At 71.3% G+C, this 55493-nt stretch carries 54 protein-coding genes and 1 pseudogene (2 of these 55 cut by a window edge); 37 read left to right on the top strand and 18 right to left on the bottom strand.

The genetic code is table 11. From position 1 onward, the window contains the following. The 3 genes in view from ACFYOJ_RS03905 to ACFYOJ_RS03895 are tightly spaced (each overlapping or abutting the next) and all read left to right on the top strand, a layout consistent with a single transcriptional unit that may run on beyond the window. A protein-coding gene (locus ACFYOJ_RS03905) for a phospholipid carrier-dependent glycosyltransferase (RefSeq protein ID WP_356550722.1) crosses the window boundary here: on the top strand, nt 1-513 show its 3' portion. The gene continues 1137 nt to the left of window position 1, outside the view; the window shows 513 of its 1650 coding nt (coding positions 1138-1650); the start codon falls outside the window, past its left edge; its stop codon occupies nt 511-513. Next, nucleotides 510-1736 carry a glycosyltransferase family 2 protein gene (locus ACFYOJ_RS03900; protein ID WP_356550720.1) on the top strand — a complete coding sequence of 409 codons (1227 nt, stop codon included), beginning with the start codon at nt 510-512 and terminating at the stop codon, nt 1734-1736. Before ACFYOJ_RS03905 ends, ACFYOJ_RS03900 begins: the two co-directional genes overlap by 4 nt. Further along, nucleotides 1733-4147, top strand: a complete 2415-nt coding sequence (locus tag ACFYOJ_RS03895; protein WP_356550719.1) for a galactose oxidase-like domain-containing protein — start codon at nt 1733-1735, stop codon at nt 4145-4147. Before ACFYOJ_RS03900 ends, ACFYOJ_RS03895 begins: the two co-directional genes overlap by 4 nt. A gap of 47 nt (nt 4148-4194) precedes the next feature. On the opposite strand, the gene ACFYOJ_RS03890 is transcribed toward ACFYOJ_RS03895, so the two are convergent. Beyond that, entirely contained in the window at nt 4195-4926 is a 732-nt protein-coding gene (locus ACFYOJ_RS03890) for a Mut7-C RNAse domain-containing protein (RefSeq protein ID WP_356550718.1), read from the bottom strand. Nucleotides 4927-5021: 95 nt separating this feature from the next. Next, nucleotides 5022-5735 carry a hemolysin III family protein gene (locus ACFYOJ_RS03885; protein WP_356550716.1) on the bottom strand — a complete coding sequence of 238 codons (714 nt, stop codon included), beginning with the start codon at nt 5733-5735 and terminating at the stop codon, nt 5022-5024. 392 nt (nt 5736-6127) lie between these two features. Between ACFYOJ_RS03885 and ACFYOJ_RS03880 the strand changes: the two genes are divergently transcribed. Both ACFYOJ_RS03880 and ACFYOJ_RS03875 read left to right on the top strand, forming a co-directional pair. Beyond that, nucleotides 6128-7951, top strand: a complete 1824-nt coding sequence (locus ACFYOJ_RS03880; protein ID WP_356550715.1) for a phosphoenolpyruvate carboxykinase (GTP) — start codon at nt 6128-6130, stop codon at nt 7949-7951. A gap of 316 nt (nt 7952-8267) precedes the next feature. Next, nucleotides 8268-9716, top strand: a complete 1449-nt coding sequence (locus tag ACFYOJ_RS03875; protein ID WP_356550713.1) for an ATP-binding protein — start codon at nt 8268-8270, stop codon at nt 9714-9716. A 119-nt stretch (nt 9717-9835) separates the two neighbouring features. Here the strand turns inward: ACFYOJ_RS03875 and ACFYOJ_RS03870 are convergent, their stop codons facing one another. The 4 genes from ACFYOJ_RS03870 to ACFYOJ_RS03855 all read right to left on the bottom strand — a co-directional run bounded on the left by ACFYOJ_RS03870 (nt 9836) and on the right by ACFYOJ_RS03855 (nt 14661). After that, on the bottom strand, nt 9836-10258 hold the full coding sequence (locus tag ACFYOJ_RS03870; protein ID WP_356550712.1) for a hypothetical protein: 423 nt from the start codon (nt 10256-10258) through the stop codon (nt 9836-9838). 102 nt (nt 10259-10360) lie between these two features. Further along, nucleotides 10361-11572, bottom strand: a complete 1212-nt coding sequence (locus ACFYOJ_RS03865; protein ID WP_356550710.1) for a pyridoxal phosphate-dependent aminotransferase — start codon at nt 11570-11572, stop codon at nt 10361-10363. Nucleotides 11573-11716: 144 nt separating this feature from the next. Further along, the gene (locus tag ACFYOJ_RS03860) at nt 11717-13327 is read right to left on the bottom strand and encodes a D-aminoacylase (RefSeq protein WP_356550708.1); all 1611 of its coding nucleotides are present in this window, start codon (nt 13325-13327) and stop codon (nt 11717-11719) included. A gap of 20 nt (nt 13328-13347) precedes the next feature. Then, entirely contained in the window at nt 13348-14661 is a 1314-nt protein-coding gene (locus ACFYOJ_RS03855) for an amino acid deaminase (protein WP_356550706.1), read from the bottom strand. Nucleotides 14662-14794: 133 nt separating this feature from the next. Between ACFYOJ_RS03855 and ACFYOJ_RS03850 the strand changes: the two genes are divergently transcribed. From ACFYOJ_RS03850 to ACFYOJ_RS03825, 6 genes are all read left to right on the top strand, one after another. Beyond that, nucleotides 14795-15889: a sugar kinase gene (locus ACFYOJ_RS03850; RefSeq protein ID WP_356550705.1), complete on the top strand. Its 1095-nt coding sequence runs from the start codon at nt 14795-14797 to the stop codon at nt 15887-15889. Beyond that, nucleotides 15886-16650: an IclR family transcriptional regulator gene (locus tag ACFYOJ_RS03845; RefSeq protein WP_356550704.1), complete on the top strand. Its 765-nt coding sequence runs from the start codon at nt 15886-15888 to the stop codon at nt 16648-16650. Before ACFYOJ_RS03850 ends, ACFYOJ_RS03845 begins: the two co-directional genes overlap by 4 nt. Then, complete coding sequence (locus ACFYOJ_RS03840) at nt 16647-17057, top strand: RidA family protein (RefSeq protein ID WP_356550702.1); 411 nt, start codon at nt 16647-16649, stop codon at nt 17055-17057. The genes ACFYOJ_RS03845 and ACFYOJ_RS03840 overlap by 4 nt, the downstream gene beginning before the upstream one ends. A 114-nt stretch (nt 17058-17171) precedes the next feature. Beyond that, nucleotides 17172-18650 (top strand): gluconate:H+ symporter, encoded by a 1479-nt coding sequence (locus ACFYOJ_RS03835; RefSeq protein WP_356550700.1) that lies wholly within the window; start codon nt 17172-17174, stop codon nt 18648-18650. Between the two features lie 123 nt (nt 18651-18773). After that, nucleotides 18774-19367 (top strand): hypothetical protein, encoded by a 594-nt coding sequence (locus tag ACFYOJ_RS03830; protein WP_356550699.1) that lies wholly within the window; start codon nt 18774-18776, stop codon nt 19365-19367. A 67-nt stretch (nt 19368-19434) separates the two neighbouring features. Beyond that, nucleotides 19435-20763 (top strand): Nramp family divalent metal transporter, encoded by a 1329-nt coding sequence (locus ACFYOJ_RS03825; protein WP_356550698.1) that lies wholly within the window; start codon nt 19435-19437, stop codon nt 20761-20763. A 39-nt stretch (nt 20764-20802) separates the two neighbouring features. Here ACFYOJ_RS03825 and ACFYOJ_RS03820 read toward each other — a convergent pair whose 3' ends face one another. The 4 genes from ACFYOJ_RS03820 to ACFYOJ_RS03805 all read right to left on the bottom strand — a co-directional run bounded on the left by ACFYOJ_RS03820 (nt 20803) and on the right by ACFYOJ_RS03805 (nt 23872). After that, nucleotides 20803-22119: a hypothetical protein gene (locus ACFYOJ_RS03820; RefSeq protein WP_356550696.1), complete on the bottom strand. Its 1317-nt coding sequence runs from the start codon at nt 22117-22119 to the stop codon at nt 20803-20805. A gap of 110 nt (nt 22120-22229) precedes the next feature. Further along, nucleotides 22230-22739, bottom strand: a complete 510-nt coding sequence (locus tag ACFYOJ_RS03815; protein WP_356550695.1) for a SigE family RNA polymerase sigma factor — start codon at nt 22737-22739, stop codon at nt 22230-22232. Nucleotides 22740-22819: 80 nt separating this feature from the next. After that, entirely contained in the window at nt 22820-23011 is a 192-nt protein-coding gene (locus tag ACFYOJ_RS03810) for a hypothetical protein (RefSeq protein WP_356550694.1), read from the bottom strand. A gap of 9 nt (nt 23012-23020) precedes the next feature. Then, nucleotides 23021-23872 (bottom strand): helix-turn-helix transcriptional regulator, encoded by an 852-nt coding sequence (locus ACFYOJ_RS03805; protein ID WP_356550693.1) that lies wholly within the window; start codon nt 23870-23872, stop codon nt 23021-23023. Between the two features lie 204 nt (nt 23873-24076). Here ACFYOJ_RS03805 and ACFYOJ_RS03800 point away from each other — a divergent pair, with 204 nt between their 5' ends. Together ACFYOJ_RS03800 and ACFYOJ_RS03795 are read left to right on the top strand one after the other, a co-directional pair. Then, nucleotides 24077-24574, top strand: coding sequence for an ATP-binding protein (locus tag ACFYOJ_RS03800; protein WP_356550691.1), 498 nt, complete (start codon nt 24077-24079; stop codon nt 24572-24574). A 170-nt stretch (nt 24575-24744) separates the two neighbouring features. Further along, a complete protein-coding gene (locus tag ACFYOJ_RS03795) occupies nt 24745-25482 on the top strand; it encodes a class I SAM-dependent methyltransferase (protein ID WP_356550689.1) in 738 nt (245 codons plus the stop codon). A gap of 151 nt (nt 25483-25633) precedes the next feature. Here ACFYOJ_RS03795 and ACFYOJ_RS03790 read toward each other — a convergent pair whose 3' ends face one another. Beyond that, nucleotides 25634-25864, bottom strand: coding sequence for a hypothetical protein (locus ACFYOJ_RS03790; protein ID WP_356550687.1), 231 nt, complete (start codon nt 25862-25864; stop codon nt 25634-25636). A gap of 157 nt (nt 25865-26021) precedes the next feature. Beyond that, the gene (locus tag ACFYOJ_RS03785) at nt 26022-27698 is read right to left on the bottom strand and encodes a glycosyl hydrolase family 18 protein (RefSeq protein WP_356550685.1); all 1677 of its coding nucleotides are present in this window, start codon (nt 27696-27698) and stop codon (nt 26022-26024) included. A gap of 254 nt (nt 27699-27952) precedes the next feature. On the opposite strand from ACFYOJ_RS03785, the pseudogene ACFYOJ_RS03780 reads away from it, so the two are divergent. The 13 genes and pseudogenes from ACFYOJ_RS03780 to ACFYOJ_RS03720 form a co-directional block, all read left to right on the top strand. Next, nucleotides 27953-28078, top strand: a pseudogene (locus ACFYOJ_RS03780) (DUF1266 domain-containing protein); the annotation flags it as partial. A 198-nt stretch (nt 28079-28276) separates the two neighbouring features. After that, entirely contained in the window at nt 28277-29206 is a 930-nt protein-coding gene (locus tag ACFYOJ_RS03775; protein ID WP_356550683.1) for a hypothetical protein, read from the top strand. 71 nt (nt 29207-29277) lie between these two features. After that, nucleotides 29278-29985, top strand: a complete 708-nt coding sequence (cpaB, locus tag ACFYOJ_RS03770) for a Flp pilus assembly protein CpaB (protein ID WP_356550682.1) — start codon at nt 29278-29280, stop codon at nt 29983-29985. Nucleotides 29986-29994: 9 nt separating this feature from the next. After that, on the top strand, nt 29995-31248 hold the full coding sequence (locus ACFYOJ_RS03765) for an AAA family ATPase (RefSeq protein ID WP_356550681.1): 1254 nt from the start codon (nt 29995-29997) through the stop codon (nt 31246-31248). Nucleotides 31249-31361: 113 nt separating this feature from the next. Then, nucleotides 31362-31691: a pilus assembly protein gene (locus ACFYOJ_RS03760; protein ID WP_388596144.1), complete on the top strand. Its 330-nt coding sequence runs from the start codon at nt 31362-31364 to the stop codon at nt 31689-31691. Nucleotide 31692: 1 nt separating this feature from the next. After that, nucleotides 31693-32103: a TadE/TadG family type IV pilus assembly protein gene (locus ACFYOJ_RS03755; protein ID WP_356550677.1), complete on the top strand. Its 411-nt coding sequence runs from the start codon at nt 31693-31695 to the stop codon at nt 32101-32103. Nucleotides 32104-32139: 36 nt separating this feature from the next. After that, nucleotides 32140-33477 (top strand): CpaF family protein, encoded by a 1338-nt coding sequence (locus tag ACFYOJ_RS03750; protein ID WP_356550675.1) that lies wholly within the window; start codon nt 32140-32142, stop codon nt 33475-33477. A gap of 9 nt (nt 33478-33486) precedes the next feature. After that, nucleotides 33487-34431 (top strand): type II secretion system F family protein, encoded by a 945-nt coding sequence (locus tag ACFYOJ_RS03745; RefSeq protein WP_356550673.1) that lies wholly within the window; start codon nt 33487-33489, stop codon nt 34429-34431. A gap of 34 nt (nt 34432-34465) precedes the next feature. Beyond that, complete coding sequence (locus ACFYOJ_RS03740; protein ID WP_356550671.1) at nt 34466-35353, top strand: DUF5936 domain-containing protein; 888 nt, start codon at nt 34466-34468, stop codon at nt 35351-35353. Between the two features lie 303 nt (nt 35354-35656). Beyond that, nucleotides 35657-35851, top strand: coding sequence for a hypothetical protein (locus ACFYOJ_RS03735; RefSeq protein WP_356550670.1), 195 nt, complete (start codon nt 35657-35659; stop codon nt 35849-35851). Then, entirely contained in the window at nt 35848-36450 is a 603-nt protein-coding gene (locus tag ACFYOJ_RS03730) for a pilus assembly protein TadG-related protein (protein WP_356550817.1), read from the top strand. The genes ACFYOJ_RS03735 and ACFYOJ_RS03730 overlap by 4 nt, the downstream gene beginning before the upstream one ends. A 34-nt stretch (nt 36451-36484) precedes the next feature. Then, entirely contained in the window at nt 36485-37063 is a 579-nt protein-coding gene (locus ACFYOJ_RS03725) for a hypothetical protein (RefSeq protein WP_356550668.1), read from the top strand. Between the two features lie 7 nt (nt 37064-37070). Continuing rightward, entirely contained in the window at nt 37071-37700 is a 630-nt protein-coding gene (locus tag ACFYOJ_RS03720) for an OmpA family protein (RefSeq protein ID WP_356550666.1), read from the top strand. 80 nt (nt 37701-37780) lie between these two features. Here the strand turns inward: ACFYOJ_RS03720 and ACFYOJ_RS03715 are convergent, their stop codons facing one another. Further along, nucleotides 37781-38284 carry an ATP-binding protein gene (locus ACFYOJ_RS03715; RefSeq protein WP_356550664.1) on the bottom strand — a complete coding sequence of 168 codons (504 nt, stop codon included), beginning with the start codon at nt 38282-38284 and terminating at the stop codon, nt 37781-37783. Between the two features lie 272 nt (nt 38285-38556). Between ACFYOJ_RS03715 and ACFYOJ_RS03710 the strand changes: the two genes are divergently transcribed. From ACFYOJ_RS03710 to ACFYOJ_RS03690, 5 genes are all read left to right on the top strand, one after another. Next, complete coding sequence (locus ACFYOJ_RS03710) at nt 38557-39408, top strand: helix-turn-helix transcriptional regulator (protein ID WP_356550662.1); 852 nt, start codon at nt 38557-38559, stop codon at nt 39406-39408. 10 nt (nt 39409-39418) lie between these two features. After that, a complete protein-coding gene (locus ACFYOJ_RS03705; RefSeq protein WP_356550661.1) occupies nt 39419-39610 on the top strand; it encodes a hypothetical protein in 192 nt (63 codons plus the stop codon). A gap of 1232 nt (nt 39611-40842) precedes the next feature. After that, complete coding sequence (locus ACFYOJ_RS03700; RefSeq protein WP_356550659.1) at nt 40843-41367, top strand: sigma-70 family RNA polymerase sigma factor; 525 nt, start codon at nt 40843-40845, stop codon at nt 41365-41367. After that, complete coding sequence (locus ACFYOJ_RS03695) at nt 41364-42080, top strand: hypothetical protein (protein WP_356550658.1); 717 nt, start codon at nt 41364-41366, stop codon at nt 42078-42080. The genes ACFYOJ_RS03700 and ACFYOJ_RS03695 overlap by 4 nt, the downstream gene beginning before the upstream one ends. A 117-nt stretch (nt 42081-42197) precedes the next feature. Further along, nucleotides 42198-42404, top strand: coding sequence for a hypothetical protein (locus tag ACFYOJ_RS03690; protein WP_356550656.1), 207 nt, complete (start codon nt 42198-42200; stop codon nt 42402-42404). Between the two features lie 67 nt (nt 42405-42471). Here the strand turns inward: ACFYOJ_RS03690 and ACFYOJ_RS03685 are convergent, their stop codons facing one another. Next, nucleotides 42472-43020: a TetR family transcriptional regulator gene (locus tag ACFYOJ_RS03685; RefSeq protein WP_356550655.1), complete on the bottom strand. Its 549-nt coding sequence runs from the start codon at nt 43018-43020 to the stop codon at nt 42472-42474. Here ACFYOJ_RS03685 and ACFYOJ_RS03680 point away from each other — a divergent pair. After that, the gene (locus ACFYOJ_RS03680) at nt 42929-44482 is read left to right on the top strand and encodes an MFS transporter (protein ID WP_356550653.1); all 1554 of its coding nucleotides are present in this window, start codon (nt 42929-42931) and stop codon (nt 44480-44482) included. The two genes, ACFYOJ_RS03685 and ACFYOJ_RS03680, sit on opposite strands and share 92 nt — an antisense overlap. Here ACFYOJ_RS03680 and ACFYOJ_RS03675 read toward each other — a convergent pair. From ACFYOJ_RS03675 to ACFYOJ_RS03660, 4 genes are all read right to left on the bottom strand, one after another. Then, nucleotides 44469-46076, bottom strand: a complete 1608-nt coding sequence (locus tag ACFYOJ_RS03675; RefSeq protein ID WP_356550652.1) for an alpha/beta hydrolase — start codon at nt 46074-46076, stop codon at nt 44469-44471. The genes ACFYOJ_RS03680 and ACFYOJ_RS03675 overlap by 14 nt on opposite strands. 160 nt (nt 46077-46236) lie before the next feature. Beyond that, a complete protein-coding gene (locus tag ACFYOJ_RS03670; protein WP_356550650.1) occupies nt 46237-48231 on the bottom strand; it encodes an ATP-binding protein in 1995 nt (664 codons plus the stop codon). Nucleotides 48232-48403: 172 nt separating this feature from the next. After that, the gene (locus tag ACFYOJ_RS03665; RefSeq protein ID WP_356550649.1) at nt 48404-48595 is read right to left on the bottom strand and encodes a hypothetical protein; all 192 of its coding nucleotides are present in this window, start codon (nt 48593-48595) and stop codon (nt 48404-48406) included. A gap of 448 nt (nt 48596-49043) precedes the next feature. Next, entirely contained in the window at nt 49044-49421 is a 378-nt protein-coding gene (locus ACFYOJ_RS03660) for a DUF192 domain-containing protein (protein ID WP_356550647.1), read from the bottom strand. Nucleotides 49422-49809: 388 nt separating this feature from the next. Here ACFYOJ_RS03660 and ACFYOJ_RS03655 point away from each other — a divergent pair, with 388 nt between their 5' ends. From ACFYOJ_RS03655 to ACFYOJ_RS03635, 5 genes are all read left to right on the top strand, one after another. Next, nucleotides 49810-50220, top strand: coding sequence for a hypothetical protein (locus ACFYOJ_RS03655; RefSeq protein WP_356550645.1), 411 nt, complete (start codon nt 49810-49812; stop codon nt 50218-50220). After that, a complete protein-coding gene (locus ACFYOJ_RS03650; RefSeq protein ID WP_356550643.1) occupies nt 50217-52253 on the top strand; it encodes a hypothetical protein in 2037 nt (678 codons plus the stop codon). The genes ACFYOJ_RS03655 and ACFYOJ_RS03650 overlap by 4 nt, the downstream gene beginning before the upstream one ends. 114 nt (nt 52254-52367) lie before the next feature. Continuing rightward, on the top strand, nt 52368-53261 hold the full coding sequence (locus ACFYOJ_RS03645) for an LLM class flavin-dependent oxidoreductase (protein WP_356550642.1): 894 nt from the start codon (nt 52368-52370) through the stop codon (nt 53259-53261). Nucleotides 53262-53310: 49 nt separating this feature from the next. Further along, complete coding sequence (locus ACFYOJ_RS03640; protein WP_356550640.1) at nt 53311-54099, top strand: class I SAM-dependent methyltransferase; 789 nt, start codon at nt 53311-53313, stop codon at nt 54097-54099. 1134 nt (nt 54100-55233) lie between these two features. After that, nucleotides 55234-55493, top strand: partial view of a PhoH family protein gene (locus ACFYOJ_RS03635; protein ID WP_356550638.1) — the beginning only. It continues 1066 nt past the right edge of the window; only the first 260 of its 1326 coding nucleotides appear in the window; it begins with the start codon at nt 55234-55236; the stop codon falls past the right edge of the window.

The following is a 55493-nucleotide window of genomic DNA, read 5'->3' as shown; positions in this document are numbered from 1 at the left end:
GCCCACGCGGTGCTGCGCAGGTGGCGCACGGAGGCCGAGAGCCGGGGCGTCACCCTGGGCCGCTACGTCCTCGCCGGCGTCCTGGTGCTGGCCGCCGGCGCCTATGTCGTACCGCGCTGGTACGACGGCGACCGGACCGCCGTCACCGCCGACGCCAACGCGCCCTACGAGGCGGCCGCGGACTGGCTGGCGAGCGAGGTGCCGGATCCGGAGGACACCCGCGTCCTGGTGGACGACGCGCTGTGGCTGGACCTGGTGCACGCCGGGTACGAGCCGGGGCTCGGTGTCATCTGGTTCTACAAGGCCGACCTCGACCCGGCCGTCACGAAGACGATGCCGGGCGGCTGGCGGGACATCGACTACGTGGTCGCCTCCCCGACGGTGCGGCGCGACGCGGTCGACCTGCCCAACGTCAAGGCGGCGATCGACCGTTCGGCGCCGGTCGCCGTCTTCGGCACCGGTCCGGACCGCATCGAGATCCGCCGTGTCCAGTCCGCCGGAGCCGCCCGATGAGCCACGAGTCCACCGTTCCCGGCGAACTGGGCGAGCGCGAACCGGCCGTCGGCGCCGCGGAGCTGGGGGAGCCGGCCGTGAGCGCCGTGGAGCTGCCCGAGCCGGGCGCCGTCACCATCGTCGTGCCGACCTTCAACGAGTCCGGGAACGTACGGCGGTTGCTGCGTCTGATCACCGAGTCGGTGCCCGCGCGGCTGCCCTGCGAGGTCGTCTTCGTGGACGACTCCACCGACGACACCCCGGACGTGATCCGCGCGGCGGCGCCCGACTGCCCCTTCCCGGTCACCGTCCTGCACCGCGACGAACCGTCGGGCGGGCTCGGCGGCGCGGTCGTCGAGGGCATGAAGGCGGCCGGGTCGGACTGGATCGTCGTCATGGACGGCGACTGCCAGCACCCGCCGTCCCTGGTCCCGGAGCTGGTCGCCACCGGTGAGCGGGCGAACGCCGGGCTCGTCGTCGCCTCCCGCTACACCGAGGGCGGCAGCCGCGCCGGCCTCGCGGGCGGCTACCGGATCGCCGTCTCCCGCGCGGCGACCTGGCTGACCAAGGCGCTCTTCCCGCGCCGGCTGCACGGCATCAGCGACCCGATGAGCGGTTTCTTCGCCATCCGCCGCGGCGAGGTCACCGCCGACGTGCTGAAGCCGCTCGGCTACAAGATCCTGCTGGAGCTGGCCGTCCGCAGCCGCCCGCGGACGGTCACCGAGGTGCCGTTCGTCTTCGAGGAGCGCTTCGCGGGGGAGTCCAAGTCCACGGCCCGGGAGGGGATGCGCTTCCTGCGCCACCTTGCCGGGCTGCGCACCGCCTCCCCGCTGGCCCGCATGGTCGTGTTCGGGCTGATCGGGCTGAGCGGCTTTGTACCGAACCTGGTCGCGCTGTGGGCCTTCACCGAGGCGGGGCTGCACTATCTGCCCGCGGAGATCGCCGCCAACCAGTTCGGCGTGGCCTGGAACTTCCTGCTCCTGGAGCGGGTGCTCTTCCGCGACCGGCGCCGGCACCGGCACTGGGCCGACCGGACCGCGCGGTTCGCGCTGATCGCCAACGCCGACCTGGTGCTGCGCATCCCGCTGATCGCCCTGCTGGTCGGGGAGTTCGGGCTGGCCGTGCTGCCGGCCACCGCGCTCGCCCTCGTCATCACCTTCGTCCTGCGCTTCGCGGGGACGGAGGCGCTCGTGTACCTCCCACGCCGACGCCGTACGGCCCGCACCGCAAGGAGTGACGCATGAGAAGAAGACCGGGGCGGAGGACCTCCGCCCTGCTGGCGGTGTCCGCCCTCACCGGCGGCCTCCTCCTCACCGCGCCGCAGCCCGCCTCCGCCGCCAACCTGATCAAGAACCCGGGCTTCGAGACCGCCGGCACCGGTGACATGCCGTACTGCTGGGAGAAGTCCGGCTGGGGCGACAACGACTTCACCTTCGAGACGGTCGCCGACGCGCACACCGGTGGCAAGGCCATGAAGGTGGAGCTGACCCGCCGCACCGACGGCGACCGCAAGGCCCTGATCACCGAGTCCGCCGAGTGCGCCCCGGTGGTGACGGAGGGCAGGCAGTACGACCTCGGCCTCTGGTACAAGACCACGACCCCGGACGCCTCCCTGACCCTCTTCCGGCACGACACCACCGCCGGCTGGCAGTACTGGACCGACCTCAAGACCCTGGAGATGGCGGCCGACTGGACCGAGGCGCGCGTCCGCACCCCCGAGGTCCCGGCCGGCACCGACCGCATCAGCTGGGGCGTCTCCGTCTACGGCACCGGCTCGGCGACCACCGACGACTACACGATGGAGCAGGTCGCCGTCCCGGTCCCGGACCCGGAGTGCACGGGCACCGCGAAGGAGTGCGCCGACGGCCGCTGGGACGTGCTGCCGGTGGAGAACCCGGTCCGCTCCATGCACTCGGTCGTGCTGCACAACGGCAAGGTGCTGCTGATCGCCGGGTCCGGCAACGACCCGGAGATGTTCGAGGCGGGCACCTTCACCTCGGCCGTCTACGACCCGCGGACCGGCGAGTACCGGACGATCCCGACGCCCGACGACATGTTCTGCGCCGGGCACGTGCAGCTCAAGGACGGCCGCGTCCTCGTCATGAGCGGCAACAAGGGCTACCCCTCGGCGGACGGCACCATCGGCTACCAGGGCTACAAGGACTCGTACGTCTTCGACCCGGAGACCGAGACCTACACGAAGACCAACGACATGAACGACGGCCACTGGTACCCGTCGGCGACCGTCCTCGGCAACGGCGACGTCATCTCCTTCGGCGGCCTGCGCGAGGACTCCACCGGCTCGGTGACGGCCGAACTGTGGTCGGACGAGCAGCAGAGATGGCTGCCGACCTGGCAGGTCAACCAGACCTGGTCGTACTGGGGCCTGTACCCGTCGATGATCCTCATGCAGGACGGCCGGCTCTTCTACTCCGGCAGCCACGTCTTCGGCAACAACATCCCCGGCACCGGCTCCGCCATCTACGACTACGACGCCAACACCGTCACCGAGGTCCCCGGCCTGCAGCGCAAGGACGAGCGGGACCAGTCGATGAGCGTCCTGCTGCCACCGGCGCAGGACCAGAAGGTGCTGACCATCGGCGGCGGCAACATCGACTCCAACCCGGACGCCAACCGCCTCACCGACATCATCGACCTCAAGCAGCCGAACCCCGCGTACGTCGCCGGGCCCCCGCTGCCGCAGGGCACCGTCGACCTCGGCGACGGCCCCGTCCCGCAGACCGGCGACCAGGGCAAGATGTACGTCTCCGCGGTGCTGCTGCCCGACGGCAAGGTGCTGGAGACCGGCGGCGCGCTGCACAACCGGGCCGACCCGGTCTTCGAGACGTCGCTCTTCGACCCGGCGACGGAGACCTTCGACCCGGTCGCCGTCGACCCCGAGGCCCGCGGCTACCACTCCTCGGCGTTCCTGCTGCCCGACGGCCGCGTGATGACCACCGGCGACAACCCGGGCAACGGCTCCTGGAACCACAGCGTGTCGGTCTACACCCCGCCCTATCTCCTCAAGGGCGAGCGTCCGGCGATCACCTCGGTCATCGACACCGAGTGGAACTACGGCGACACCCAGCGGATCACCGTCGACCGGCCCATCGCCAAGGCCGAGCTGATCCGCCCGGCCGCCGTCACCCACTCCTCGGACCCGAACCAGCGCTTCGTCGACCTGCCGCTGTCCGTCGACGGGAACAACGTCGACCTGAACGTCACCAGCAACCCCAACCTGGCCCCGCCCGGCTGGTACATGCTGTTCGCGGTCGACGCCAACGGCGTGCCGTCGGTGGCGGAATGGGTGCACCTCGACGGCCCGCAGGCGCTCAGCACCAAGGACGCCTCCGCGCACGTCCACTCCTTCGCCGACGCCCCGAAGGGCAAGGTGACCGGGCCGGGCAGGAAGCGGACCTCGCAGCCGGTCAGCCCCACCGTCTCCGGCTGCGACCGGCACTACGGCTCCGCCAACCTGTGCGTGCCGACCGCCTTCCCGGCCGAGGTGAAGGCGACGACGGCCGACCGGTGCACCTGGCTGAAGGAGCACGACTACGGCCCTCTGAAGGTCAACGGCAAGGACGACCCGCTGAAGCTGGACCGCGACCGCGACGGCGTCGCCTGCGGCAAGGGGGACGTGCGCGGAAAGCGCTGACGCTCCTGCCGTCCTGACGCCCCGACGGTTCCGCGGTCCTGACGGACCTAACGGTCCTGCCGGCACGCGGCGAGGGCGCGCTCCACGATGGCCTCGAGCTGCTCGTGGTGCGCGCCCTTCCAGTAGGCGCGCCCGCACGCGGTGCACTGCGCGAACACGTCGTACGAGCGCCGGGTGCCGCCTTCGAGCTGGTCCGCCACCTCCTCCTTGGTGGCCTGCCGCAGCAGGCCGTTGCAGGCGGTGCACCGGGTCCAGGGCCGCAGTTCGGGGCGGAAGCGGTCCAGGACGTCGTGGAGCTGTTCGTCGGGGCGGGTGCTGTAGACGTAGGCGCCGGCCCACAGTTCGCGGCGGCGCAGCAGGCCCCGGTCGCGGCTGAGCATGACCCGCTTCTCGGCCGCCGACAGCGCGGCCAGCGCCGGGTCGCCGAGGTCGGTCGCCTGGTAGGCCGTGTCCACGCCGAGCAGGCGCAGCCGGCGGGCGAGGGTGCCGAGGTGCACGTCGAGGAGGAAGCGCAGGGGCGCCCCCGGTACGTGCTGGGGGTGTTCGACGGCTTCCACGGTCACCGACTCGCCGCCCGCGGGGACGTGACCGGGCGTCACCTGTCTGCCGTCCACGAGGAGGGTGCCGACCTCGGTCAGCGGGACGCCGAGGGACTCGACGAGGTGGCCGAGGGTGGAGACGCCGTCGACGGCGGCGCGGGTGATGCCGGTGGTGCGGGCCCTGGGCACGAACAGGCGGAGTCCGGGGGCGAATTCGACGTGGATCTCGGGTCCGTTCACCCGGTCAGGATGCCACGGGGAGGGCGGGCGGTTCCGGGGAAGGAGCGACGGCCACGGGTGATGCGCCGTGGCCGGCGCTCCGCGTGCGGCGGGTGTCACCCGTGCTGGTACGCCACCAGGGAGATGCCGACGTAGTGCGCGATGAAGGCGGCCAGGGTGAAGGAGTGGAAGACCTCGTGGAAGCCGAACCAGCGCGGTGACGGGTTGGGGCGCTTGATGCCGTAGATCACGCCGCCCGCGCTGTAGAGGAGGCCGCCCACGATCACCAGGACCATGACGGCGACACCGCCGCTGCGCATGAAGTCGGGGAGGTAGAAGACGGCCGCCCAGCCCATGGCGAGGTAGCAGGGGGTGTAGAGCCAGCGCGGGGCGCCGACCCAGAAGACCCGGAAGGCGATGCCGGCCGCGGCGGCGGCCCAGATCCCCCACAGCAGCCACCGTCCCTGCTCGTTTGGGAGCAGCAGCATCGTGAGCGGGGTGTAGGTGCCCGCGATGATCAGGAAGATGTTGGCGTGGTCGAGCCGGCGCAGGACGCGGTCCATGCGCGGGCTCCAGTCGCCCCGGTGGTAGAGGGCGCTGACGCCGAACAGGAGGCAGGCGGTGAGGGCGTAGACACCGCAGGCGACGCGTCCTCTGGGCGAGTCGGCGAGGGCCGTGAGGACCAGGCCCGCGACGAGGACGGCCGGGAACATCCCGAGGTGCAGCCAGCCGCGCAGTTTGGGCTTGACCGGATGCGGGAGGGAGAGCGCGACGGGACCACGGGCCGCGGCCTGCGTGTCCCTGGGCGCGCCGGAGGCGGACGCAGTCATGGGCGCATCGTACCTACGGGACCGTAAGTTACGCATCAGTACGGACGTGTGACGGTGGAGGGCGGTCATCGTCTCACGGGGTGCCCCGCCCCGCATCTCCCATGCCTGCGCCCGATGCGCGGCCGTGCGGGCCGTGCGGTCCGAGGGTGTCCGGGTAAAGGAATCTTCAGGCGAATTCCACGTGTACGCAAAAAATCACGGGGACAACCGCTGGTACGTGGCGATCCTCACCCCGCTCAGGTGTGAGGCCCCCTGGACATATGGGCGCGCACATCGGATGATCAAATGAGTGCGGTCGGCACCGGATGAGCAGCGTGAGCTCCTCGCGTGACGCATCCGGGTCGCAGCCCCCACGGGGCCTCCAACACAAAACCCCTCATCTAGGAGCAATCGTGGCGCGCGACAACCTGGCATCCTCGGACATCCCCACCCGGCATCAGGAACTGATCTCGTGGGTGAACGAGATCGCCGAACTGACGCAGCCGGACAACGTGGTCTGGTGCGACGGATCCGAGGCCGAGTACGAGCGGCTGTGCGAGGAGCTCGTGGCGAAGGGCACCTTCAGGAAGCTCGACCCGGTCAAGCGCCCCAACTCCTACTACGCGGCCTCCGACCCCACCGACGTCGCCCGCGTCGAGGACCGCACCTTCATCTGCTCCGCCAAGGAGGAGGACGCCGGCCCCACCAACCACTGGAAGGACCCCGCCGAGATGCGGGAGATCTTCACCGGTGAACAGGGCCTGTTCCGCGGCTCCATGCGCGGCCGCACCATGTACGTCGTGCCCTTCTGCATGGGCCCCCTCGGCTCCCCGCTGTCCGCGCTCGGCGTCGAGATCACCGACTCCGCCTACGTCGCCGTCTCCATGCGCACCATGACCCGCATGGGACAGCCCGTCCTGGACGAGCTCGGCGACGACGGCTTCTTCGTCAAGGCCGTCCACACCCTCGGCGCCCCGCTGGCCGAGGGCCAGGAGGACGTCCCCTGGCCGTGCAACTCCACCAAGTACATCTCGCACTTCCCCGAGGACCGCGAGATCTGGTCCTACGGCTCCGGCTACGGCGGCAACGCCCTGCTCGGCAAGAAGTGCTACGCCCTGCGCATCGCCTCCGTCATGGCCCGCGACGAGGGCTGGCTCGCCGAGCACATGCTCGTGCTGAAGCTGACCCCGCCCACCGGCGAGCCCAAGTACGTCGCCGCCGCCTTCCCGTCGGCCTGCGGCAAGACCAACCTCGCCATGCTGGAACCCACCATCTCCGGCTGGACCGTGGAGACCATCGGCGACGACATCGCCTGGATGCGCTTCGGCGAGGACGGCCGCCTGTACGCCATCAACCCCGAGGCCGGCTTCTTCGGCGTCGCGCCCGGCACCGGCGAGCACACCAACGCCAACGCGATGAAGACCCTGTGGGGCAACTCCGTCTTCACCAACGTCGCCCTCACCGACGACAACGACGTGTGGTGGGAGGGCATGACCGAGGAGACCCCGGCCCACCTCACCGACTGGAAGGGCAACGACTGGACGCCCGAGTCCGGTACGCCCGCCGCGCACCCCAACGCCCGCTTCACCGTCCCCGCCGCGCAGTGCCCGATCATCGCGCCGGAGTGGGAGGACCCCAAGGGCGTCCCGATCTCCGCGATCCTCTTCGGCGGCCGCCGCGCCACCGCCGTACCGCTGGTCACCGAGTCCTTCGACTGGAACCACGGCGTCTTCCTCGGCGCCAACGTGGCCTCCGAGAAGACCGCCGCCGCCGAGGGCAAGGTCGGTGAGCTGCGCCGCGACCCCTTCGCCATGCTGCCGTTCTGCGGCTACAACATGGGCGACTACATGGGCCACTGGATCGACGTCGCCAAGGACAAGGACCAGTCCAAGCTGCCCAGGATCTACTACGTCAACTGGTTCCGCAAGGACGACGAGGGCAGGTTCGTCTGGCCCGGCTTCGGCGAGAACAGCCGCGTCCTGAAGTGGATCGTGGAGCGCCTGGAGGGCAAGGCGGACGGCGTCGAGACCCCGATCGGCGTCCTGCCGACCAAGGAGGCCCTGGACACCGACGGCCTCGACCTGCCCGAGTCCGACCTGGACTTCCTGCTCAGCGTCGACAAGGAGGTGTGGCGTGAGGAGGCGGCGCTCGTCCCCGAGCACCTCAACACCTTCGGCGACCACACGCCCGCCGAGCTGTGGGACCAGTACCACGCGCTGGTGAAGCGCCTGGGCTGATCCCCCTGGTTCCACGGCCGGTCCGACTAGCCCTGACCTGCGAAGTCGTCACGAAGGCCGGCCGTGAGGGGTCTTCCCACGCTCCCGTAGCTCGATGTCCCGGAGCACGGGGAGACCCCACCTCGGGCCGGGTCACCGCACAACGGCGTGCGGAGGACCCGGCCCTTCGGCGTTCCCAGGGGCAGGTGTCCGTGCGCGCGTAACCGATACGCACCCCTCTTCGTTCTTAGAGGCGTACTCCTAAGAGATACGTCTCTAAGAGCAGGGAGGTGCCATGGCCCGGCCCGCAGCACGCGGTTTACCGAGACCGCCGGACATGTTCGACCGGGAGTGGGAGTGGAGCGAGCTGACCGCCTTCGCGGCCAACGAAGGCGCGGGACCCCGGCTCGGGGTGGTGTCCGGCCGACGCAGGCAGGGCAAGAGTTTCCTGCTCCAGGCGCTGGCCGACGCCACTGACGGCTTCTACTACGCCGCGGTCGAGGCTTCGGCCGCCGAGTCCCTGCGCCTGCTGGGAGAGGCGGTCGCACGCTTCACCGGCGTCACCGTCCCGCCCAGGCCGGAGAGCTGGGACGAGGCACTGGACATGCTCTTCTCGCTCGCCGCGCACCGGCCGTTGCCCGTGGTGATCGACGAGTTCCCCTACCTGGTCCGGAACGCCCCCGCTCTTCCGTCCCAATTGCAGGCCGCCCTCGGGGTGCGATCCGAGCGCCACCGCGCGGAGCGTCCCCGGATTCTGCTGTGCGGCAGCGCGATGTCGTTCATGGGCGGGCTACTCTCCGGCGCCTCCCCGCTCTACGGCCGGGCAGGGCTCGACCTCGTGGTCCACTCACTCGGCTTCCGCCAGGCCGCCGAGTTCTGGGGCATCCAGGACCAGCGGCTGGCAGTCCTCGTCCACGCGATCGTCGGCGGCACCCCCGCGTACCGCCGGGAGTTCGTCGACGACGACGTACCCGACGGCCCCGACGACTTCGACGCCTGGGTCTGCCGGACCGTACTCAACCCCGCACGCCCGATCCACGGCGAGGCGCCCTACCTGCTGGCCGCCGAACCGGACTTGCGCAACCGCTCGCTGTACCATTCGGTCCTGGCCGCGGTCGCCGGCGGCAACCGCACCAGTGGCGGCATCGCGAGCGCGGTGGGCCGCAAGGCCACGGACATCTCACTGCCGCTGACCGTCCTGAGGAGCTGCGGCCTGCTGACCGCGGAGCCCGATGCCTTCCGTGCCAACCGCACCACCTACCACGTCGCGGAACCGCTGATCACCTTCCACCACGCCGTCGTACGCCCCGAGACGGCTCTGCTCAGCCGTCGCCGGGGAGCGGCCACGATGTGGAAGTACAGCAGGCCCACGTTCCTCAGCAAGGTCGTCGGTCCTCACTTCGAGCGACTGTGCCGGGAATGGGTCGAGTGGCACGCGGACCCCGCGACGTTCGGGGGCATGCCGATCCAGGTCGCCGCCGGGACCGTCGCCGACCCGGTCAGCCGGACCTCCCTCGAGGCCGATGTCGTCGTGCACGGAGCGATCGGTCAGGACCAGGGCATCCTGCTCTCCGTCGGCGAGGCCAAATGGCACAAGGTCATGGACCTCGGGCATCTCCAGCGGCTGCGCCGCATGCTGGACCTGCTGGAGTCGCGGGGCGTGGACACCAGCCACGCCAGACCCGCCTGCTACAGCGGCGCCGGCTTCGCCCCGGAACTGCGAGCCGCCGAGAAGCGGGGCGAGGTGATCCTCGTCGACCTGCAACGGCTGTACCACGGCTCCTGACCGTCAAGGGGGGCAGGGAGGGCAGGGCGGGCCGGCCGCATGGAGTGAAGAAGGGCGCCCGGTCCGCGCGTCGCTGCGGGTGCGCGCGGACCGGGGCCGTCAGGGGGAGCCCGGTGGGCTCAGCGGGACGCCAGCTCGCGCGGCTCCAGGGCCGCGGCGTGGGCGTCCATGCGCTCGGCGGCCAGGATCGCGGCCGCCGTGTCGGCGCGGGAGGCGGCGACCACGAGGGCGCGGCCCGCCAGGGTGTGCGCCCGGCGGTGCAGGGCCGCCAGGTACGGCTCGGACGGCGCGGCGGTCACCGGCATGCGGGCCGGCGCCTGTCCTCCCCGCAGCCGGGTGACCTGCTCGGCGAGCCGGCCGGCCGCGGTGTCCAGTTCTTCGGAGGGCGCCAGCGCGCGCAGCTCGTCCGTGGCGGCGAGCAGGGCGGCGAGGTGGCCCGCGAGCTGGATGTTCAGCTCCTCCTCACGGGACCGGTGGGGGAAGTCCGAGGGGCTGCCGGCCATCGTGCTGTGGACCGACTTGCCGCGGATCGGTTCGTACATGGGACGGCCTCCTGAACGCTTACAGGAAACCATCCTACATTGGAATCAATCTAAAGTTGAGCCGGTCGTAAAACAGTACTCCGTGTATGCGGGCGGTGACGGTCAGGGCTGGCCGTAGCCGTCCAGGAAGTTCCCGATCCGTCCCACCGCGTCCCGCAGGTCCGTGGCCGTCGGCAGGGTCACCACACGGAAGTGGTCGGGTTCGGGCCAGTTGAAGCCGGTGCCCTGGACGACCATGATCTTCTCCTGGCGCAGCAGGTCCAGGACCATCTGCCGGTCGTCCTTGATCCTGAAGACCTTGGGGTCGAGCCGCGGGAAGAGGTACAGCGCCCCCTTCGGCTTCACGCAGGTCACGCCCGGGATGCTGGTCAGCGCCTCGTGCGCCGCGTCCCGCTGCTCGCGCAGCCGCCCGCCGGGCAGCACCAGGTCCTTGATCGTCTGCCGTCCGCCGAGCGCGGCGACCACGCCGTGCTGGCCCGGCATGTTGGCGCACAGCCGCATGTTCGCCAGGATCGTCAGGCCCTCGATGTACGACTCGGCGTGCGCGCGCGGCCCCGACACCGACATCCAGCCGACCCGGTAGCCGGCCACCCGGTACGCCTTCGACATGCCGTTGAAGGTGAGGGTGAGCAGGTCGGGGGCGATCGCGGCGGTCGGGGTGTGCACCGCGTCGTCGTAGAGGATCTTGTCGTAGATCTCGTCGGAGCAGACCAGCAGGTTGTGCCGGCGCGCGATGTCGGTGAGGCCGCGCAGCACCTCCTCGTCGTACACCGCGCCCGTCGGGTTGTTCGGGTTGATGATCACGATCGCCTTGGTGCGGTCGGTGACCTTGCGCTCCACGTCGGCGAGGTCCGGCATCCAGTCGGACTGCTCGTCGCAGCGGTAGTGCACCGCGGTGCCGCCGGACAGGGAGACGGCCGCCGTCCACAGCGGGTAGTCCGGCGCCGGGACGAGGACCTCGTCACCGTCGTCCAGCAGCCCCTGCATCGCCATCACGATCAGCTCGGAGACGCCGTTGCCGATGAAGACGTGCTCGACGTCGGTCTCGATGCCGAGGGTCTGGTTGTGCATGACGACGGCCCGGCGCGCGGCCAGCAGGCCCTTCGCGTCGCCGTAGCCGTGGGCCGTGGAGACGTTGCGGAGGATGTCCTCGAGGATCTCGGGCGGGCACTCGAAGCCGAAGGCCGCCGGGTTGCCCGTGTTCAGCTTGAGGATGCGGTGGCCGGCCGCCTCCAGCCGCATCGCCTCCTCGAGCACCGGGCCCCGGATCTCGTAACAGACGTTGGCGAGCTTGGTCGACTGGATCACCTGCATGCCCGCGAGCTTACGGCCCGACGCCGCCCCGCGCGCCGTGTCGTCCGCCACGTGGGAGGCAGGGTTTGCCGGGATTTTCCCCGGCCGCCGGTGCGGTGACCGGGCCGACAGCCGGTGCGGTGACCGGACCGGCGGCCCGGTCGCTCAGCGCGGTGTCCGGCGTACCGACCGGCCCGCCAGGACGTCCGTGCGCCGGCCGTCCTCGATGACGAAGCGGCCGTCGACCAGCACGTACGGGATGCCCGTCGGAAGCCGGCGCGGCTCCTCGTACGTGCTGCCGGCCGCGACCGTCGCCGGGTCGAAGAGGACCAGGTCGGCCCGGTACCCCTCGCGGATCCTGCCCCGGTCCGGCAGCCGCAGCCGGGCCGCCGGGCGCCCGGTGAGGTGCGCCACGCACTCCTCCAGCGACAGCACGCCCAGCTCGCGGACGTAGCGGCCGAGGTAGTGCGGGAAGGTGCCGTAGGCGCGCGGGTGCGGCTTGCTGCCCTGGAGGATGCCGTCCGAGCCGCCGGTGTGGACGCGGTGGCGCATGATCGCGCGGACGTTCTCCTCGTGGCCGACGTGCTGGAGGATCGTCGGGGCCAGCCGGTCGGCGAGGAGGAGGCGGCGGGCGACCGTCCACGGGGTCTCGCCGCGCAGCCCGGCCGACTCCAGGACCGTACGGCCGACGTACTCGGCCAGGGCCGGGTCGTTCACGCCGGAGATCTCGATGGTCTCCCACTCCACGGGCACCCCGTGGCAGCCGTCGGAGCCGGTCACCTCCAGGTGGTGGCGGACGCGCTCGGCGGTGTCGTCGTCGGCGAGGCGCCGCAGGACCGCCTCCGGGCCGCCCTCGCTCGCCCAGCTCGGCAGCAGTGCCGCGAGGGTGGTGCAGCCGGGGGTGTAGGGGTAGGTGTCGAGGGTGATGTCGGCGCCGGCGGCCAGCGCGTCGTCCAGCAGGGTCAGCAGCTCGGGCGCGCGGCCCTTGTTCACGCCGAAGTTCATGGTGGCGTGGGCGAGATGGAGCGGGCAGCCGGCCTCGCGGGTCAGCTCCACCATCTCCTCGTACGCCTCGAGCGCCCCCGCCCCGTACGAGCGGTGGTGCGGGCAGTAGTAGCCGCCGTAGGAGGCCACCACCCGGCACAGCTCGGTCAGTTCGGCGTCCTTCGCGTACATGCCCGGCGTGTAGGTCAGCCCGGAAGACATGCCGACCGCGCCCTGCTCCATGCCCTCGGCGACCAGCCGGCGCATGTGCTCGAGCTCGGCGTCGGTCGCCTCCCGGTCCTCCCAGCCGACGGCGAGGGCGCGGACCGTGCCCTGCGGGATCAGATAGGCGGCGTTGACGGCGATGCCGCGGTCGAGGCGGTCCAGGTACTCGCCGACCGACCGCCAGTCGAAGTCGACGTCGTCGCCGGGGCCGTTCCACCCGGCGATGGCGCGGCGCACCTCGCCGAGGGTGCGGTCGTCGACCGGGGCGTACGACAGCCCGTCCTGGCCGAGGACCTCCAGGGTGACGCCCTGGGCGGCCTTGGCGCTGTGGTCGGGGTCGCGCAGCAGGGCCAGGTCGCTGTGGGCGTGCATGTCGATGAAGCCGGGGGCCAGGACCAGGCCCTCGGCGTCCAGTTCCCGGCGTGCCCTCGGGCGCTGGCAGCCGGCGGCCGCCGCCTCCTTGACGATCGAGACGATCCGGCCGCCGTCGACGACCACGTCGGCGCGGTACGAGGGCTCGCCGGTGCCGTCGGCGACCTCGGCGTCCCGGATGACCAGCTCTTCCACCGGGGCCTCCTCCCAGAGGATCAGAAGAACGTGCGGATGCAGTCGACGACGGTCCCGTCGGCCTCGGCGACCGGGACGAGCTGCCACTTGTCGAAGGACGTGCAGGGGTGGGACAGGCCCATGCCGACCCAGTCGCCGACCTCCAGGTCCGCCCCGGGGGCGGTGGTCAGCCAGGCGTGCTGGTCGGACAGGCCGGTCACCTCGATGCCGGTCGCCGGGCGCTCCGGGCCGCCGTCCGCGGGGCGCACGACCTGGGCGAAGGGCAGGTGGAGGTCGTAGGCGGCGTCCCGCTTGCCCGCGTTGGTGAACGCCTGCGCGGGGGAGGGGCGGGAGACGACCTGGGACCACAGCCGGAAGGCGGGCTCCAGGGCGCCCTCCTCGGGGACCCGGTTGAAGGGGGTCAGCTCGCGGTAGTGCCCGTCGTCGTGGGAGACGTAGGCGCCCGAGCGCAGCAGCTTCAGCACCGGCAGGGAGAGCTCCGGGATCTCGGCGAACACGTCGGCGACCGCGTCGAACCAGGCGCTGCCGCCCGCGCTCACCACGATCTCCTCCAGCCCGTCGAACCGCCCTGCCTCGTCGAAGTCGACGGCGAGCGCGACCAGCCGCCGCAGCCAGGCACGCACCCGCTCCGGGTCGGCGTCCGGCACCTCGCCCTCGTACCCGGCGACACCGGCCGGCCGCAGCGTCGGCGCGGCGGCCACCGCGTCGGCGACCGCCGCGCACTCCGCCTCCGTGCGCACGCCGGTCCGGGCGCCCTCGCCGGCGGCCAGCTCCACCACGACGTCCACCGGGCGGGAGGCGCCCGCCTCCGTCAGCGCCGCGTCCATCAGCTCGACCCCGCGCACGGAGTCGACGTAGCAGACGAAGCGGAAGTCCGGGTCGGCGTCCAGCTCGGAGGAGATCCAGCGGAGGGCGGCGGCGTCGACCAGCTCGTTGGCCAGGAAGATCCGCTGGACGCCGAAGGCGCGGGCCACCCGTACCTGGTGCGGCACGGCGAGGGTGATGCCCCAGGCGCCGTGCGCGATCTGGCGGTGGAAGAGCTGCGGGGCCATGGAGGTCTTGCCGTGCGGCGCGAAGGCGAGGCCGTGCCGGGCGGCGTACGTCTCCATCAGCTTCAGGTTGTGCTCCAGGCGCTCGGCGGACAGGGCGAGCACGGGGGTGGTGAAGCCGCCGGTGAAGAGGTTGCGGCGCTGGGCGGCCAGCTCGGCGACGGTCAGGCCGTACGCGTCCGGCGGGAGGCCCTTGAAGCGGTGGTCGACGTGCTCCTCGGCCAGACGGGCGAGGGCTTCGGTGCCGGTGCCGGTACCGGCACCGGTGCCGGGGGCGAGGGCCATGGAGCCTCCCTGGGATGGGGTGTTGCATTCTCTGCAACGATCGTTGCGTATATCGCTCTCTGCTGTCTAACATCTCGGCCGACGCGGGGTCAACGGTGCCCCCGCCCGCGACAGCGCAAGGAGCCCCACCATCGTGACCGCCACCGGACCCAGCAGCACCGCCTCCGACGCCGTGGAAGTGGTGGACGTGGTGGACGTGGTCGCGCTCGGCGAGTCCATGGTCACCTTCCTCCCCTCCCGCCCCGGCCGCCTCGCCGACGTCCCCTCCTTCGACCGCGCCATCGGCGGCGCCGAGTCCAACGTCGCCTGCGTGCTGGCCGCCGCCGGACACACCGCCCGCTGGGTCGGCGCGGTCGGCGCGGACGGCTTCGGCGACCACCTGATCGAGGCCATCGGCTCCTACGGTGTCGACGTCCGTGCCGTCCGCCGCGACCCCGCCCGCCCCACCGGCGTCTACTTCCGCACCGCCGGCGACCGCGCCACCGACGCCCACGAGGTGGCGTACTACCGGGCCGGATCGGCGGCCTCCGCGATGTCGCCCGCCACCGTGGACCTCGACGCGGTCCACGCCGGCCGCGTCCTGCACCTGTCCGGCATCACCGCCGCGCTCTCCGCCGACTGCCTGGACCTGATGCGCGCCCTGACCGCCCGCCGCCCCGGCCGCCCCCTGCTCTCCTTCGACGTCAACCACCGCCCGGGCCTGTGGCGCGACGCCGCGAACGGCCCCGAGGTGCTCCTCGAACTGGCCCGGGGCGCCGACATCGTCTTCGTCGGCGACGACGAGGCACGGGACGCCTGGGGCCTGCACGGTGCCCGGGCCGTGCGGGACGCGCTGCCCGAGCCCGGACTCGTGGTGGTCAAGCAGGGCCGGGGCGGCGCGGTCGCCCTCGGCCGGTCCACCGCCGAGGGCGAGGACGCCGACGGCACCGCCGTCTTCGTGCCCGCCCTCACCGTCGACGTCGTCGCCGCCGTCGGCGCGGGCGACGCCTTCGCCGCCGGATTCCTCTCCGCCACCCTGCGCGGGCTGCCCGTGCGCGAGAGCCTGCGCCACGGCCACCTCATGGCCGCCGCCGCCCTCACCGTCCCCGGCGACCTCGCCGCACCCCCGGCACGCGCACACGCCGACCGCCTCGCCGCCCTCGACGACGACGCGTGGGGGAGACTGCGACTCGGCCCCGGCTGGACACAGGCCGGCGCGAGGGCCGAGGAGGAGGTACGCACACCATGAGCCAGACCGTCGACCGCGCGCTCAGCATCCTGCCGCTGCTCGCCGAGGGCCCCGCCGACCTCGGCCGGGTCGCCGACCGCCTCGGCGTCCACAAGTCCACGGCCCTGCGCCTGCTGCGCACCCTCCACGAACACGGCTTCGTCTACCGCCAGTCCGACCAGCGCTACCGCCTCGGCGCCCGCCTCATCGCCCTCGCCCAGGAGGCGATGGAGAACCTGGACGTCCGCGAGATCGCCCACCCCCACCTCGTACGCCTCAACGAGCAGACCGGACACACCGTCCACCTCGCCGTCCACGAGGACGACGAGGTCCTCTACATCGACAAGGTCGACAGCCGCTACCCGGTCCGCATGTACTCCCGGATCGGCAAGCCCGTCGCCCTCACCGTCGCGGCCGTGGCCAAACTGCTGCTCGCCGACCTCCCCGAGCACGAGCGCCGCGCCGTCGCGGAGAAGCTCGACTACCCCCTCTACACGTCCCGTTCGACACCGAACGCCGAAGCCTTCCTCGCGGAGCTGGCGAAGGTGCGCGAACAGGGCTGGGCCACCGACCTCGGCGGCCACGAGGAGTCCATCAACTGCGTCGCCGCGCCCGTGAGGGGCGCCGACGGCCGGGTGGTCGCCGCGATGTCGGTCTCCGCACCGAACGTCGTGGTCACCGCCGACGAACTCCTCACCCTGCTCCCGCTCGTGCGCCGCACCGCGGACGCCATCAGCGGCGAGTACTCCGGCAGGACCCCAGTCAAGGAAGTCACCCCATGACCGACAAGATCGCTCTCACCCCCGCCACCCACACCGTCCCCCCGGCGAAGTTCAGCCACGGCGTCAGGAAGGGCAACATCCTCCAGGTCGCCGGCCAGGTCGGCTTCCTCCCCCACGAGGACGGCAAGGCCCCCACCCCGGCCGGCCCCACCCTGCGCGAGCAGACCCTCCAGACCCTCGCCAACGTCAAGGCGATCCTGGAGGAGGGCGGCGCGAGCTGGGACGACGTGATGATGATCCGCGTCTACCTCACCGACGTCGACCACTTCGCCGAGATGAACGAGATCTACAACCGGTACTTCGAGGAGCAGGGCCTCACCCAGCCGCCCGCCGCGCGCACCACCGTCTACGTCGGTCTGCCCGCCGGACTCCTCATCGAGATCGACGCCCTGGCCGTCCTCGGCTGACCGGGCCTCCCACCCCGCCTGTCTGCGAACGGCACGGCGCCCACCACCCCCGGGGCGCCGTGCCGCGCTCCTCCCTGCCCGAAAGCTGTATGCGCCCACCCAGAGGACCCCCGGATGTCCCCTACGTCCCTCCAGTTCGCCGCCGCCGAGACCCCGCCCCACACCGGCGGTCTCCTCACCCTGATCGACGGCACGGCCGGCCTGCTGACCGTCGCCGCGATCGGCATCGCGCTCCTGCTCTTCCTGATCATCAAGGTGCGGCTGCAGCCCTTCGTCGCCCTGCTCGCCGTCTCCATAGCCGTCGGCCTGCTCGCCGGCCTCTCGGTCACCGAACTCTTCGGCACCGTCCAGAAGTCCGACGCCGTCTCCACCATCGAGTCCGGCATGGGCGGCATCCTCGGTCACGTCGCCATCATCATCGGCCTGGGCACCATGCTAGGCGCCATCCTCGAGGTCAGCGGCGGCGCCCAGGTCCTCGCCTCCCGCCTGCTGGGCCTGTTCGGCGAGAAGCGCGCCCCCCTCGCGATGGGCCTCACCGGCCTCATCTTCGGCATCCCCGTCTTCTTCGACGTCGGCATCTTCGTCCTCGCGCCGATCGTCTACGCCGCCGCCAGGCGCTCCGGCAAGTCGGTCCTCCTCTACTGCCTGCCGCTGCTGGCCGGCCTGTCGATGACCCACGCCTTCCTGCCGCCGCACCCCGGCCCGGTCGCCGCCGCCGGACTGCTGAAGGTCGACCTCGGCTGGGTCATCCTCATGGGCGTCGTCTGCGGCGTCCCGGCCGTCCTCGCCGCCTGGGCGTTCTCCGCCTGGATCGGCCGCCGCGTCTTCGTCCCCGTGCCGCAGGACATGGTCGAGGCCGCCGAGGAGGCCAGGCGGGCCGTCGTCGACGAACAGCGCGCCGCCGGCGCCGAACCGCGCGAGACCCCGGTCGCGCTCGGCACGGTCCTCGGCATCATCGGCACCCCGCTGGTCCTCATCCTCGCCGCGACCTTCTCCTCCATCGCCCTGGACCCCTCCACCACCCGCTCGGTGATCGAGTTCTTCGGCAACCCCTTCGTCGCCCTGACCATCGCCCTGTTCCTCGCCTACTACCTGCTCGGCATCCGGCGCGGCTGGTCCCGCAAGTCCCTGGAGACCGTCTCCACGGCCTCGCTGAAGCCGGTCGGCAACATCCTGCTGGTCGTCGGCGCCGGCGGTGTCTTCGGCGCCGTCCTCAAGGGCAGCGGCGTCGCCCAGGCCCTCTCCGACACCTTCCACGACGTCGGCCTGCCGGTGATCGTCCTGTCCTACCTGATCTCCCTGGTGCTGAGGGTCGCCCAGGGCTCGGCGACGGTCGCCATCGTGACGACGGCGGGCATCGTGGCACCGCTGCTCGCCGCGGGGGACCACTCCCAGGCGTTCACCGCCCTGGTCATCATGGCCATCTCGGCCGGCTCGATCTTCGCCTCGCACGTCAACGACGGCGGCTTCTGGATGGTCGCCAAGTACTTCGGCATCAGTGAGCGGGACACCCTCAGGACGTGGACCGTCCTGGAGAGCGTGCTGTCGCTCGCCGGCTTCGCGGTCGCCGCGGTGCTGAGCCTGTTCGTGTAGCCCCGCTCGTACGAGGCTGCCCGTACAGGCCCGTTCGGATGAAAGGGGTGCCCGTGTAGGCGTCCGATAACGATGACGGGGCTGGCTGTGCCCGGCACAGGAACGTCGACCATACTGCCCGCTGTGGAGCAGCGCATAGAGTCGAACAGCCAGCCCCTGCCGGGCGAGCCCTTGGTGAAGGGCGCCGGTTTCGACCCGGCCTTCGTCCCCGGGCTCACCCCGCCCCCTTCCGGAGAGCCGGAGGAGGTGACACCGGCGAAGGACGCCCCCGCGCCCCCGGCCGAGGAGGCGGCCTCCGAAGAGCCCGAGGCGCTGGAGGAACCCGAGACGGAGGAGGAACCCGAAGCGGCCCCCGACGGCCCGGTCTTCGAGGCCGCCGACCGCCGCGCCCGCATCGTCGCCGACCACAGGGGCGTACGGCTCGCCCTCGACGACCAGGCGTGCGAGTTCCGCTGGGACGAGATCGGCGCCGTCGAGACCGAGACCGCCCGCTTCGGCAAGCGGTACACCGTCACCGTCCACACCCCCGACCGCCGTTGGTACCCCATCGAGATCGAGGCGCCCGCCCGCAGCCGCTTCAAGGAGTGGGACGCCGCCCTGGACGAGGTCCTGGACGCCTACTTCGACGACGGCACGGCGGACGCCCCCGGCGCCACCGACGCCGACGCCGAGGGCACCGACGACGCGGAGGACAAGGCCGCGGCCACCGCCGAGTAAGCACAAGGCGTGAAGATCCCCGCACGCCCTCTTGCCCCGCCGTCCGCTTTCCGCTTCCTTGACTCCCATGGCGGACACCACCGGCAACACCAGGGACACCGGCGCACCCCACGGAGCCGGGGCCGGCCCGGCGCCCCGTAGGTCCAGTTGGCGCCTCATCGGCCCCGGCATCGTCGTCGCCGCGACCGGTGTGGGCGCCGGCGACCTCGTCGCCACCCTCATCGCGGGCAGCAACTTCGGCTACACCCTGCTGTGGGCCGCGGTCGTCGGCTGCCTGGTGAAGATCTCCCTCGCCGAGGCGTGCGGCCGCTGGCACCTGGCCACCGGCCGCACGCTCTTCGACGGCTGGGCGAGCCTCGGCCGCTGGACCACGTGGTTCTTCGCGGTCTACGTCGCCATCTGGGGCTTCGTCTACGGCGCGGCGGCGATGTCGTCCAGCGCCCTGCCCCTGCAGGCCCTGTTCCCGGACGTGATGGACCTCGAGTGGTGGGGCGTGGCCTGCGGCCTGGCCGGCCTGGTCTTCGTCTGGTTCAACAAGTACGCCGTCTTCGAGAAGGTCATGACGGTCCTGGTCGGCATCATGTTCGTGGTGACGGTCTACCTGGCGGTCCGGGTCACGCCCAACCTGGGCGACGCCTTCGCCGGCCTGCTGCCCGTCCTGCCCGACGAGGAGGACTCCGTCCTCAACACCCTCGGCCTGATCGGCGGCGTGGGCGGCACGATCACGCTGGCCGCGTACGGCTACTGGGTCAACGCCAAGGGCTGGACGGACACCGGCTGGATGAAGGTCATGCGCCTCGACAACCGCGTCGCCTACGCCACCACCGGCGTCTTCGTCATCGCGATGCTCCTCGTCGGCGCCGAACTGCTGCACTCGGCGAACATCGCCATCGCCGGCGGCGACAAGGGCCTGATCCAGCTCGGCGGCATCCTGGAGGACCGGTACGGCACCGCGACCGGCAAGCTCTTCCTGATCGGCTTCTTCGCCACCTCCTTCACCTCCCTGATCGGCGTCTGGCACGGCGTGAGCCTGATGGTCGCCGACTTCCTGGCCCGCCGGCGCGGTGAGCGGGAGGCCCGCGGCGACGAACTGGCCTCCGGCCGCCGCGAGCGTTCCTGGGCCTTCCGCGCCTACCTGCTCTGGCTGACCTTCCCGCCCATCGTCCTGCTCTTCCAGGGCCAGCCCTTCCGCCTGATCATCGTCTACGGCGTCCTGGGCGCCGCCTTCATGCCCTTCCTCGCCCTCACCCTGATCTGGCTCCTCAACTCCGCCCGCACGCCCCGCGAGTGGCGCAACGGCGCCCTGAGCAACGGCATGCTCGCCGCGGCCGGCCTGCTGTTCCTGGTGCTGTGCGTGAAACAGGTCTGGGACCAGCCGTGGTCGGAGTTCTTCTGAGCCCGGTGGACGGGGGCGCGGACGGGATCGCGGACGTGATCAGCGCACCCGCGCCCACTCCGGGCTGAGCGCGATCTCCTTCAGCTGCTCCACGCTCAGCGCGGGGACGTCACGGGTGGCGTCCTTGTCCTGGGCCTCGGAGTTGAAGGCGCTGACGACGACGCGCAGGCCGTCGGCCCGCATGGTGTCCGCGGTCCGCATCACGACGCCTTCGCCGCTCTTCTCGCCGGGCTTCTGCGAAGTGGTGACCAGGGTGCCGTCGGGAAGCTTCTCGGCGTCGCCGTAGAGCTCCTGGGTGACGCTCCGCATGTCGGGCTGCACGTTGACCTGGACGAGGCTGCGGCCCTTGCCGTCGTCGACGACGAGAGCGGCGTACCCCATGTCCTGGCCGCTCTTCGCCACGACGTCGACCCCCTCGGGCAGCAGCCTCCGGAGCGCCTCGGTGATGCCCGCCCCCGACGCCTCGGACGCCCGGCCCGCTTTCGCCGAACCCGGCGCGGTCTTCTTGCCCCCGGCCTTCCCGGCGGCCGCCTTCGGGTCCTCGGGGATCGCGTCGGCGACCCGGCGCCACACGTCGGCGGTCGCGATCTTCTGCAACTGCGCCAGGGTCAGCGGCGGCTGTTCCCGCGTGAGGGCGGCGCCCTTCTCCGCCGACGAGTTCCACGCGCCCGCGGTCACGTGCTGCCCCCGGGGCGTGACCAGCTGCGCGGACCACCACTTGGTGTCCACCCGCCGGTCGGGATACTCGTAGCCCTGGAACAGCTTGAGCACCGACCCGTCGGCCAGCCGGCTGGTGGTGCAGGCGTCGTACGCGCCGAGCGTCCTGTCCGGGCACGTGGTCATCTCACGGGCCGCCGGACTGCCCGGCTCCACCCGGCCGACCGAGACGTCGACGGCCCCCGCGCCCTTGCCGTCGTCGAACACGAGGTGGGCGCCCGGCGCCCCCATCGGTCCCGAGCCGTCTCCCACGCCCTGCCCCACGCCCCGCCCCGACTCCTGGCTGACCTCGCCCTCGGGCAGCAGTTCCTTCAGCGCCCGGACGAGGTCGTCGCCGGAGAAGGCGGGAGCGGACGACGGGCTCGCGGAGGTGGCGTTCGGCATGGCCGCCGCGGACCTGTGCCGCGTCCCGGCGGAGTCGTCCCCGCCCGGCAGGACCAGCGCCCCGCCGACCCCGACCAGGGCGATCCCGGCCGCCCCGCCGAGCACTCCGGCCCGCCGCCGCAGCCGCGCCCGGCGCCCACGGGCCTGCCCGCCGGCGGCCAGCGCGGCCCGGTCGGCGTCGAAACTGTCCCCGGTCTCCCGCAGGACGGCGGTCAGCCGGCCCTCGAAGGGATCCCGGTGCTCGTTCTCGGACATGGCGAACCACCCTTTCGGCAAGGTGAGATGAGGTGAGAAAGACGAAGGAACGGCGTCGGACCCGCTGTTCGCGCTGATCCCGCTGTTCCCGTGGGATCCCGCTGGTCCCGTCAGGGACTGGCGTACTCCGTGAGGTCCTCGCCCAGCAGCTCCCGCAGCCGCCCCAGCGCCCGCGAGCACCGCGTCCGCACGGCCGCCGAGCTGACGTTCAGCACGTCGGCCGTCTGCTCGACGGACCGGTCCTCCCAGTACCGCAGGACGATGACGGCCCGGTCCTTGGCGGGCAGCCGCGCCAGCGCGTCCAGCAGCGTCAGCCGCAGCGGCGCGTCCCCGTCGGCGGCACCCGCCAGGTCGGGGAACACGTCCGTCGCCCGCTCACCGCTGCTGCGCCGACGCCGGTGGGCGAGGAACGCCCGGGTGAGGACGGTCTGCGCGTACGCCGCGGGATTCTCCACCCGCGACACGCGCCCCCAGCGGACGTACAGCCGCCCGAGGGTCTCCTGCACGAGGTCCTCGGCCAGGTGCGTGTCCCCGGCGGTCAGCAGACACGCGGACCGGTACAGATGCCCCGCCCTCGCCCCCGCGAACTCGGCGTACTCGTCCGCCCGTCCCTGCCGCATACGCCGCGTCCCCCGCACTCGTCCGATGCCGTCTTCACCTCATCGATGCGGCGGGCCCGGGGAAATGTTTCATACGGACTTCACAGCAGGTGGTCGGCCTTGCCCGCCTTGATGTCGAGGATCATGCGCCGCAACGCGTCCCGGCTGTCGGTGAGGTAGACGCCCTCGTCCCCGGCTATGGCGATGTAGGCGTTGCCCTCGGCGTCGGTACCGAGGCGGAAACAGGCCGATCCCTCGGCGCAGAACGGTTCTTCCCAGGTGATGTCAGGCATGGAGGCTCCTCAGTACTGGGTGGCGATGTCCTGGATGAAGTCGTACGACTCTGTGGGCGGCAGAGCATGCCGCTCCATCCAGTCGAGCTGAGTTCGGTACTTGGACAACTGGGTCTCGTGGTGCAGGAATTCCGGCCCGTGCGCACTGTCGATCTGCACGGTGTCGAGTCGTGGCACCGGGCCCTCCAGATAGACGACGGTCTGTCCGGCGCCGGGGAAGGATCCTGCTGCGAACGGAAGCACTCTGATCGACACATGAGGGAGTTCGGAGAGGGCGAGCAGGTGTTCCAGTTGCTCCCGGGCCACCTTCTGCCCGCCGAACTGCATACGCAGGGCCGCCTCATGGATCACCCCGGTGTACTCGGTGGGGGAGTCCCCCTCCAGTACTCGCTGCCGCTCCAGGCGATGCGCGAGCCGCAGGGCGACTTCGTGCTCGGGCAACTGGGGCAGCGCGCTCTTGAAGACGGCCCGCGCGTGGTCCGTGGACTGGAGGAGCCCGGGCATGTGGATCAGGTGCACACTGCGCAGACGCACCGCGTGGTGCTCCAGTTCGGCGATGTCGAGCATCCCGGCCGGAAGGCTCCCCCGGTACTTCTCCCACCAGCCGCGCCCGCTGCTCCCGGCCATCTCCACCAGGGCGTCGACGTACGCCTCGTCGTCGCAGTCACAGTTGCAGGCCAGAGTGCGCAGCCGCTCCGGGCTGATGGCCCGTGTCCCCGCCTCGATGTTGGAGATCTTGCCCCGGTCCACACCGAGCAGTCCGGCGGCGAACTCGCCAGTCATGCCGGCGGCCGTGCGCATGCGCCGGATCTCCGCTCCCAGCCTCTTCTGCCGCTCCGTCGGTGATGTCCTCGCGCCCATGCTGCCCCTCCTCGACCTGCGTCACCCTATGAGGTGCTTGTGTTGCTGATTTCTAGGGCAACATAACCCCACCGTGCTCTACTTTCAGCAACGAGCAAGCTACCGACCGCAGTCGGAAGATGCATCGCGCAGCATGCCCGCGCGACGGAGCCACCGACTGCCGGCTCGACCGATCACCTCACCCGCGTCCTCGAAGGAGCCCCCGTGTCCGCAACCCGCTGCCCGAGCGCCCCGGTCTTCCCGGCGGACCCGACGCCGCCCGTCCCCGAGACGCTGGCGTACAGCTTCACGCTCCCCGCCGCCCTGGCGAGCCCCGCCCTGGCACGGGCGGCGTCACGCGAGATGCTGACGGCACACGGCCTGGACGACATGCTGGACCCGGCGCTGCAAGCGGTGGGCGAACTGACAGCCGTGGCGTGCCAGTTCACGGAATCGGAGAACTTCTACCTCGCCCTCCGCTACCGCTTCTCCGCGCTCCGGGTGATCGTCTACGACAGCCACCCGCGCCACACCAACCCCCGGCTCGCCACGGCCTGCGACACCCGCCGCCGCGCCGCCCTCCGCGTCCTGGCCTGCGTGTGCCGGGCCTGCGACGGGACGTGGGGCTTCGGCGAGGCGCGGGAACCGGGCGGCGGCACCCGCATGTGGGCGACGCTGCCGAGGACGAGCGCGGCGGCGTACGGGGCGCCTCGGGGCGGGTGACGTCGAAGTGGTGGCGGCCGAGCCCCGGGCCGTCGGCGGGATCGGGCTGCTCCGGCCTGTCCGGTCGAAGCGCGGGAAGAAACCGACGAGTTGTGGGGGGAGGCACGCTGTGCCGCGGGGAGCGTAAAAGCGTCGACAGTGCCTCTCGGCACCCGGCAGAGTGGTCGTCCGTGACGAGCAGCGAACTGTGGACCCGTGAGACCGCCGACCGTTACGACGCCGAGGAGGCCGAAGCGTCCTCGGCCGCCGTTCTCGGACCGACCCTCGCCTTCCTCGCCGAGCTCGCCGGGGACGGCCGGGCACTGGAGTTCGCCATCGGGACCGGACGGGTGGGCGTCCCGCTCCGGGAGCGCGGCGTGCCGGTGGTGGGCATCGAACTGTCCGAGCACATGGCGGCGGTGCTGCGGCGCAAGATCGACGAGGCGACGCTCCCGGTGGTCATCGGGGACATGGCCACCACCGTCGTCCCCGGTGGTTTCTCCCTGGTCTACCTCGTCTACAACACCATCACGAACCTGCTCACCCAGGACGAGCAGGTCGAGTGCTTCCGCAACGCCGCACGGCACCTGGAGCCCGGCGGCCGGTTCGTCATCGAGCTGGGTGTGCCGCCGCTGCGGTTCCTGCCGCCCGGCCAGGTCGCGGTGCCGTTCGACGTCTCCGAGCGGCATCTCGGCTTCGACACCTTCGACCTGGCCGAGCAGATCCTCGTCTCGCACCACTTCACCCGCGACGACGACGGCCGCTACCGCCGCGAGAACTCCCGGCACCGGTACGCCTGGCCGGCGGAGCTCGACCTGATGGCACGGATCGCCGGGCTCGAACTGGAACGCCGCGTCGCGGACTGGGACGGGACCCCGTTCACCCAGGACTCCACGAAGCACATCTCCGTGTGGCGCAAGCCGGCCTGAGACCGGCCACCGGGCTCAGGCCGCCAGGACCGTGATCATGACTACGGCAGGAGTGCGAAGGAGAAGGGCGCTTCGGGGCGGACGACGTTGAAGTGACGGCGGTCGAGGGTGGTGATGGCGGCCGCGACCAGCGCACCGGTGTCTCAGGTGATCACTCGGCTTCGCGTCCCATCTCCGCACGGAGGATATCGCCGGAACGGGCACCCAGACCGCCCTTGCCGCTGGACAGCGCGCCGACGAAGTCGGGCAGTGGCCACTCGCCCCCGCCGCCCCCGCCGTCCTCGGCGGGAGCGCTTTCCCGCACGAGGGCCAGTATCGGCGCGACCTGCGACTCCGGCAGCCGGTCGATCAGCTCGTGCAGCTCTTCACGCAAGGTGCTCATGACGCCAGGGTGGGGACAAGTCGCACAGCTCGGAGACCTGGCGAAGAGCGACTGAGCCCGGAGAGGCCCTGCACGCGCCGAGGCCCCTGCCCGCGGTCGGTCGCGGGCAGGGGCCTGGTGGGGGGCGGGGAGGGAAGAGGGAAGGGGCGGCCGAGGGCTAGGGCAGCGCGTGTACGTGCGCCCCCACCGCGTCGGACCAGGCGTTGCCGGCCGTTGCGTCCCAGTTGGTGGACCAGGTCATCGCACCGCGCAGGGTCGGGTAGGTCTTCGCCGGCTTGAAGGTGCCGCAGTTGGTGCCCTTGGTCAGGCAGTCGAGGGCGTTGTTGACGACGCTCGGGGCCACGTAGCCGCCGCCCGCGGCGCGGGGGGAGGCGGGCAGGCCGAGGCCGACCTGGGACGGGTCGAGGCCGCCCTCCAGCTGGATGCAGGCCAGGGCGGTGAGGAAGTCGACCGTGCCCTGGGAGTACACCTTGCCGTCGCAGCCCAGCATGGAACCGCTGTTGTAGTACTGCATGTTGACGACGGTGAGGATGTCCTTCACGTTCAGCGCCGTCCGGAAGTACGAACCGGACGTCGACTGCATGTCGATGGTCTGCGGCGCCATGGTGAGGATCATGTCCGGGCCGGCCTTCGCCGACAGGGCGCGCAGGGCCTGCGTCATGTAGGTCGGGTTGAGGCCGTTCTCCAGGTCGATGTCGACGCCGTCGAAGCCGTACTCCTGCATCAGGGCGTACACCGAGTTCGCGAAGTTGGTCGCGGAGGCGGAGTCGTTCACCGAGACGGTGCCCTTCTCGCCGCCGACCGAGATGATGACCTTCTTCCCGGCCGCCTGCTTGGCGCGGATGTCCGCCTTGAACTGGTCGACGGTGTAGCCCTTCAGCCCGGCGGTGTCGAGGTTGAAGGTCACCGCGCCCGGCGTGGCCGTGGCGTCCGCGAAGGACACCGCGATGATGTCGTACTGCGGGGAGACGTCCGAGAGCTTCTGGACGGTGGCCCCGTTGTCGAAGTTCTGCCAGTAGCCGGTGACGGCGTGCTTGGGCAGGTCGCCCCCGTTGCCGCCGCCCTCCGTCGTACGGGCCGTCACGGCCGCGGACCTGGCGGACTCGCCGGCCGCGTTCGTCGCCGTGACCTGGAAGGAGTACGAGGTCGAGGCCGCGAGGCCGGTCACGGTCGCCGAGGTCCCGGTCACGGCCGTCACCTTCGTGCCGTCGCGGTAGATGCTGTAGCCGGTGGCGCCGGCGACCGCGTTCCAGGCCAGCGAGACCGAGGAGGCGGTCGTACCGGAGACGCTCAGCCCCGCCGGGGCGGCCGGGACGGTCGGCTCGGGCTCCTGGTCGCCGCCGCCCCCGTCCGGCCCGTACACGGACACGTCGTCGACGTGGTACGCCGACTGCCCGTACCAGCCGTGCGTGTAGACCGACACGGAGGTCGTCGAGGAGCCCGTCGTGAAGGTCGTCGACAGCTGCTTCCAGGCGGACGCGTCCGGTGTCCAGGTCGACACGTCGGTCGTGCCGGTGCCGGTCACGCCCAGGTAGGCGTACCCGCCCTGCACCCACGCGCTCAGCTTGTACGTGGAGTCGGGCTTCACCTTGACCGTCTGCGCGCACCGGGCGTTGTCCTGCCCGCTCGGCGTCGCCCTGAGCGCGGCGGTGCCGGAGTGCGTGGGGGAGGTGACGGCCGTGCCGCTGTTCGAGGAGCAGCTCCAGCCGCTCAGGCCGGCCTCGAAACCGGCGTTCTTCGCGTTGTTGACGTCGGCGGCGGACGCCTGGCCGACGGCGGTGACGGTGAGCGCCAGGGCGGCGGCCACGGCACCGGCGGCGGTCCGCACCCGCATCCGTCGTCGACCGTGCCGTCTTTCTACGGGCTCCACTGGGGCCTCCGGTGGGGAGTGGGGAAGGGAGGAGGAGGAACGCACGTACCGGGACGGTGGCCACCGCTGACGCACCACGGTGGTTCAGACCAATTGAGGGTGTCAAGAGGTAGGTACAGACCAACTGGCCGCCTGGGTGCGGGTGATGGCGGAAGCCTCCTGCGTCTGTTCCCTCGGTGACGTGCTCGCGTTGCGGCCGGCAGAACGACGATGTGATCATCCTCGGCCGCTGCCTGCACTTCGACGAGGAGGACTTCGGTACCTGGTACACCGACATGGTCGACGCCCATCGCATTCTGACGACCGCCCCCGACAGCCCCTGGCTCGACATCCCCTTCCGGTGAGCAGCAGAGGGATGGATTGCTCAATCTGACCCGTTTTGGCGTCACTTGTGCCCCGTAAGTTCCTGTTGAGGTACAGAAACGCTGTTCTCCGGTCACACCCGCGTGGATACAGTGCTCACGTAGTCACGCAGTGAAGTCGTCCGGGTGGGTCGCGGGAGTGGCGGCCGGTCCAGGGGCAGGGGAGACGGGGAGCCGCGCGTGCCAACTGCGATTGCCGTGACCGGTGCCGGCCTGGCGCTGCCGCCGCAGGACGAACGGACCATGCCCGCGATCGTGCTCCAGGACGTCGACCGGCGTCCGCTGGAGCAGGTGCTGGGTGAGATGCAGGCGCTGGTCGAGCAGCACGGGCATGTGATCGTGGTGTCCCCGCAGGGCGTGTCCCCGGCGGCGGAGCGGCGGCTGCACACCGTGCGGTCCCTGCTGGAGAGCGACCGGATCGCCCTGTTCCGGCCGCCCCTGCCGCCGCTCGGGCTCGCGGTGCTGGCCCGCCAGTTACGTCAGCTGGCCTCCTGCGACCTCGGCCCCGGCGTCCTCGCCTCCGCGGGCCGGCTGCTCACCCACTACATCCACGCCGGCGCCCTGCTCGGCTCCGTCGCCCGCCTCGACCGCGTGCCCGTGGGCCTCAAGTCGCACGCCAAGTCGTGGATGCCCGGCAGCCAGTTCGGCGTCGTCGCGCATCCCGGGCCGCAGCTGGTGCGGATCGCCCCCGGCGCCGCCCTCACCGGGCCCGACTTCGGGACCTCCCTCGTCGTGGCCAAGGGGCAGCTCGCCCCCGACTGGATCACCGGCACCCTCGCCCCGTCCTGGAAGGTGCAGGGGGTGCGCGAGGTGCCGTTGCCGGCGGAGTCCCCGGAGTGGTGGGGGACCGGCAAGGTGACCGAGTTCTGCGCGTTCCTGCCCGACCTGTCGGTCCTCTACCAGCTCGTCACCTCCGTACGGCGCAGCGCCTGCCACTGGTGCGGCATCGAGGTCATCGGCGACCGCTGCGTGTTCTGCTCCGCGACACCGCCCGTTCACGACGAGCTCCCCGGCTCCCCGCCCGGCACGGGTAACCGTTCAGGTCCCGGCCCGGGACACCGGGCCGCCCGCCGAGAACTCACGAGAAACAGACGCGCGTTGACGGGGTAGGCCCGCCCCGTGCCGACCGCCCCGCCATCCGACCCGGCTCGACCGATTCCCCCAATGAGGTTGCACGGTTCATGAACTCCCGTCAGCGCCGCGGCATCATCCTGCTGATCCTGTCGGTCCTGTGCGCCCTCGGCGCCTTCGCCGGCGTGCTCTCCGTCGTCAACGACGTGAAGTCCAAGGTCGGCCCCGAGGTCACCGCGTACCGGGTGAAGAGCGACGTGGCGCCGTACACGGCGCTCGGCGCGGGCCAGTTCGAGAAGATCGAGATGCCCGAGCGCTGGCTGTCGGAGAACGCGGTCACCGACCTCTCCCGGATCCGCGGCAAGATCGCCGTGACGACGCTGAAGAAGGGCTCGCTGCTGCAGAGCGACATGATCGTCGACCAGCCCGCCCTCCAGCCCGGTCAGCAGGAGGTCGCCATCATGATCGACGCGGCGACCGGCGTCGCCGGCAAGATCACGCGGGGCGCCACGGTGAACGTCTACGCCACCTTCGAGGGCGAGCGGGAGGGCACCCCCGACCAGTCCAGGATCATCGTGACGAACGCCAAGGTCATCGACGTCGGCGAGCTCACCTCGCTGCAGCCCGGCGAGAAGAGCAAAGACCGCCGGGTCACCGAAGCGGTCCCCATCACCTTCGCCCTGTCCACCATCGACGCCCAGCGCATCACGTACGCCGAGTCGTTCGCCCAGCGGGTCCGCCTCGCGCTCGTGGCGCCGGGCGGGGACGCCGCGGTCCCGGACAAGGACCGTACGTACGAACTCGCGAAGGACAAGTGAGAGGCCCGCATGCCCACGAGGATCCTCCCGGCAGTCGGCGACGCGGACGCCGTACGGTCCGTCACGACCCTGCTCAGCCAGCTCCCCGACGCCGAACCGGTCGCTCCGGTGACCGACTCCACCCAGCTCGTGGACACCCTCGCCCGGCTGGCCGCCGAGTCGGTCGACGAGCTGCCCGAGGTCGTCGTGGTGCACGAGCGGATCGGCCCGGTCCCGGCCCTGGAGCTGATCCGCGAGGTCGCCCTGCGCTTCCCGGCCGTCGGGGTCATCCTCGTCACCTCCGACGCGAGCCCCGGCCTCTTCCAGGCCGCCATGGACTACGGCGCCCGCGGCCTGGTCGCCCTGCCGCTCAGTTACGAGGAACTCGCCAGCCGCGTCCAGGCGGTGGCCCAGTGGTCGACGGGCGTACGCCGGCACCTGGGCAGCGGCGGTGACGTGTTCACCGGCTCCGGCGGCACCGTCGTCACGGTCAGCGGCGCCAAGGGCGGCGTCGGCGCGACCCTGACCGCCGTGCAGCTGGCGCTGGCGGCACAGGCGTCGGGCCGTCCCACCGCCCTGGTCGACATGGACCTCCAGACCGGCGACGTCGCCTCCTACCTGGACGTCCAGTTCCGCCGGTCCGTGGCCGACCTGGCCGCCATCAACGACATCTCCCCGCGCGTCCTCGCCGACGCCGTCTTCCGCCACGACACCGGCCTCGCCCTGCTCCTCGCCCCCGGCGAGGGCGAACGCGGCGAGGAGGTCACCGACCGTGCCGCCCGCCAGATCGTCAGCGCCCTGCGCTCCCGCTACGAGGTCGTCGTCATCGACTGCGGCGCCCAGCTCGGCGGGGCCGGCGCGGCGGCCGTGGAGATGGCCGACACGGCACTGCTGGTCACCACCCCGGACGTGATCGCCGTGCGGGGCGCCAAGCGGGCGGTGCGGATGTGGGACCGGCTGCAGATCCGCAAGGCCGAGGAGACGACCGTCGTCGTCAACCGGCACACGCGGGCCACGGAGATCCAGCCCCCGCTGGTCCGCAGGATCACCGGCACGGCCGTCGCCGCCACCACCGTCCCCGCGGGCTTCAAGGAACTCCAGGGCGCCCTGGACGCCGGCCGCGTCCACGAACTCGACGGCAAGAGCGCGGTGAAGCAGGCCCTGTGGGCCCTCGCGGGCGAGCTGGGGCTGGTCAGGGCCACCGGGGGCGACCGCAGGGGCGGCCGGTTCCGCAGCGACCGGGGCTCGGCGAGCCTGCGGCGCCGGAAGGACGGTGGGGGATGAGGACGCACGGCTTACCCACCCCGCCCGCCCGGTTCCCGGGCCGCTACCGGGGCCGGTACGGCGACCGGCATCGGTACGACGACCGCGGCCAGGTCACCGTCGAGTTCCTCGGCATGACGCCGGCGATCATCGCCACGCTGGTGGTGCTGTGGCAGCTCGTCCTCGTGGGATACACGTACACGCTCGCGGGTAATGCTGCGGACGAGGCGGTACGGGCGGCGACGGCGGCCGGTCCGGGGGCGATGCAGGGCGCCTGTCAGGAAGCCGGCCGGGACAAGCTGCCGGGGGCCTGGGAGGGGGGCGCCGGAGTGGAGTGCGGCAGCGCGGGCGGGTACGTCACGGCCGACGTGCGGCTCGAGGTGCCCATCCTCTTCCCCGGCGTCGTCGGCTTCCCCTTCACCGTGCACGGGCACGCGGGGGCCGTCGAGGAGGAGGACGACTGACATGCCGTACTCCACCCGCGAACGTGCCCGCGCCCGCGAACGCGCCCGCATCCGCGGCCACGCGGGGGACCGGGGCCAGGTGGCCATCGAGTACCTCGGCTTCCTCCCGATCCTGATCATCGTCGCCCTGGCCGCCGTACAGCTCGGCCTGATCGCGTACACCGCCCAGCAGGCCGGCACCGCCGCCCGCGCCGGGGCGCGCGGCGCGTCCCTCCAGCGCAGCGCGCAGGAGGCGTGCACGACGGCGGTCAGCGACTGGCTGGCCGACGGGACCGACTGCGGGGCCGCCGAAGGGGGCGACGAGGTCACCGTCACCGCCACCGTCGACATCCCCTCCCTCGTCCCCGGCTGGGACTTCGGCCCCGCCCGGAAGACCGCCACGATGCCCCTCGACCACCGGGCGGGGGAGTGACGCGGTGACGACCGAGGAGCAAGGAGCACCGGACGCATGAGCCTGCGCGCACGCATCCACGCACCCGAGGAGCACGGCGGCCGCGGCGAGGACGGACACCTCGTCGCCTCCTACCGGGCCAAGCTCCTGGAGGAGATCGACCTCGCGGAGATGAGCTCGCTCGCCATGGCCGAGCGCCGGGCCCGGCTGGAACGCGTCCTCGGGCACATCATCAGCCGCGAGGGCCCGGTCCTGTCCACGGTCGAGCGCTCCCAGCTGATCCGCCGGGTCGTGGACGAGGCCCTCGGCCTCGGCATCCTCGAACCCCTGCTGGAGGACGCCTCCATCACGGAGATCATGGTCAACGGCCCCGACGCGATCTTCGTCGAGCGCGGCGGACGCGTCGAGCAGCTCCCGCTCCGCTTCGCCTCCGAGGACCAGCTCATGCAGACCATCGAGCGCATCGTCTCCACCGTCAACCGCCGTGTGGACGAGGCGAACCCGATGGTCGACGCCCGCCTGCCCTCCGGCGAGCGCGTCAACGTCATCATCCCGCCGCTCTCCCTGACCGGCGCCACCCTCACCATCCGCCGCTTCCCCCGTGCCTTCACCCTCCAGGAGCTGATCGGCCTCGGCTCGCTCGACGAGCACATGCTCTACCTGCTGGCCGGACTGGTGCAGGCCCGCTTCAACATCATCGTCTCGGGCGCCACCGGCACCGGCAAGACGACCCTCCTCAACGCCCTCTCCGGCCTCATCCCCGAGACCGAACGCATCATCACCATCGAGGACTCCGCCGAACTCCAGCTCCAGCAGGCCCACGTGATCCGCCTGGAGTCCCGCCCGCCCAACGTCGAGGGCAAGGGCCGCATCACCATCCGCGACCTCGTCCGCAACTCGTTGCGCATGCGCCCCGACCGCATCGTCGTCGGCGAGGTCCGCGGCGGCGAGTCCCTGGACATGCTCCAGGCCATGTCCACCGGCCACGACGGCTCCCTCGCCACCGTCCACGCCAACAGCGCCGAGGACGCCCTGATGCGGCTGCAGACCCTCGCGTCCATGTCGGACGTCGAGATCCCCTTCGCCGCCCTGCACGACCAGATCAACAGCTCCGTCGACGTCATCGTCCAGCTCACCCGCTTCGCCGACGGCGTCCGCCGCATCACCGAGATCGCCCTGCTGGCCAGCCACGGCGGCGAGCCCTACCGCCTGGCCACGGTCGCCCGCTTCCACGCCCAGCCGATGGCCGCCGACGGCCGCATCTACGGCGCCTTCGAGTACTACCCCCTCCCGCGCCGCGCCGCCGAACGCCTCTACATGGCGAGCCAGCCCGTCCCGCAGGCCTTCGGCGTGGCCGACACCGCAGACCAGCTCGCCACCCGAGAAGCCAGGTAGGACCGCCCGATGGAACTGCACACGCTCGTCACGCTCACCACCGGCATCACGCTGCTGACCTGCGTCCTGGCGGTCCTCGGCCTGCACTTCTACGCCGCCGGGAAGGCCCAGCGCGAGGCTCTGGTCGACCGGCTCTCCGCCGCCGGGCAGCTCCCGCCCGCCGGCCGCCGACGGTACTTCCCCACCCTCGACCGCCGCCTGCGCCGCACGAAGTTCGGCCGCAGACTCGAACTGCGCCTGGCCGCGACCGGCCTGGACATCACCCCCGGCGAGTTCTTCGCCTGCATGCTCGCCGCGGTCGCGGGCCTGTGGCTGACCGGCCAGGCCGCCCTCGCCCCCTTCTTCGGCCCGATCGCCGGAATGCTCGGCATCTGGGCGGCGATGCAGTTCCTCACCTGGCAACGCCAGAAACGCATCGAGAAGTTCATCAACCAGCTCCCCGAACTCGCCCGCATCCTCGCCAACGCCACCCAGGCCGGACTCGCCCTGCGCACCGCCATCGGCATGGCCGCCGAGGAACTGGAGGCCCCCGCGGGCGAGGAACTCGGCAAGGTCGCCGACCAGCTGGCCATCGGCGCCTCCCTGGACGACGCCCTCGACGAACTCGCCGAACGCCTCCCCTCCCGCGAACTCGTCGTCCTCGTCACCACCCTCGTCCTGTCCAACCGGGCGGGCGGCCAGGTCGTCAGCGCCCTGCGCAACCTCACCGAGACCCTCGAGGAACGCAAGGAGACCCGACGCGAGGTCCGCACCCAGCTCGCCCAGGTCAGCATGACCTCGTACGCCGTCCCCGTCCTCGGCGTCGGCTCGCTCTTCCTCATGAACGGCGTCAAGGACGGCGCCCTGGAACGCATGACCGGCTCCCCCGTCGGCCAGGGCGCGGTCGTCATCGCCTTCGCCCTCTACGCCGTCGGCTTCGTCCTCATCCGCCGCCTGTCCCGCATCGACGTCTGAGGAAGCCCGAGGAAGGAAGGAGGAAGAAGAAGACATGGCACTGCTGCTCGCACTGCTCATGGGCCTGGGCGTCTGGGGCGTCTTCGCCGGCGTCCGCATGTACCGCGCCGAGGCCAAACTCCCCGGCGACCTCGCCCTCGCCCTCGAGGTCGGCTCCACCCGCACCGGCGCCGTCGACTCCCTCGTCGACCGCATGGGCATGCGCTACGCCCCCGCCGTCCTGCGCCTCATGGGTCCGACGCTCGTCGCCAGGTACCGCCGCCGCATCGACCTCGCCGGCAACCCCGGCGGCCTCACCCTCGACCGCTACGCCGCCCGCCGCGCCGTCTACGGCTTCCTCGGCGCCGTCGGCTTCCTCGTCTTCCTCCTGCGCGGCCAGTACCTCGTCGCCCTGCTCCTGCTGGCCTTCGGCGCCTTCTGGACGGAGGTCGGCATCTGGTCCGCGATCCGCATCCGCAAGGACGTCATCGAACGCACGCTGCCCGACTTCCTCGACGTCCTCGCGGTCGTCGTCAGCGCCGGCCTCGGCTTCCGCCAGGCCCTGGACCGCGTCGCCATGCGCTACGAGGGCCCCTGGGCCGACGAACTCCGCATCACCCTGCGCCAGATGGACCTCGGCATGAGCCGCCGCCAGGCCTTCGCGGAACTGCGCCGGCGCAACGACTCCGAACAGGTGGCGATGTTCGTGACCGCACTCCAGCAGGGCGAGGAACTGGGCGCCCCCATCGTCGACACCCTGGTCTCCCTGGCCAAGGACATGCGCCGCACGGACGCCCAGAACGCCCGCCGCAAGGCCGCCCGCGCGGTCCCCAAGGCCACCATGATGATCACCACGTTCATGGTCCCGGCCACGATGATCCTCCTCGGCGCCGGCCTGATCCTGGGCTCCGGCACCGACTTCGGCACGATCACGGGGGAGTAGGCGGACATGCCGTACACCTGGCCGGGGGAGGAGGCGCTCATCCACCACAAGAGTGCGACTGCACACGCATCAATGCCGCCAACAGCCATTCGAACGGGGCCGAGTTGGCCCTCATCTCCACAAAACCTTTCGCACCTGCAATCAGTTGTGGGACAGTCGTTGTCCGGTACTCCCGACAGGCCGAGGTACGCATGACCAGACCCCACCGGCGCCGACCGCTCCGGGGCCACCACCAGGTGGCCGGACCTGGCACGCCCTCGACGGACCGACCCACAGCACACGTCCACCCTGAAGGGGAGAACCATGAACAACTGGCTTCACACCACCGCCGCGTACCTGCGCTCCCGCGCCGCCCGCAACGACAGGGGGCAGACGGCGGTGGAGTACCTGGGGATCATCGCGGTGGTCGTGGCCATCGTCCTGGCGATCACGGGGACGGACATTGGCAACACGATTTACAACGCGATCACCGCCAAGATCGACGAGGTCATCGGCTGAGCCGAGGCATCGGGTATACCGACGCAGGGCAGGCCTTCCCCATCTACATCACGGTGGTGGCGGGTCTGCTCTTCCTCGCGCTCGCGTACTTCGCGGTCGGTCAGGCTGCGGCGACCCGTAACGAGGCCCAGACGGCGGCGGACGCCGCAGCGCTCGCGGCGGCTCTGGAAACCCGCGACCGGCTCACGGACGAGTGGGTTGCGAACATCCAGGACCCGGAAACCTGGCAGGACATCTTCGAAGGGAACGCGCCGGTTCCCGATGGGTGTTGGCGCGCGCACGAACTGGCGGCACGCAATGACGCGAACGTGGAATGCCAGCCGGACGGCCCGCTGGGCTACACGGTCGTCGCCGAGACCAACGGGACGGTCGGGGACACGATTGTGCCGGGCACGGAGAACCTGAAGGCGACGGAACCCGCGACGGCCGTCATAGAAGCCCGTTGTTCGTTCGAGGAACCCGCCGAGGAAGAGGAAGCCGACGACGAGACCCTGCCCAAGCTGTCCTGCGACGACGGCGAGGAGTGGGATCTCGAGCCGGACGATCTTGCGAACCTGCCGAAGCCCGAGGACCTCTTCGACGTCCATCTCGCCGACTGACAAGCGAACGACGAATGATGAAGGAAGCGGAGTCATGAGTATTCGGTTCACGACGAAGGCCCCCAGAGGGATGGCCGCACTGACCGTTGCGGCGGTGCTGGCCCTCGGGGCGGCCGGCTGTGGTTCCGGAGGAGGCGATGACAAGAAGCCCCAGGCTTCGGCGACTGCCACGTCGGGAAACAAGTCGGAACCCAGCGCACAGCAGGGCACGAACGCCCCCATGGCCGAGCTCAAGGGGCAGAACGGTCTGGTTCTCAAAATCAACTCCGCAACCAGGGACACTGGAGGGTTCGTCACTGTGAGCGGGGAGATCAAGAACGATGGTGCAAAGGCGACACGCGTCCCGATCGAGACAAGAGGAGATGAGACGGAGGTCATTCGACACGGCGGCTCGCTCGGTGGAGCGGCCCTCGTGGATTCCGCCAGCAAGAAGCGGTACTACGTGCTGCGGGACACCGATGGTCGGCCCTTGACGACCACGAATATCCCGAGGATCGAACCGGGCGCGTCGGTTCCCGTCTTCATGCAGTTCCCGGCCCCGCCCACGAGCACCACGGAAGTCAGCTTCCAGTTGCCGACGTTCGCCAGCGCGACCATCTCCATTTCCGGGTGAGGCCCCCATGACCCCCACCCCCCGTCTCCCCCTGGCCCTCACCACCGCCACCCTCCTCCTCGCCACGAACCTCTACGGCGCCGCCACCGCACACGCCGATGACGACCCGCCCCGCCCCCCGGGCACCGAGGCCACCGCCTCCGCGCCCGTCGAGGTAGACGCCAACGACCCGGACCTGAAGCTGCCGGAAGGCGCCACGCTCGCGCAGGCCAAGGTGCTGGACATCAAGTCGGTCGTCGAGGACCAGAGCGGTGACGAGCGCCGCGAGGACACCAACACCAACGTCACCTTCGCGCTCCAGGCCGAGGTGCTGTTCGGCAAGGACAGCGCCAAGCTCGGCGGCGAGGCGAAGGCCCGTGTCACGGGGATCGCCGAGGAGATCAGGAAGCAGAACGCCGGCAAGATCCGCGTCTTCGGCTTCACCGACAACCTGGGTTCCTCCGCCCACGGCGACGTCCTGTCCAGGAAGCGCGCCAACGCCGTACAGGAACTCCTCGCCCAGACCCTGAACGACCCGGGCATCACCTACGAGGTCCGCGGCTACGGCGAGGACTACCCCATCGCCGACAACTCCACGGAGGCCGGCCGCAAGAAGAACCGCCGCGTCGAGGTCTCCTTCCCGCGCACGGAGCCCTGACGGACAGAACCTGAAACGGCGATGCCGTTGCGTGGGGCCCCGGGCAGGGGTGGCGGTTCGGGCCGTATGGGGCGGTTCGCTCACGTGTCCCGACTGCCGGTGTAGCCGGTCGCTCCGGTGCGGGGCAGGACCGCCCACATGCGGGTGCCGCCGCCCGGTTCGCGGGCGTCCCCGAAGCCCCAGTCGCCGCCGCACGCCCGGACCACGCGGGCCAGTACGCGCAGGCCCGCCCGGCGGCGGGCGTCGCAGGCGGCGGCGAGGCGGGGGTGGGCGTGGCGGGGATGGGTGTCGTGGAGGACCACGCGCAGGGCGCCGTCCCGGTAGCGCAGGGACACGTACACCTCCGCCGCGGGGGTGAAGGCGCAGGCACAGGCGGTGAGTTCGCTGACCGCCTGCACCGCCGCGTCGGTCATGCCGTCCAGGCCGTGGGTCCGAAGGACGGTGCGGGTGGCCGCGCGTACGACGGCCGGGCTGTGCGGGGAGGCGGGGAGGGTGAGGCCGTAAGCGAGGGTCTCCGGCGACGGGGGCGCCGGCGGTACGGCCGGGAGGGCCGGGACGTGGCAGGCGGTGGCGAGCAGGGGCATGGCGAACTCCCTCAGGGGATGCGGGTGTACTGGTCCGCCGCCCGGTGGCCTGTCTCCCTGACGCGCGACCGCCCCTCCCAGGGCAGGAGAGTACGGGCATGCACGCGCGATGCACTTCCGGAACGGCAGCAGTTCGTGTCTGACTCATCACGGAAGGTAGAACATGAAGGTGGCAAGATGCCACTCGCTCCCCGGTATTGCCACTCGTGTGGGTGGACCGGCACCGTGTCCAAGGGGCAGACTGGCGCCGCGACCACGGGAGGAAGTGACACATGCCGCCGAGGGCAACGCCCACCGAACGCCAGAAGCGACTGGGCGCGGAACTGCGGAAGATGCGCCTCGCGGCGGAGGTGTCCACGGACTACGCGGCAGGGTTGCTCGGCGTAGACCGGACGAAGATCTCCAACATCGAGGCGGGAGTTCGGGCCATCACCCCCGAACGTCTGCGCACCCTCGCCTGCAACTACGACTGCCGCGACGAGGCATACGTCGACGCTCTGGCCGATATGGCCGGTAACCGTACGCGCGGCTGGTGGGAGGTGTATCGCGGCCAACTTCCCGCAGGACTCCTGGACGTTGCAGAGCTGGAGTGGAACGCCAGGAAGGTGCGTGCCGGCCTGACCATGCACGTGCCGGGGCTCCTGCAGACCGACGCGTACGCCCGCACCCTCTTCCTCGCCGCGCTGCCTTCACTGTCACCGATGGAGGTCGAACTGCGCGTGGCTCTCCGCATGCAGCGGCAACAGGTGCTGTACCGCGAGGACCCGGTCGTGTACGTCGGGTATGTGCACGAGGCGGCCCTGCACGTCGAGTTCGGCGGCCCGAAGGTGATGCGGGCGCAGCTCAGCCACCTCTGCGAACTGTCCGAGAAGGAGAACATCGACGTGCGGGTGATTCCCTTCAAGGCGGGTGCCTTCCCCGGGGCGGGACAGGCGGTGATCTATGCGGAGGCCGTGGTCCCCCAACTCGACACGGTGGAACTCGACTCTGCCCATGGCCCCGAATTCCTGCACGGGAAGTCACAGCTGGACAAGTACCGGTCCCACTTGGACTGGATGGACACCGTCTCGCTCTCGTCGGTCGACTCGCGCGACTTCATCCACAGCATCGCCAGCCACTTCTGAGGAGTGCTTCATGACGCCCATCACTTGGGAAGATCCCTTCTGCGCCGAGGGCGCCAACTGTTTCCGCATAGGCACCGACGCCGACGGCAACGCCTACATCGCTGTGGCCGGGCAGGAGGACCACCCGCTCACCGACAGCCGGGAAGCGCTCCGCGCCCTCATCCGCGGCATCAAGGCGGGCGACGCGGATCACCTGCTGTAGAGCGCGCAGCACGTGTGGCGTTGGCCTGGTGGGTCACCTCGTGCGTCCGGCGGAGCGGACGCATCAAGCCGAGGACTGCCCCTTCGTCGACAACTCCACGAAGGTCGTCCGCAAGAACAACCACCGCGCCGAAGCACCCGATGGCGTCCCGCCGAGTGGTGTAGTCGATCACACTGACGGAATCCCCAGGTCATGGCCCGAATCGCTCTTGCTGGAGGTCCTGTTGAGGCTTGCCGGGCCGGGGATCAGTGGTGGTCGCACGACGGCTGGCTGCGGCACGTACCGGACGGCTCCAGGGCGGAAGCGATGGACCGTGTTCGGCTGCACCACAACCGGGGACACGGCCAAGCGGCCCGTTCCGGTGGGCTGGGGGTGTGGGTGCCTTCTTGAAAAACGTGAGCAGATGGCGGCCAAGTGTCATCTTGGCGCTCAGGTGAGCGCCCCGATGACAGTCGGAGAAGAAATGCTCACGTTTTTTTGGTGAGGTGGATGGTGTCCCGCCGAGTGGTGTAGCCGATCAAACTGACGGAATCCCCAGGTCATGGCCCGAATCGCTCTTGCTGGAGGTCCTGTTGAGGCTTGCCGGGCCGGGGATCAGTGGTGGTCGCACGACGGCTGGCTGCGGCACGTACCGGACGGCTCCAGGGCGGAAGCGATGGACCGTGTTCGGCTGCACCACAACCGGGGACGCGGCCAAGCACCCTTCCCCGCACCTCGTAGAAGCGACGGCACGGCGCAGTGCGACGAGGCTCCGCACATACTGCCGGGATTCCGGCCGGCGGTCTGTCCGGCGGCGCCGTCAGGGGGCGGGCGGCCGTGCCGGATCCAGGCCGGGGCGTCGCCGAGGTGCCGTGTTTCGGCCGTTGTCGACGTCTGGGCGGTCATCCGGCGCGGCACCTCCAGGAGGGCGAGGAAGACCGTTTCGGGCAGAAGTCACCCCTTCGTGCAGTGCGTGTGCGCTTCCTCGCCGCCGGGAGGGCGTGACGTGTGCCACAAGGGGCGCGTGACGTCGGCATGTGCGCCGGGGCGGCTCGGAGCAAAAGGGCAGTTCATGCCGGATGCACCCCCTCCGCCATGATCACGTAGAGCGCCCGTCGATCACCTCTGAGTGATTTTCGACGCTGTTGGCATGCGTGTTCGGTCGAATCGAGGGGTTGAGTGGTGTCCAGCCACAGGCGGACCCCCGGCGTGGGAATCCGCCTCCACCCCTCAGCCCTCAATGAAGAGGACTCATGACCGAAGACGTGCGTGCCGAGGACGGCGGGAGTCCCGTCGCCGACGCCGAAGCGGTGCTCCCGCTGCCCCTGGAGTTCGAGGCCCTGTACGTGGCCACCCAGGAGGCGTTCCACGACTACGCGCTGTTCTATCTGGGGACCGACGAGGCCGCCGAGGAAGCTGTGCACCGGGCGTTCCTGGAGATCCTGAACCACTGGAACGCCCTGCTCGAGGAGAGCAACCTCCAGCTGCAGGCCTGGGCGATCCTGCGCCGGGTCGTCATATCGCAGGCGCTGAACGGCTTCCGCGAGAAGCTGACGCTGCTCCGCGGCGACATGGGCCTGTTCAAGGCCATGTGCAGCCTTCCGCCACGCCAGTTCGACGCCGTCGTGCTGCGGTACGTCCTCTCCTACGACACCAAGAGGATCAGCTGGTACATGGGTGTGTCGGCCAGCACCGTCGACTACCACTGCCGCAAGGCCAGGGAACGTCTGCAGCGGGCCGTCTCCACCCACCTGAAGAAGGAAGGAGACCGCTCGTGACCAGCGTGGAGGAACGCCTCGACGCGGCGGGCCGGGCACTGAAGAAGTCCCGGCGGCCCTTCGACGTCGGCGCCGGACTGCGCCGCCTGGCCAAGGACGCCGGCTACCTGCCGTCCACCCGCAGCGCGCCCCGCCGGAGCACCCCGCCCCCGGAGACCGGCGAACGCGGCGTGCCGCCGGGACCGAAAGCCCGCCACCAGCTGTCCGTCGTCGCCCGCTGGGTCCTCAACCGGCCCCAGGCCGCCGGCCACGCCGAACGCCTGGCGCAGGAGATCGGCGCCAACGGGCCCGCGGACCAGCGCCCCCCGCTCAAGGACATGGACGTCGAGGGCGCCCTGGTCTTCGCCTGCATGCTCTACCTGGCCGGACACCCCGAGAGCGCGTCCTTCTGGTGGCAGCTCGCCGCCGGCGCCGGAGATCGCGCCGCCGCGTACTGCCTGCACCTGCACCACCTCGAACTCGGCGAGCTGAAGGAGGCCGGCCACTGGCTCGGCCAGCTCCAGCAGGACGACGACGGCCCCGACGACGAGTTCCTGATGCTCCTGGCACACTTCGCGGGCTATGTACGGCGCCACTGCCCGGCCTCGTCGACGATGCAGCCCGGACTGACCCAGGAGGTCGCGCGTCTGGCGGCCCGGCAGGACGACGGCAGCGTCCCGGTGCTGCCCGAACGGAAACTCGCCGACCGTCTGCAGGACGCCAGCCGGCACTGAACCGCCCCCACCACGACGGAAGAGACGGAAGAGCCCGCCGCGCGGTCATCGGTTTGCGAGGCCACCGACCGTTCGACGGGCTCTCCCGGCCAAACGCCTCCCGAAAGAGCCGTTCCCATGAAGCGTAAGCCTCTCCTGCACCCGACCACCACGAACCGGCCGTCCCCCCGGCCGCCCGCCGGGGCGACCACCGCCTCCCGGCTGCGCCGATGGGCCCGGCGCCGACGCGGCGACGCGGCCGGTCACCTGCTGCGCGGCCTCTGCTACGGCATCGGCACCGGTGCGGCGGGCCTCGTCTTCTGGTGGCTGGAACAGCACCTGTAGCCCGGGCCGGCCCGGCACCTGTCCGCCGCCGGCATCCGGCACCCGGCAGCGGCCCGGTCGGCCCTGTTCAGCGGCGCCTGTCGACGACGGCACGGACGACGGCGGCGACCTCCTCGCGCTCGGTGGGCCGCGGGTCGACGGAGTTGTGGATGGAGAACCCCTCGACCAGCGCGTCCAGGGCCCGTGCGGTGAGCGGGTCGAAGTGCCTGGCCAGGGAATCCCGGCTGGCCTGCATCCAGGAGCGCATGACGGCGCGCACCTCGGGATTGCGGGTGGCGAAGGCGTAGAGCTCGTAGCTGAGCAGGAGGTTGCGGTCGGTCCCCCAGACCTTGCCGCAGATGATCTCGACGACCGCCTCCTCGGCCTCCTCGCGGGTCCGCGCGGCCTCCAGAAGGGCGCCGTAGCGTGTGGAGACGGTCTCCGCGAGCCGGGCGAAAGCGTCGGTCAGCAGGTGCTGCATGTCGTCGAAGTAGTAGGTGAGCGGCACGCCCGCCGCCTCCGCGATCTTGCGGTAGGTCACCTTGATGGCGCCGTGCTCCGCGATGACGTCGAGCGCGGCGTCGAGGATGCGTTCGCGGCGCCGGGGGTCGTTGGGGCCACGGGTGCTGCCTGTCATCGCCGTTGTCCGCCTTGTCTTCTCGGTCACCGACCCGGTGTGTACATTTGTCCATACTCGGTGGGTGACGCGGGACCGTCGCCCGCCCGTTCCTCATTGTCTCCAACGCCGGCGGAGCCCTTCCTTGACAGACCGTGCTGTACGCCGACGCCGCCGGGCGCTGTACCTCTTCTTCCTCCTCAACGGCATCGCCATGTCCTCGTGGATCACGCGCACCCCGGACGTCCGTGACCGTCTGGGCGTGTCCACGGGGCAGATGGGGCTGGTGCTGTTCGGTCTGTCCGTCGGCTCGATGGCCGGCATCCTCTGTTCCGGCCGTTTCGTGTCGCGGTTCGGGACCAGGCCCGTGACGGCGATCGCCACACTGTTCGTCGTCGCGAGCGTGGTCGTCGTGGGCGCGGGCAGCGCCCTCGGCTCCGCGCCCCTGGTCACCGCGGGGCTGTGCCTGTTCGGCGTGGGTGTCGGATCGGGCGAGGTGGCGATCAACGTGGACGGCGCCGACGTGGAACGGATCACCGGCACGGCGGTCCTGCCCACGCTGCACGGGTGCTTCAGCCTGGGCACCGTCATCGGCGGCCTGGCCGGCATGGCGGCCACCGCCGCGGCGTTCCCCGCCCACTGGCACCTCCTGGCGGTGGCCGCGGTGACGGCCGCGATCTTCGGGTACGCCATCGGCGCCGTCCCCGCCGGGACCGGGGTCCGTGCCGCGGCGCCCGCTCCGGACTCCACGCGGCCCGCGGGCCCGCGGGTGTGGAAGGACCGGCGGCTCCTGATGATCGGGGTCATCGTCCTGGCCATGGCTCTCGCCGAGGGCGCCGCCAACGACTGGCTGCCGCTGCTCATGGTCGACGGCCACGGCCTCGACGCCACCGCCGGCTCGCTCGTCTTCGTGGGGTTCGCCGCCGCGATGACCCTGGGACGCTTCGGCGGCACGTTCTTCCTCAACCGTCACAGCCGGGCGACCGTCGTGCGGGCCAGCGCGGTCTTCGGGGCCATCGGTCTGTGCCTGGTCATCTTCTCCGACAACGCCGTCGTGGCCGCGGCCGCCGTCCTGTTCTGGGGACTGGGCGCCTCCCTGGGCTTTCCGGTGGCCCTGTCGGCGGCGGGCGACTCGGGGCCCGACGAGACCGCCCGGGTCAGCCTCGTGGCGACGATCGGCTACATCGCGTTCCTGGTGGGGCCGCCCACCCTCGGCTTCCTGGGCGATCACTACGGACTGCGTCCGGCGATGCTCGTGGTCCTGGCGTTCGTCGCCACGGCCGTCCTCGCGGCCCCCGCCGCCGGTACCCGCGCACCCTCTCACCACCGAGCCGGAACCGGCGTCCCCGCCGAACTCGCCGTGGATCGGCCGGGGCGGCGCACCGAGGGACGACCGCGTGACCGGCGCCCGTCGGCGGCGGCCCGCGCACCGGGTCCGCCGGACGGGGAAGCACCGCGTTGCGGCGGCTCTACTTCCGGGTGACGTCGGTGCAGTGGAGGTCCTTGCCCGGCAGGCGACCGGTGGTCAGGAAGCCGACGGTGGCCTTGTCGGCGCAGACGGAGCCTTCGCCGTAGACGGTGTGCCCGCCGTTGTCGACGCCGACGAAGGCGGAGCCGCCGCCGAGGGACCTGTGCAGCCCGACGCCGCCTTCCCACGGGGTGGCGTTGTCCCGGCGGTTCTGCAGGATCAGGGTGTTGCGCGGGCCGCCCTTCACGACCTCGACGGTCGCCTCGGCCGGCTTGTCCCAGTAGGCGCACGCCCAGATGTTGGCGGGCATGCCCGCGGTGAGCGGCCACTTCCCGCGGTCGGCGGCGGTACGGGCGGCGTAGCCGTCGACGTCGCGCGGCCATTCGGCGTCGCCGCAGGTGAGAGCCATGAACATGGTGGCCTGGTTGTCCGCGGGGATGCCCGGGGACGTCGGTGCGCCGGCGAACACCTCCTTGAGAACCGCGGTGTCGGCGGCCGTGGTGCTGCCGTGGGACAGGTTGTCGGCGGCCTTCCAGAACCTGGCGAGCGCGGGAAGGGTGTCGTTGCGCAGAAGCAGGGCGTAGGTCATGTTCCGCAGCAGCGCCCCGTCCAGCGACACCGACGTGCCGGGAATCGCCGCGGGCGTGCGGTCGAGCAGGTCGGCGAGGGCGAGGTAGGTACGGGTCACCTGCGCGACGTCCGTACCCAGTCCGAGGGTGCCGGCCTGCGCCGCGGCGACGCGGGCGGCGTCGGGGAACCGGTCGGCCATGCCCTTGCCCCAGGTGTCCGCCACCTGGCCGGCCCACACCTTGGTGGGGTCGACGTTGCCCTCCAGGACCATCCGGTCGGTACGGTCCTGGAAGAGGGAGCGGTAGACGGCGCCGAGGTAGGTGCCGTAGGACTGGCCCCAGTAGGAGATCCTCCGCTCACCGAGCGCCTGGCGGATGCGGTCCATGTCGCGGGCGGTGGCGGCGGTGTTGTAGTGCCGCAGGTTCTCGCCCGCGGTGTCGGCGCACTGCTCGGCGACGGCCTCGGCGCGGGCCACGTTCTCGGTGATCGAGCCGTCCGCGGCGGGATAGGGGAAGAGCCCGGCCACGCCGGGGTCCTGCAGACCGCAGCTCTGCGGGGTGCTGTGCGCGACGCCGCGCGGGTCGAAACCGATCAGGTCGTAGCGGTCCAGCACGGACTTCGGCAGTGCGGACGCCATGGCTGAGGGCATGTCGAGACCGCCCAGGGCCGGCCCGCCGGGGTTCAGCAGCAGAACGCCGCGCCGCTTTCCGGGCTGTGCGGTGGACAGCCGGGAGACCGCCACGTCGATCTTCGTGCCGCCCGGGTCCCGGTGGTCGAGCGGCACCTCCAGCGTTCCGCAGGCCAGGCGGGGGTCACGGGTCTGTCCCTCGGCCGGGGCCGGGCACTTGGCCCAGGCGATCCCGGTGTCGCCCGCGGCCTCGCCGACGCTCCTGCCGGAGGCCTTGGCCGGTCGCGAACCCTCGGCGTCGGCGCCGCATGCGACCAGTGCGGTGCCTGCCAGCGTGGAAACCAGCAGGGTTACGGTGATCCTGCGGCTCCTGGGTAAACCCCGCCGAGCGGGACTGCGTGTCGTGGCCATGGTGGTGTCCTTGCCTACTGGGCTGGTCGGCCTTTCCGGCCGCTGTGTCGACGGTTCGAGTCAACAAGAGACCACCGGTGGCACGCGTCACCCCGGAGAGGACAAAAACAGGTAGCTCGCCCGGGGGACCCCGGGCCGGTCCCGAGTCTTCCCCCACCCCTTACGACCCGACGACAGCTCCGGCCGTTCCGCTCTCTCCCGCCCTCGGTACGGGAACGGTGCCGTCGCTCACCAGGCCCACGACCGCGTCCGCGTGTTCCCTGATCAGGTAGTCCATGGCGTGCTCGGTCGACGACTGGTACTCGAGCTGCTCACTGTAGAAGCGGAGCCGGTCCTGGGCGTCCTCGATGATCTCGCCCCAGGTACGCACCCAGATCCGGTAGCCCGGGTGCGTGACGGCACATCCGGGCAACCTGTCGGGCTGGTGGGTGAGTTGCCGGAGGTTGTCGTCCATGGCGTTGCCGACGAGCCAGAAGTCCCAGGTCACCTTGGGTTCCCTGAACCTGTCGTCGTCCATCACGGCTTGCGCGTAGCTGCTGATCTGCGAGAACTCGGTCATACCGAGGACGACGTTCGACCTCTTGAGTTCCACTACGAGATGGTGGCGCTCCCCCTTCCGCTGCCGGGCGGCGCGGGACAGCATCAGGTCGACGATCCCCCGGCTCCCGTCCTCCCTCAGCACAGGGTCCGGAGCCGGTGCGTCCCGGCCGAGGAGACGGCAGTGCTGCCTCAGCACCTCGTTCAGGCTGCGGTCACTGACGTGCAGCCCGTACTCCTCACCGAAGACCCAGCACTCGTTCTCCAGGATCCGGTGCAGTTCGGTGCGCTCCTTCACCCGGCCCTTGGCCACGGGATCGAAGACGAGGTGCTCCAGGGCCGACAGGAAATCGAGACGCCCGGTCGTCGCCGTCGACGCCTTGATCAGGGCGGACAGCGGCGTACGGTCCAGCAGACGGCTCAGTTCCGTCTGCTCCTGCTTGGAGAGCGCGAAGAGCTCCTCGGCGATGCGGAGCACTTCGCCCGGCTCATGGGTCAGGACGGAGCGCAGCAGCGCGAAGGACACTTTCTGAGCCCTCCTGCTCGCCGGCAGATGCCGGACGACCGCGGTCGCCACGGCGTCGAAGGTCTCGCGCTCCGCCCGCTCCTGATCGCTGCGGGGCTCACCCGTGTACGGGTAGAAGCCCTCCGCGCGCCAGGAGTCGACGAGCTCCTGACGCCGCTCGTCGGCACGGGAACGGAAGTGTGCGCGCATACGCTCCCGGGCGCCGGCCAGTACCTCGGCGGCGGGCCCTTCCGGCGTCCAGTCCGCAAAGGCGAGATCACCGGCCGGATCGTCCTCGAACCCGGCCCAGGAGAGGTACGCCGTGAAGTGGAAGCCCGGTGCCTGGATCTCCGGCTTCAGCTGTGCCAACGACATCTCCCGGCCGTCGCACAGGATCAGAGCCCGGGAAAAGGGGCGCGACCACTCGATGATCTTCAACTGGGCCGGCGGGTGACCACTTCCCGGCGGAGCCGCCACCTCGTACGTATCCACACGAACCTGCTCCGACGACGGATCCAACCGCATCCCGTCGTAGACGATGGAGATGTCCGGGTACGCCTCCAGGTGAAGCGCGAAGGCTGCGGTCAGCGCGGTACGGGCGGCGTCCTCGGTCAGCTTCTGGAGATCCTCACCGCCGAACGCCTCGAAGACTGTCCCTGTCGCATCGTTCGTCGGCTCGGGGTCACTGACGTCGAATTCGTCCATGGAGCTGCGGTCGGACTCGATGACAACACGGCGACGGCTCTCCTGTGCCCCGCTCACGCTGGTCCAGCGCACCTCACTGCCGAGCGCGAAGGCCCTCACCCGGCCTCGCCCGTTCTTTCCGTGCAGCACACGCTTCTTGATCTCACTGGCCTGCGCGCGCTTCTTCCAGGACGTACCGATCTGCGCGAAGTAGTCGCCGCACTTCTCCGCTGCGATACCGGTGCCGTCATCGATCACGGCGACTCGGTCGATGCCGCCGAAGTCGTTCCGCTCGAGTTCCACGGTGATGTGTTCGGCATCCGCGTCGAGAGAATTCCAGATCAGTTCCTCGACGGCCCCGACGGGATGACGCAGGCGTGCCAGTTCCTCGACGTGCCCCCGCCCTACGGTCAACCGAAGCTTCGTCATGAGGTCCAGCACCTTCCGCGTCATCGTCATCCACGGGTCACGAGGCGGAAGCCAGGCGCTTCCTCAGTCATCAACTCACATACCTGATATACGTCACTCGGCATTTCGACGCGCCTGCTCCGCCGGACGCACGAGGTGACCCACCAGGCCAACGCCACACGTGCTGCGCGCTCTACAGCAGGTGATCCGCGTCGCCCGCCTTGATGCCGCGGATGAGGGCGCGGAGCGCTTCCCGGCTGTCGGTGAGCGGGTGGTCCTCCTGCCCGGCCACGGCGATGTAGGCGTTGCCGTCGGCGTCGGTGCCGAGGCGGAAACAATTGTTTCCCTCGCCGCAGAACGGTTCTTCCCATGCGATGCCGGTCATCGGGGCTCCCTCGGAGTTCGCGGGCGACGCCGTGAACAAGGTCGCGTGAGGCTGCCGGGGCCAGCGCGGCGTTGTCCATCCAGTCCAGGCCAGTCCAGGCGGGAACGGTACTTGGCGAGTTGCGTCTCCGCACCGGTGAAGTCAGGACCATGTGCGGAGTCCAGTTGCACGGTGTCGGGTCCCGGTACTTCCCCGTCCGCGTACAGCGGCGCGTGCCCCGCGCCAGGGAGATCCCCGGCACCGATGGGGATGATGCGTACTTCGATGGCGGGCCGTTCCGGAAGTGCATCACGCGTGCCCGCCCGTGCTCTCCTGCCCTGGGAGGGGCGGTCGCGCGTAGGGGAGACAGGCCACCGGGCGGCGGACCAGCACACCCGCATCCCCGAGGGAGTCGCCATGCCCCTGCTCGCCGCCGCCTGCCACGTCCCGGCCCTCCCGGCCGTACCGCCTACCCCTCCCCCCGCACCTCCACCCGCATCCCCTTCCGCACTCCCCACCCCGCCATCGCCCCCGCCCCGGCCTCCAGCACATGCCGGGAGCGCAGGCGGGGCAGGCCCAGACGGCCCGGGGGCATGGTACGGACGGCGAGGACGGTGAGGCGGCGGTCCAGGTAGGCCACGTCGACGGGGAACCGCATGCGGAAGGTGTGGACGCTGCCGGCCGGCGTCAGCAGCATCGCCCCCTCCACCGCGTCCCGGCCCAACAGCCCCTTGGTACGCGCCCGGTAGGAGGCGGCGATCTCCAGCGGCACGGTGACTTCCGGCCCGCCGGACCCGCCCCCCACGACCAGCAGCCCCCGCCCGTCCCGCCAACGACGCAGCCCCATACCGACTCCCGCTCCCCTCGGCCCACCGCCCCGGCACACAACCCCCGGTGCACGGAGTGCCGTTGTCCGGCCTCCGCGGTCAAGGGTAGGAAGATCCCACGGCCACACCCGGCACCGCATGCCGTTCGTCGTTCGGCGTTCGCCGAATGCCGAATGCCGCCGAGAGACACCGAACTGCTTCGGGCGTGCGGCCTCGGCAGCCCCGGGCGGCGGTATCCCGGCAGGCCGGCAAACCACTTGCTTCGGCAATTTGTTCGCCTCTCTCCGCGGCTCCGTCCCGTGCCGGTGAATTATGTGCGATGCCCCCTCATCCCTTTGGCGCCGCCGCTACCCTCCACAGCCAAAGCAACCGTGACTGTGGTGATCGGTGCGTTCGCAAGGGGAAACAGTGACCGATATCGAAACCGTGCTCGGGCAGGTGGTCCCGGCAGTGGGTGCGGCCGTCGCGGTCTACGGAGCCGACGTGCTCCGCAGGGCCGAGGACGAGGCCGCCGGGGAGACTGTCCGGCTGGGCCGGCGGCTGCTCGGCAGGATCCTGGACCGGACCGTGCGCCGCGCGCCGATCGAGGAGGCGGTGACCGACCTGGCGGAGTCGCCCGACGAGGACGCGCTCGCCGTGCTGCGCGCGCAACTGCGGAAAGCCCTGAAGGACGACTCGTCCCTGCTGGCCGAGGTCGCCGCGCTGCTTCCGCCGGTACCCGACGTGCGGGCCGAGGGCAGGCGGGGCATCGCTGTCGGCGGGGACGTCAACGGGATCCTCTCCACCGGAGACGGCGCGACGATCGTCCAGGGACGATGAGCGGCGACACGGGGCAGCGCCCCGGCGACGCCCACCCCGCGCCGCCCGGCGAAGCACTCCCGCCCCTGCCCACCGCACCGTTCGGCGTGGGCCCCGACGAGGTGCTGGTGCGTCCGTCGGCTGCCGTGACGGTCGCGGGCAACGTCGAAGGCGTCGTCAGCACGGGCGACCACGCCACCATCGTGGTGGCGGACGGCAACAGGGCGCTCCGCGTGATCGAGACCAGCAGTCTGCTGGAGCGGCCCCTGCGGCCCCCCGCCCCCCTCCCGGAGCCGGCCCCGGAGAAACTGTTCGGCCGCGACGAAATCGTCGAGCGGGTCCTGGCGCAGCTCACCGAGCGACGTCACGTCCAGCTCTACGGCGAAGACGGCGTGGGCAAGAAGGCGATCGCCCGGGCCGTGCACCGGCACCTGGCAAGGCGCGGACAGCGCGGGCTCGTCCTGACCCCGCTCGTCGGCGAGACCGGGTCACTCCAGTCCCTCTACGCGCGCCTGGCCGAGGTGTTCCTCGGCGGTACCTTTTTGCGGGGCGTCGACGCGACCATGCTCTGCAACGCCCTCACCCCGGTGTCCGACGTCCACATCACCGTCTACGAGAGCACGCTGAGCCCGGCCGACACGGCCCAGTTGCTGGAGACCTTCCCGGGGTTCACGTTCCTGTTCACCTCCCCTTCCCCCACGTTGCCCGACAGCGATGCCGCGCACCATGTGCAACGGCTGTCCGACGAAGCGGCGACCGACCTCCTCGGCGCCGAAATCGGGCTGGACGGGAAACCGGAGGGGCTGCGCCGGCTGCAGTTCGAGCGCGTCCTCCAGCTCTCCGAGGGCATGCCCCAACGTCTGCGCATGTACGGCAAGTTCATCAAGGACTCCGACGCCTGGCGGACGCAGGTGAAGCGGGGGTCGCACGACCGCCCGCCGCCCGTCGACTCCGAGCAGCTCAGCCCGCTCGGCCAGGCTCAGGCACTGGCCGTCACCCTGAGCGAGCCGGCACGCCGCGCCCTGGTGGCCCTGGCGACCTTCGGTACGCCGCTGACCGCCGACTGGCTGGCACCGGTCACCGGAACCGCCGGTGCCCCGGAGGCGGTACGCGAACTCCGCGACCGGCGGCTGGTGACGTACCAGGACGACGCCGTCCGGATCACCCCCGACGCCGCGGCCGTGGTCCGCCGGCTGGAGGACTGGCCGCCCGCCGATCCGGTCACCGCGGCCGAGGGACTGATCGTGGAGCTCCGGCGACGTGACTCCGCACCACCGCTGCCCGACCTCCACCTGCTGCAGGCCGTCGCGGAGGCCCTGTGCGACGGCAAGCACTGGGCGACGGCGAGCCGCTTCGTCGGCGTCGCCGCACCTGTCGCCCTGACCGGCGGACGGGGCGAGGTGGCCCTGCGGCTCTACGCCCTGGGCGCGCTGGCCGCGGCGCGCGGAGGTCTCTCCAAGGAGCGGCGTGCCTATGAACGTGCCGAGGAGCAGACCCGCAACCTGCTCCGGGGTGACCGGGCCGCCGTGCTTGCCGCTCTGGCCGTCCTCGCCCCGCCCGGCGCACAGGCGGCCTCGGCCGGCGGCGTTCTGAGCAAGGCGTTCGCACAGGTCAAGAGCATCGTCGCCGCGGTCGGCACGAAGACCGCGGTGACCGTCACCGCCGTGGTCGTGGCGGCCGGGGTGACCACCGGCGTGGTGGTGGCGAACTCGGGCGACGACATGCCCGCCGGCTGCGCGGAGGCGTACCGGGCCAGCGAGGACGCCCGGAACCGTGAGGTACGCACCGCTCAGGACCTCGCGGCCACCCATCGGCAGACCGCATCGGATCTGGAAGCGGCGGCGGCGAAGGCGACAGACCCGGAGATCGCCTCAGGGCTGCGGACGCGGGCGGCCGAGCTGAACACCGAGGCCGACACCGCGCAACGCGAGGGGGACGGTGACCTGACGGACGTGCATCCCGATGTCATCGCGGCTCTCGACTCCTCGAAGGCCGTCCGGGCTCAGATCGGAACACTCCAGGCGATCATGCGGGTCTGCCCGAGCCAGGACTGACGGCCGGCAGCGGACACCTGCCCGCATGAATCCCGTCCGAACCACCCCGGCGCACAACCCCCGGCGCGCGAAATGCCGTTGTCCGGCCCCCGCGGTCGAGGGTAGGAAGATTCCATGACCGCACTCGGCGCCGTGTTCCGCCCCCAGCTCGCCCCCGAACGCCTGCGTGACGTGGCACGCGCCGCCGAGGAGGCGGGGCTGGAGGAACTGTGGCTGTGGGAGGACTGCTTCCTCGAGGGCGGCATCTCCACCGCGGCCGCCGCCCTCGCGTGGACCGAGCGGCTCCGGGTCGGCATCGGGCTGCTGCCCGTGCCCCTGCGGAACGTGGCCGTCACCGCGATGGAGGCCGCCTCGCTGCACCGCATGTTCCCGGGCCGCCCGGTCCTCGGCGTCGGGCACGGCGTGCAGGACTGGATGGGGCAGGTCGGGGCGCGCGCCGAGTCGCCGGTCACCCTGCTGCGGGAGCACCTGTTCGCCCTGCGGGCCCTGCTGCGCGGGGAGCGGGTGACGACCGAGGGGCGGTACGTCCGGCTGGACGACGTCGCCCTCGACTGGCCGCCCGCGCGGCCGGCCGAGGTGCTCGCCGGCGTCACCGGGCCCCGCTCGCTGCGGCTCGCGGGAGAGGCCGCCGACGGGACCGTCCTCACGGCGGTCAACACACCCGACGCGGTACGGCGGGCCCGTCTGCTCATCGACGAGGGACGGACGGCGGCCGGGCGGACGGAGCCGCACAGGGTGGTCGTGTACCTCCTCACCGCCACCGGGCCCGGCGCCGCCGGACGACTGCGTGCCGAACAGCTGGCCGAGGGGCTCGAACCGGCGCCCGACCTCGGTGTCGCGGGGGACGCCGACGCCGTCGCCGAGGCCGTCCGGCGGATGGCCGAGGCCGGCGCCGACACCGTCGTCCTCCAGCCCACGGGGGACGAGCCCGACCCCGAGGGCTTCGTACGGTTCGCCGCCCAGCAGGTCCGTCCCCTGGTGGACCGAGCCGCCGGCCGGCCCCGGTGACCTCCTCCCCACGCACCCCCGCACACGCACATCGATCGGACCGCCCCGCATGACACCCCCGGCCTCCCGCTCCTTCGACGACCTCGTGGCCGAAGGCGCCGCCGTCCCCACCGAGGGATGGGACTTCTCCTGGTTCGAGGGCCGGGCCACCGAGGCCCGGCCCTCCTGGGGCTACGCGCGCTCCATGGCCGGGCGGCTGGCCGGGGCCGGTGCCGTACTGGACGTGCAGACCGGCGGCGGCGAGGTCCTGGACTTCGCCCTCGGCGCCGCCCCCGCCCGCCCCCCGCTCGTCGTCGCCACCGAGGGCTGGGCGCCCAACGTCGCCAAGGCCACCGCACTGCTGCGCCCGCGCGGCGTCCCCGTGGTCGCCTCGTCCGACGACGCGCCGTTCCCCTTCGCCGACGAGGCCTTCGACCTCGTCGTGAGCCGGCACCCCGTCGTCCCCCGCTGGACGGAGATCGCCCGCGTGCTCGAACCCGGCGGTACGTACTTCGCCCAGCATGTCGGCCCCGGCAGCGTCTTCGAACTCGTCGAGTACTTCCTCGGCCCGCTGCCCGAGGAGAACCGCAACGCCCGCCACCCCGACCTGGAGCGTGCCGAAGCCGAGGCCGCCGGTCTGGAGGTCGTCGACCTGCGGGCGGAACGGCTGCGGATGGAGTTCCACGACATCGGCGCCGTCGTCCACTTCCTGCGCAAGGTCGTGTGGATGGTCCCCGGCTTCACCGTCGAGGAGTACCGGCCCCGCCTGCGCGAGCTGCACGAACGGATCCGGGCCGAGGGCCCCTTCGTCGCCCACAGCGCGCGCCAGCTCTTCGAGGCCCGCAAGCCGCACGCGTGACCCGGACCGGACGGACTTGGCCGGGAAACGCCGCCCATGCTCAGCCGGTGGGATTTTTCGGAAGTGACGTCACATACTTGTGCAAATATCCGCGCCTCCGGAGGAGGTGTGCGGAAACAGTCCGGGACCCGCCCGCGATCCTCACAGGGTTTCCACATCGTTATCCGTCGTTGCCCTGCGGGGGTCGAAACCGCCCGGTGCCATCACGTACATTCGACGCAGGTAATTCGCGCGAGCAAAGCTGCGCGTGTGGCACCGCGCAGTGGAGGGGGCTGCGCGGTGCCAGGTCAAGGCCAGGTCAAGCGGGCGTTCGCCGGGGGTGTCACCCGGTCGGGGGAAGCGGGAGCACTGTGTCGCACGGTGCGGGGCGCGCGCCGAAGCCTCTGAAGCGTCCCTCTTTCCCGCCGTTTTCCCAGGGATGTCGCGCGGATGCACCGCGTTCTGGCCATGATTCACGGCGGAATGGCAGATTCCGTGACCACCCGGGCGTCGCCGGGCAATTCCGGAGAGTAGTTGTGGCACGCCGATGTGCGCGACTTCCCTCACGAAGGGTTATGGTGGAAGTCCCCCCCTCGGGCCGGTCCGTCTCCCCCCCACGGACCGGCCCGTTTTTTCTGCCCGCATCCCGGACGCATCCCGTCCCCCCCGGACGCATCCCGTCCCCCCCCGGACTCATCCCGTCCCCCCCGGACTCATCCCGTCTCTCCCTCACAGACGCCCCGTCTCCTCCCGGGCCCCCACCGCTCCTCCCGGTACCCCCGCCGCCTCCCGATCGCCCCGTGTCCTCCCGGGGCCCCCGTGCCGCGGCCTCCTGACGGGGCGTCCGTCACGAGGAGTTCACCGGTGCGTCGTCCTGTGCCGTTGCATGGCGGCGCTCGTTCGAGGGAATAAGCCAGGCAGGCCGACGCCCGAACCACGGGTGTCGGATCTCAGCGGGCGGCGCGGAGCCGTCCGCCCGGGAGGTCCTTTGCACCAGCCCGACCGTGCGGTCACGGCACGGAAGAAGCGGCGGAGGGCCGGTCCGCGGCCCGCGCCCGTGCACGGCGGCCGCCGGCCGGCCGGCCCGCTTCCGTTCTCCCGGCCCAGCGTCCACTCCGTCGCTCCCCGACCTCTTCCGAGGGGGTACGTCCTTCCGTGGTGACCAGCGCAAAGCGCCACAAGCCCGACCGGCGCACCTACGTTCTCGACACCAGCGTCCTGCTGTCCGACCCGAGCGCCCTGAGCCGCTTCGACGAGCACGAGGTCGTGCTCCCGATCGTCGTGGTGACGGAGCTGGAGGCCAAGCGGCACCATCCCGAACTCGGGTACTTCGCCCGGCAGGCCCTGCGCCTGCTCGACGAGTTCCGCGTCCGGCACGGCCGCCTCGACGCCCCCATCCCCATCGGGGACCTCGG

Source organism: Streptomyces sp. NPDC006384 (assembly GCF_042870695.1).
GTDB lineage: Bacteria > Actinomycetota > Actinomycetes > Streptomycetales > Streptomycetaceae > Streptomyces.
Note: the sequence above shows the minus strand (reverse complement) of the source record. Positions and strands in the feature narration are given on the sequence as shown.

Bases quoted from the DNA above. Each gene is read 5' to 3' on its own strand.
- ACFYOJ_RS03900 (WP_356550720.1), top strand. From the start codon at position 510: ATGAGCCACGAGTCCACCGTTCCCGGCGAACTGGGCGAGCGCGAACCG.
- ACFYOJ_RS03895 (WP_356550719.1), top strand. From the start codon at position 1,733: ATGAGAAGAAGACCGGGGCGGAGGACCTCCGCCCTGCTGGCGGTGTCC.
- ACFYOJ_RS03885 (WP_356550716.1), bottom strand. From the start codon at position 5,735: ATGACTGCGTCCGCCTCCGGCGCGCCCAGGGACACGCAGGCCGCGGCC.
- ACFYOJ_RS03875 (WP_356550713.1), top strand. From the start codon at position 8,268: ATGTTCGACCGGGAGTGGGAGTGGAGCGAGCTGACCGCCTTCGCGGCC.
- ACFYOJ_RS03870 (WP_356550712.1), bottom strand. From the start codon at position 10,258: ATGTACGAACCGATCCGCGGCAAGTCGGTCCACAGCACGATGGCCGGC.
- ACFYOJ_RS03865 (WP_356550710.1), bottom strand. From the start codon at position 11,572: ATGCAGGTGATCCAGTCGACCAAGCTCGCCAACGTCTGTTACGAGATC.
- ACFYOJ_RS03855 (WP_356550706.1), bottom strand. From the start codon at position 14,661: ATGGCCCTCGCCCCCGGCACCGGTGCCGGTACCGGCACCGGCACCGAA.
- ACFYOJ_RS03845 (WP_356550704.1), top strand. From the start codon at position 15,886: ATGAGCCAGACCGTCGACCGCGCGCTCAGCATCCTGCCGCTGCTCGCC.
- ACFYOJ_RS03840 (WP_356550702.1), top strand. From the start codon at position 16,647: ATGACCGACAAGATCGCTCTCACCCCCGCCACCCACACCGTCCCCCCG.
- ACFYOJ_RS03835 (WP_356550700.1), top strand. From the start codon at position 17,172: ATGTCCCCTACGTCCCTCCAGTTCGCCGCCGCCGAGACCCCGCCCCAC.
- ACFYOJ_RS03825 (WP_356550698.1), top strand. From the start codon at position 19,435: ATGGCGGACACCACCGGCAACACCAGGGACACCGGCGCACCCCACGGA.
- ACFYOJ_RS03820 (WP_356550696.1), bottom strand. From the start codon at position 22,119: ATGTCCGAGAACGAGCACCGGGATCCCTTCGAGGGCCGGCTGACCGCC.
- ACFYOJ_RS03815 (WP_356550695.1), bottom strand. From the start codon at position 22,739: ATGCGGCAGGGACGGGCGGACGAGTACGCCGAGTTCGCGGGGGCGAGG.
- ACFYOJ_RS03810 (WP_356550694.1), bottom strand. From the start codon at position 23,011: ATGCCTGACATCACCTGGGAAGAACCGTTCTGCGCCGAGGGATCGGCC.
- ACFYOJ_RS03805 (WP_356550693.1), bottom strand. From the start codon at position 23,872: ATGGGCGCGAGGACATCACCGACGGAGCGGCAGAAGAGGCTGGGAGCG.
- ACFYOJ_RS03790 (WP_356550687.1), bottom strand. From the start codon at position 25,864: ATGAGCACCTTGCGTGAAGAGCTGCACGAGCTGATCGACCGGCTGCCG.
- ACFYOJ_RS03785 (WP_356550685.1), bottom strand. From the start codon at position 27,698: ATGCGGGTGCGGACCGCCGCCGGTGCCGTGGCCGCCGCCCTGGCGCTC.
- cpaB (WP_356550682.1), top strand. From the start codon at position 29,278: ATGAACTCCCGTCAGCGCCGCGGCATCATCCTGCTGATCCTGTCGGTC.
- ACFYOJ_RS03765 (WP_356550681.1), top strand. From the start codon at position 29,995: ATGCCCACGAGGATCCTCCCGGCAGTCGGCGACGCGGACGCCGTACGG.
- ACFYOJ_RS03760 (WP_388596144.1), top strand. From the start codon at position 31,362: ATGACGCCGGCGATCATCGCCACGCTGGTGGTGCTGTGGCAGCTCGTC.
- ACFYOJ_RS03755 (WP_356550677.1), top strand. From the start codon at position 31,693: ATGCCGTACTCCACCCGCGAACGTGCCCGCGCCCGCGAACGCGCCCGC.
- ACFYOJ_RS03750 (WP_356550675.1), top strand. From the start codon at position 32,140: ATGAGCCTGCGCGCACGCATCCACGCACCCGAGGAGCACGGCGGCCGC.
- ACFYOJ_RS03745 (WP_356550673.1), top strand. From the start codon at position 33,487: ATGGAACTGCACACGCTCGTCACGCTCACCACCGGCATCACGCTGCTG.
- ACFYOJ_RS03740 (WP_356550671.1), top strand. From the start codon at position 34,466: ATGGCACTGCTGCTCGCACTGCTCATGGGCCTGGGCGTCTGGGGCGTC.
- ACFYOJ_RS03735 (WP_356550670.1), top strand. From the start codon at position 35,657: ATGAACAACTGGCTTCACACCACCGCCGCGTACCTGCGCTCCCGCGCC.
- ACFYOJ_RS03725 (WP_356550668.1), top strand. From the start codon at position 36,485: ATGAGTATTCGGTTCACGACGAAGGCCCCCAGAGGGATGGCCGCACTG.
- ACFYOJ_RS03720 (WP_356550666.1), top strand. From the start codon at position 37,071: ATGACCCCCACCCCCCGTCTCCCCCTGGCCCTCACCACCGCCACCCTC.
- ACFYOJ_RS03715 (WP_356550664.1), bottom strand. From the start codon at position 38,284: ATGCCCCTGCTCGCCACCGCCTGCCACGTCCCGGCCCTCCCGGCCGTA.
- ACFYOJ_RS03710 (WP_356550662.1), top strand. From the start codon at position 38,557: ATGCCGCCGAGGGCAACGCCCACCGAACGCCAGAAGCGACTGGGCGCG.
- ACFYOJ_RS03705 (WP_356550661.1), top strand. From the start codon at position 39,419: ATGACGCCCATCACTTGGGAAGATCCCTTCTGCGCCGAGGGCGCCAAC.
- ACFYOJ_RS03700 (WP_356550659.1), top strand. From the start codon at position 40,843: ATGACCGAAGACGTGCGTGCCGAGGACGGCGGGAGTCCCGTCGCCGAC.
- ACFYOJ_RS03690 (WP_356550656.1), top strand. From the start codon at position 42,198: ATGAAGCGTAAGCCTCTCCTGCACCCGACCACCACGAACCGGCCGTCC.
- ACFYOJ_RS03680 (WP_356550653.1), top strand. From the start codon at position 42,929: ATGGCGCCGTGCTCCGCGATGACGTCGAGCGCGGCGTCGAGGATGCGT.
- ACFYOJ_RS03685 (WP_356550655.1), bottom strand. From the start codon at position 43,020: ATGACAGGCAGCACCCGTGGCCCCAACGACCCCCGGCGCCGCGAACGC.
- ACFYOJ_RS03675 (WP_356550652.1), bottom strand. From the start codon at position 46,076: ATGGCCACGACACGCAGTCCCGCTCGGCGGGGTTTACCCAGGAGCCGC.
- ACFYOJ_RS03670 (WP_356550650.1), bottom strand. From the start codon at position 48,231: ATGACGAAGCTTCGGTTGACCGTAGGGCGGGGGCACGTCGAGGAACTG.
- ACFYOJ_RS03665 (WP_356550649.1), bottom strand. From the start codon at position 48,595: ATGACCGGCATCGCATGGGAAGAACCGTTCTGCGGCGAGGGAAACAAT.
- ACFYOJ_RS03660 (WP_356550647.1), bottom strand. From the start codon at position 49,421: ATGGGGCTGCGTCGTTGGCGGGACGGGCGGGGGCTGCTGGTCGTGGGG.
- ACFYOJ_RS03650 (WP_356550643.1), top strand. From the start codon at position 50,217: ATGAGCGGCGACACGGGGCAGCGCCCCGGCGACGCCCACCCCGCGCCG.
- ACFYOJ_RS03645 (WP_356550642.1), top strand. From the start codon at position 52,368: ATGACCGCACTCGGCGCCGTGTTCCGCCCCCAGCTCGCCCCCGAACGC.
- ACFYOJ_RS03640 (WP_356550640.1), top strand. From the start codon at position 53,311: ATGACACCCCCGGCCTCCCGCTCCTTCGACGACCTCGTGGCCGAAGGC.